61 protein-coding genes (2 of these 61 running past the window's edge) are annotated in these 53690 nt (G+C 67.4%); 24 read left to right on the plus strand and 37 right to left on the minus strand.

What is annotated here, in order from left to right; all coding sequences use genetic code 11:
- Nucleotides 1-180, minus strand: partial view of a DUF6101 family protein gene (locus tag AC3RCC_RS22065; protein ID WP_452116665.1) — the beginning only. 351 nt of this gene lie to the left of the window's left edge; 180 of the gene's 531 nt are visible here — the first part of the coding sequence; it begins with the start codon at nt 178-180; the stop codon falls past the left edge of the window.
- 245 nt (nt 181-425) lie between these two features.
- On the opposite strand from AC3RCC_RS22065, the gene AC3RCC_RS22070 reads away from it, so the two are divergent.
- From AC3RCC_RS22070 to lpxK, 5 genes are all read left to right on the plus strand, one after another.
- Nucleotides 426-1256 carry a 3'(2'),5'-bisphosphate nucleotidase CysQ gene (locus AC3RCC_RS22070; RefSeq protein WP_465247550.1) on the plus strand — a complete coding sequence of 277 codons (831 nt, stop codon included), beginning with the start codon at nt 426-428 and terminating at the stop codon, nt 1254-1256.
- Nucleotides 1257-1453: 197 nt separating this feature from the next.
- The gene (locus AC3RCC_RS22075; RefSeq protein ID WP_291644904.1) at nt 1454-1699 is read left to right on the plus strand and encodes a DUF4170 domain-containing protein; all 246 of its coding nucleotides are present in this window, start codon (nt 1454-1456) and stop codon (nt 1697-1699) included.
- 25 nt (nt 1700-1724) lie between these two features.
- A complete protein-coding gene (locus tag AC3RCC_RS22080; protein WP_291641632.1) occupies nt 1725-2486 on the plus strand; it encodes a lysophospholipid acyltransferase family protein in 762 nt (253 codons plus the stop codon).
- Nucleotides 2483-3784: a 3-deoxy-D-manno-octulosonic acid transferase gene (locus AC3RCC_RS22085; protein ID WP_291641635.1), complete on the plus strand. Its 1302-nt coding sequence runs from the start codon at nt 2483-2485 to the stop codon at nt 3782-3784. The genes AC3RCC_RS22080 and AC3RCC_RS22085 overlap by 4 nt, the downstream gene beginning before the upstream one ends.
- Nucleotides 3784-4827 (plus strand): tetraacyldisaccharide 4'-kinase, encoded by a 1044-nt coding sequence (lpxK, locus tag AC3RCC_RS22090; protein WP_492258816.1) that lies wholly within the window; start codon nt 3784-3786, stop codon nt 4825-4827. Before AC3RCC_RS22085 ends, lpxK begins: the two co-directional genes overlap by 1 nt.
- On the opposite strand, the gene AC3RCC_RS22095 is transcribed toward lpxK, so the two are convergent.
- The 4 genes from AC3RCC_RS22095 to AC3RCC_RS22110 all read right to left on the minus strand — a co-directional run bounded on the left by AC3RCC_RS22095 (nt 4780) and on the right by AC3RCC_RS22110 (nt 7656).
- Nucleotides 4780-5001, minus strand: coding sequence for a DUF2093 domain-containing protein (locus AC3RCC_RS22095; protein WP_291641637.1), 222 nt, complete (start codon nt 4999-5001; stop codon nt 4780-4782). The two genes, lpxK and AC3RCC_RS22095, sit on opposite strands and share 48 nt — an antisense overlap.
- Complete coding sequence (locus tag AC3RCC_RS22100; RefSeq protein ID WP_492256589.1) at nt 4998-6698, minus strand: recombinase family protein; 1701 nt, start codon at nt 6696-6698, stop codon at nt 4998-5000. The genes AC3RCC_RS22095 and AC3RCC_RS22100 overlap by 4 nt, the downstream gene beginning before the upstream one ends.
- Nucleotides 6699-6807: 109 nt before the next feature.
- Nucleotides 6808-7260 carry a hypothetical protein gene (locus AC3RCC_RS22105; protein WP_492256590.1) on the minus strand — a complete coding sequence of 151 codons (453 nt, stop codon included), beginning with the start codon at nt 7258-7260 and terminating at the stop codon, nt 6808-6810.
- Between the two features lie 66 nt (nt 7261-7326).
- Nucleotides 7327-7656: a DUF3102 domain-containing protein gene (locus AC3RCC_RS22110; protein ID WP_492258817.1), complete on the minus strand. Its 330-nt coding sequence runs from the start codon at nt 7654-7656 to the stop codon at nt 7327-7329.
- 198 nt (nt 7657-7854) lie between these two features.
- On the opposite strand from AC3RCC_RS22110, the gene AC3RCC_RS22115 reads away from it, so the two are divergent.
- A complete protein-coding gene (locus AC3RCC_RS22115) occupies nt 7855-8094 on the plus strand; it encodes a sunset domain-containing protein (RefSeq protein WP_492258818.1) in 240 nt (79 codons plus the stop codon).
- A gap of 4 nt (nt 8095-8098) precedes the next feature.
- On the opposite strand, the gene AC3RCC_RS22120 is transcribed toward AC3RCC_RS22115, so the two are convergent.
- The 3 genes from AC3RCC_RS22120 to AC3RCC_RS22130 are packed head-to-tail and all read right to left on the minus strand — an operon-like array spanning nt 8099 to nt 9252.
- On the minus strand, nt 8099-8539 hold the full coding sequence (locus AC3RCC_RS22120) for a hypothetical protein (protein WP_492256591.1): 441 nt from the start codon (nt 8537-8539) through the stop codon (nt 8099-8101).
- A 52-nt stretch (nt 8540-8591) separates the two neighbouring features.
- On the minus strand, nt 8592-8828 hold the full coding sequence (locus tag AC3RCC_RS22125) for a hypothetical protein (RefSeq protein ID WP_492256592.1): 237 nt from the start codon (nt 8826-8828) through the stop codon (nt 8592-8594).
- Nucleotides 8829-8850: 22 nt separating this feature from the next.
- Nucleotides 8851-9252 (minus strand): hypothetical protein, encoded by a 402-nt coding sequence (locus AC3RCC_RS22130; protein ID WP_492256593.1) that lies wholly within the window; start codon nt 9250-9252, stop codon nt 8851-8853.
- 135 nt (nt 9253-9387) lie between these two features.
- On the opposite strand from AC3RCC_RS22130, the gene AC3RCC_RS22135 reads away from it, so the two are divergent.
- On the plus strand, nt 9388-9768 hold the full coding sequence (locus tag AC3RCC_RS22135; RefSeq protein WP_492256594.1) for a hypothetical protein: 381 nt from the start codon (nt 9388-9390) through the stop codon (nt 9766-9768).
- A 67-nt stretch (nt 9769-9835) separates the two neighbouring features.
- Nucleotides 9836-10765: a hypothetical protein gene (locus AC3RCC_RS22140; RefSeq protein WP_492256595.1), complete on the plus strand. Its 930-nt coding sequence runs from the start codon at nt 9836-9838 to the stop codon at nt 10763-10765.
- Between the two features lie 11 nt (nt 10766-10776).
- On the opposite strand, the gene AC3RCC_RS22145 is transcribed toward AC3RCC_RS22140, so the two are convergent.
- The gene (locus tag AC3RCC_RS22145; protein WP_492256596.1) at nt 10777-11322 is read right to left on the minus strand and encodes a hypothetical protein; all 546 of its coding nucleotides are present in this window, start codon (nt 11320-11322) and stop codon (nt 10777-10779) included.
- Between the two features lie 261 nt (nt 11323-11583).
- Between AC3RCC_RS22145 and AC3RCC_RS22150 the strand changes: the two genes are divergently transcribed.
- Both AC3RCC_RS22150 and AC3RCC_RS22155 read left to right on the plus strand, forming a co-directional pair.
- Nucleotides 11584-12147, plus strand: coding sequence for a hypothetical protein (locus tag AC3RCC_RS22150; protein WP_492256597.1), 564 nt, complete (start codon nt 11584-11586; stop codon nt 12145-12147).
- Nucleotides 12148-12226: 79 nt separating this feature from the next.
- Nucleotides 12227-12469, plus strand: a complete 243-nt coding sequence (locus tag AC3RCC_RS22155; RefSeq protein ID WP_492256598.1) for a hypothetical protein — start codon at nt 12227-12229, stop codon at nt 12467-12469.
- 69 nt (nt 12470-12538) lie between these two features.
- Here the strand turns inward: AC3RCC_RS22155 and AC3RCC_RS22160 are convergent, their stop codons facing one another.
- The 11 genes from AC3RCC_RS22160 to AC3RCC_RS22210 form a co-directional block, all read right to left on the minus strand.
- Nucleotides 12539-12829, minus strand: a complete 291-nt coding sequence (locus AC3RCC_RS22160; protein ID WP_492256599.1) for a hypothetical protein — start codon at nt 12827-12829, stop codon at nt 12539-12541.
- A 136-nt stretch (nt 12830-12965) separates the two neighbouring features.
- Nucleotides 12966-15596: a phage tail tape measure protein gene (locus AC3RCC_RS22165; RefSeq protein ID WP_492256600.1), complete on the minus strand. Its 2631-nt coding sequence runs from the start codon at nt 15594-15596 to the stop codon at nt 12966-12968.
- Between the two features lie 36 nt (nt 15597-15632).
- Nucleotides 15633-16187, minus strand: a complete 555-nt coding sequence (locus AC3RCC_RS22170; RefSeq protein WP_492256601.1) for a hypothetical protein — start codon at nt 16185-16187, stop codon at nt 15633-15635.
- A gap of 62 nt (nt 16188-16249) precedes the next feature.
- Nucleotides 16250-16498, minus strand: a complete 249-nt coding sequence (locus AC3RCC_RS22175) for a hypothetical protein (protein ID WP_492256602.1) — start codon at nt 16496-16498, stop codon at nt 16250-16252.
- Between the two features lie 9 nt (nt 16499-16507).
- Nucleotides 16508-18418: a prohead protease/major capsid protein fusion protein gene (locus AC3RCC_RS22180; RefSeq protein ID WP_492256603.1), complete on the minus strand. Its 1911-nt coding sequence runs from the start codon at nt 18416-18418 to the stop codon at nt 16508-16510.
- Nucleotides 18411-18629 carry a helix-turn-helix domain-containing protein gene (locus tag AC3RCC_RS22185; protein WP_492256604.1) on the minus strand — a complete coding sequence of 73 codons (219 nt, stop codon included), beginning with the start codon at nt 18627-18629 and terminating at the stop codon, nt 18411-18413. The genes AC3RCC_RS22180 and AC3RCC_RS22185 overlap by 8 nt, the downstream gene beginning before the upstream one ends.
- Before the next feature lie 114 nt (nt 18630-18743).
- Nucleotides 18744-18956 carry a ParB N-terminal domain-containing protein gene (locus AC3RCC_RS22190; RefSeq protein WP_492256605.1) on the minus strand — a complete coding sequence of 71 codons (213 nt, stop codon included), beginning with the start codon at nt 18954-18956 and terminating at the stop codon, nt 18744-18746.
- Nucleotides 18957-19271: 315 nt separating this feature from the next.
- Entirely contained in the window at nt 19272-19961 is a 690-nt protein-coding gene (locus tag AC3RCC_RS22195; RefSeq protein ID WP_492256606.1) for a hypothetical protein, read from the minus strand.
- Entirely contained in the window at nt 19961-20380 is a 420-nt protein-coding gene (locus AC3RCC_RS22200) for a hypothetical protein (RefSeq protein ID WP_492256607.1), read from the minus strand. The genes AC3RCC_RS22195 and AC3RCC_RS22200 overlap by 1 nt, the downstream gene beginning before the upstream one ends.
- 166 nt (nt 20381-20546) lie before the next feature.
- A complete protein-coding gene (locus AC3RCC_RS22205; protein ID WP_492256608.1) occupies nt 20547-21326 on the minus strand; it encodes a ParB/RepB/Spo0J family partition protein in 780 nt (259 codons plus the stop codon).
- Nucleotides 21327-21954: 628 nt separating this feature from the next.
- Complete coding sequence (locus tag AC3RCC_RS22210; RefSeq protein ID WP_492256609.1) at nt 21955-22536, minus strand: hypothetical protein; 582 nt, start codon at nt 22534-22536, stop codon at nt 21955-21957.
- Between the two features lie 31 nt (nt 22537-22567).
- Between AC3RCC_RS22210 and AC3RCC_RS22215 the strand changes: the two genes are divergently transcribed.
- Both AC3RCC_RS22215 and AC3RCC_RS22220 read left to right on the plus strand, forming a co-directional pair.
- Nucleotides 22568-23365 carry a restriction endonuclease gene (locus tag AC3RCC_RS22215; RefSeq protein ID WP_492256610.1) on the plus strand — a complete coding sequence of 266 codons (798 nt, stop codon included), beginning with the start codon at nt 22568-22570 and terminating at the stop codon, nt 23363-23365.
- Nucleotides 23366-23535: 170 nt separating this feature from the next.
- Nucleotides 23536-24384 (plus strand): dienelactone hydrolase family protein, encoded by an 849-nt coding sequence (locus tag AC3RCC_RS22220; RefSeq protein WP_291641640.1) that lies wholly within the window; start codon nt 23536-23538, stop codon nt 24382-24384.
- 14 nt (nt 24385-24398) lie between these two features.
- On the opposite strand, the gene AC3RCC_RS22225 is transcribed toward AC3RCC_RS22220, so the two are convergent.
- Nucleotides 24399-25175, minus strand: coding sequence for an SGNH/GDSL hydrolase family protein (locus AC3RCC_RS22225; RefSeq protein WP_492256611.1), 777 nt, complete (start codon nt 25173-25175; stop codon nt 24399-24401).
- 83 nt (nt 25176-25258) lie between these two features.
- Complete coding sequence (gene xseA / locus AC3RCC_RS22230) at nt 25259-26770, minus strand: exodeoxyribonuclease VII large subunit (RefSeq protein WP_492256612.1); 1512 nt, start codon at nt 26768-26770, stop codon at nt 25259-25261.
- Nucleotides 26771-26863: 93 nt separating this feature from the next.
- On the opposite strand from xseA, the gene purD reads away from it, so the two are divergent.
- Genes purD through AC3RCC_RS22255 form a run of 5 tightly spaced genes read left to right on the plus strand, consistent with a single transcriptional unit; the run spans nt 26864 to nt 30646 of the window.
- Nucleotides 26864-28144 (plus strand): phosphoribosylamine--glycine ligase, encoded by a 1281-nt coding sequence (gene purD / locus AC3RCC_RS22235; protein WP_492256613.1) that lies wholly within the window; start codon nt 26864-26866, stop codon nt 28142-28144.
- Between the two features lie 60 nt (nt 28145-28204).
- A complete protein-coding gene (locus AC3RCC_RS22240) occupies nt 28205-28459 on the plus strand; it encodes a type II toxin-antitoxin system VapB family antitoxin (RefSeq protein WP_291641649.1) in 255 nt (84 codons plus the stop codon).
- Nucleotides 28460-28464: 5 nt separating this feature from the next.
- Nucleotides 28465-28878 carry a type II toxin-antitoxin system VapC family toxin gene (locus AC3RCC_RS22245; RefSeq protein ID WP_492258819.1) on the plus strand — a complete coding sequence of 138 codons (414 nt, stop codon included), beginning with the start codon at nt 28465-28467 and terminating at the stop codon, nt 28876-28878.
- Nucleotides 28875-29789, plus strand: a complete 915-nt coding sequence (locus tag AC3RCC_RS22250) for an alpha/beta fold hydrolase (protein WP_291641651.1) — start codon at nt 28875-28877, stop codon at nt 29787-29789. The genes AC3RCC_RS22245 and AC3RCC_RS22250 overlap by 4 nt, the downstream gene beginning before the upstream one ends.
- Complete coding sequence (locus AC3RCC_RS22255; protein WP_291641653.1) at nt 29786-30646, plus strand: patatin-like phospholipase family protein; 861 nt, start codon at nt 29786-29788, stop codon at nt 30644-30646. Before AC3RCC_RS22250 ends, AC3RCC_RS22255 begins: the two co-directional genes overlap by 4 nt.
- Here the strand turns inward: AC3RCC_RS22255 and AC3RCC_RS22260 are convergent.
- A complete protein-coding gene (locus AC3RCC_RS22260) occupies nt 30606-31352 on the minus strand; it encodes an ArsR/SmtB family transcription factor (RefSeq protein WP_492256614.1) in 747 nt (248 codons plus the stop codon). The genes AC3RCC_RS22255 and AC3RCC_RS22260 overlap by 41 nt on opposite strands.
- Nucleotides 31353-31507: 155 nt before the next feature.
- Between AC3RCC_RS22260 and AC3RCC_RS22265 the strand changes: the two genes are divergently transcribed.
- Complete coding sequence (locus AC3RCC_RS22265) at nt 31508-32245, plus strand: sulfite exporter TauE/SafE family protein (RefSeq protein ID WP_492256615.1); 738 nt, start codon at nt 31508-31510, stop codon at nt 32243-32245.
- A gap of 37 nt (nt 32246-32282) precedes the next feature.
- Here AC3RCC_RS22265 and AC3RCC_RS22270 read toward each other — a convergent pair whose 3' ends face one another.
- Entirely contained in the window at nt 32283-32801 is a 519-nt protein-coding gene (locus AC3RCC_RS22270; RefSeq protein ID WP_492256616.1) for a GNAT family N-acetyltransferase, read from the minus strand.
- Nucleotides 32801-33229: a nucleoside deaminase gene (locus tag AC3RCC_RS22275; protein ID WP_291641678.1), complete on the minus strand. Its 429-nt coding sequence runs from the start codon at nt 33227-33229 to the stop codon at nt 32801-32803. Before AC3RCC_RS22275 ends, AC3RCC_RS22270 begins: the two co-directional genes overlap by 1 nt.
- 211 nt (nt 33230-33440) lie before the next feature.
- Here AC3RCC_RS22275 and AC3RCC_RS22280 point away from each other — a divergent pair, with 211 nt between their 5' ends.
- The 4 genes from AC3RCC_RS22280 (at nt 33441) to AC3RCC_RS22295 (ending at nt 37567) form a co-directional block, all read left to right on the plus strand.
- Nucleotides 33441-35627, plus strand: coding sequence for a pseudouridine synthase (locus AC3RCC_RS22280; protein ID WP_492256617.1), 2187 nt, complete (start codon nt 33441-33443; stop codon nt 35625-35627).
- A gap of 72 nt (nt 35628-35699) precedes the next feature.
- The gene (rsmD, locus tag AC3RCC_RS22285) at nt 35700-36260 is read left to right on the plus strand and encodes a 16S rRNA (guanine(966)-N(2))-methyltransferase RsmD (protein WP_492256618.1); all 561 of its coding nucleotides are present in this window, start codon (nt 35700-35702) and stop codon (nt 36258-36260) included.
- Between the two features lie 204 nt (nt 36261-36464).
- On the plus strand, nt 36465-37199 hold the full coding sequence (locus AC3RCC_RS22290; protein WP_492256619.1) for a hypothetical protein: 735 nt from the start codon (nt 36465-36467) through the stop codon (nt 37197-37199).
- Complete coding sequence (locus tag AC3RCC_RS22295) at nt 37196-37567, plus strand: DUF2019 domain-containing protein (protein ID WP_492256620.1); 372 nt, start codon at nt 37196-37198, stop codon at nt 37565-37567. Before AC3RCC_RS22290 ends, AC3RCC_RS22295 begins: the two co-directional genes overlap by 4 nt.
- Nucleotides 37568-37580: 13 nt before the next feature.
- On the opposite strand, the gene mutL is transcribed toward AC3RCC_RS22295, so the two are convergent.
- From mutL to AC3RCC_RS22340, 9 genes are all read right to left on the minus strand, one after another.
- On the minus strand, nt 37581-39398 hold the full coding sequence (mutL, locus tag AC3RCC_RS22300) for a DNA mismatch repair endonuclease MutL (protein WP_492256621.1): 1818 nt from the start codon (nt 39396-39398) through the stop codon (nt 37581-37583).
- Between the two features lie 170 nt (nt 39399-39568).
- Nucleotides 39569-40885, minus strand: a complete 1317-nt coding sequence (locus tag AC3RCC_RS22305; RefSeq protein WP_492256622.1) for a phosphoglucose isomerase-related protein — start codon at nt 40883-40885, stop codon at nt 39569-39571.
- A gap of 38 nt (nt 40886-40923) precedes the next feature.
- A complete protein-coding gene (locus AC3RCC_RS22310; RefSeq protein WP_291644871.1) occupies nt 40924-42216 on the minus strand; it encodes a M16 family metallopeptidase in 1293 nt (430 codons plus the stop codon).
- Between the two features lie 106 nt (nt 42217-42322).
- Nucleotides 42323-43615: a M16 family metallopeptidase gene (locus AC3RCC_RS22315; protein ID WP_492256623.1), complete on the minus strand. Its 1293-nt coding sequence runs from the start codon at nt 43613-43615 to the stop codon at nt 42323-42325.
- A 157-nt stretch (nt 43616-43772) separates the two neighbouring features.
- Entirely contained in the window at nt 43773-44429 is a 657-nt protein-coding gene (locus tag AC3RCC_RS22320) for a hypothetical protein (RefSeq protein ID WP_291637191.1), read from the minus strand.
- A 71-nt stretch (nt 44430-44500) separates the two neighbouring features.
- Complete coding sequence (lspA, locus tag AC3RCC_RS22325) at nt 44501-44989, minus strand: signal peptidase II (RefSeq protein WP_291637308.1); 489 nt, start codon at nt 44987-44989, stop codon at nt 44501-44503.
- 38 nt (nt 44990-45027) lie between these two features.
- Entirely contained in the window at nt 45028-48051 is a 3024-nt protein-coding gene (ileS, locus tag AC3RCC_RS22330; RefSeq protein WP_492256624.1) for an isoleucine--tRNA ligase, read from the minus strand.
- Between the two features lie 206 nt (nt 48052-48257).
- A complete protein-coding gene (locus tag AC3RCC_RS22335) occupies nt 48258-49241 on the minus strand; it encodes a bifunctional riboflavin kinase/FAD synthetase (RefSeq protein ID WP_492256625.1) in 984 nt (327 codons plus the stop codon).
- A gap of 94 nt (nt 49242-49335) precedes the next feature.
- On the minus strand, nt 49336-49782 hold the full coding sequence (locus AC3RCC_RS22340) for a MaoC family dehydratase (protein WP_452116684.1): 447 nt from the start codon (nt 49780-49782) through the stop codon (nt 49336-49338).
- 270 nt (nt 49783-50052) lie between these two features.
- On the opposite strand from AC3RCC_RS22340, the gene AC3RCC_RS22345 reads away from it, so the two are divergent.
- Nucleotides 50053-50436, plus strand: a complete 384-nt coding sequence (locus AC3RCC_RS22345; RefSeq protein WP_066468028.1) for a response regulator — start codon at nt 50053-50055, stop codon at nt 50434-50436.
- A gap of 182 nt (nt 50437-50618) precedes the next feature.
- Here AC3RCC_RS22345 and AC3RCC_RS22350 read toward each other — a convergent pair whose 3' ends face one another.
- Both AC3RCC_RS22350 and AC3RCC_RS22355 read right to left on the minus strand, forming a co-directional pair.
- A complete protein-coding gene (locus tag AC3RCC_RS22350; protein WP_492256626.1) occupies nt 50619-51476 on the minus strand; it encodes a TIGR01459 family HAD-type hydrolase in 858 nt (285 codons plus the stop codon).
- Between the two features lie 117 nt (nt 51477-51593).
- Nucleotides 51594-52970, minus strand: coding sequence for an EAL domain-containing protein (locus AC3RCC_RS22355; RefSeq protein WP_492256627.1), 1377 nt, complete (start codon nt 52968-52970; stop codon nt 51594-51596).
- Here AC3RCC_RS22355 and AC3RCC_RS22360 point away from each other — a divergent pair.
- The gene (locus AC3RCC_RS22360) at nt 52969-53304 is read left to right on the plus strand and encodes a hypothetical protein (RefSeq protein WP_492256628.1); all 336 of its coding nucleotides are present in this window, start codon (nt 52969-52971) and stop codon (nt 53302-53304) included. The genes AC3RCC_RS22355 and AC3RCC_RS22360 overlap by 2 nt on opposite strands.
- Nucleotides 53305-53351: 47 nt before the next feature.
- On the opposite strand, the gene AC3RCC_RS22365 is transcribed toward AC3RCC_RS22360, so the two are convergent.
- On the minus strand, nt 53352-53690 hold the final stretch of the coding sequence (locus tag AC3RCC_RS22365; RefSeq protein ID WP_492256629.1) for a hypothetical protein. 1482 nt of this gene lie beyond the right edge of the window; only the last 339 of its 1821 coding nucleotides appear in the window; its start codon lies beyond the right edge, outside the window; it ends in the stop codon at nt 53352-53354.

Genomic DNA, 53690 nt, shown 5'->3' on the forward strand with positions numbered 1-53690 from the left:
GCGCCAGCCCGTCCCGCCGCGCAGGATGCGGACCGGGCCAAGGCGCTCGATCCGCGGCGCCTCCGCCTGATGCGAGGGCGCCCCTTGCGTCCTGAAGGGCTGCCCATTGAAGTTGGTGACGCCGCCAGGGCTGGCCGGCTGAAAGCCGATCTCCCCGGCGGCTGGCGTGACGCTTGCCATCGATTTAACGCCTCTCTCAATTCCCTGCTGCCCGGAACCCTCTGTCATTGCGGGGTTCTCGTGCTGTGCAGGCTGAGATTGGCGGCCGGAGCCTGTCCGAGCGCTTAAGAGCTTCGGTTAAACAAAGGTATCGGCGGGGTTTTCGGAGCGGATCGGGCCGCTTTTCCCCCTGATGCTTGACGAAATCTTTCGCGAGGAGGCCGCATTTTTCCTTGTCCCGCCACGCGCGAGGCCCATAACGAAGCATGATGCAGCCAAATTCGCTTCCCCTCGCCCGCGATCTCCTGCCCGCCATCCGCTCTGCCTGCCTCGAGGCGGGACAGCTCGCGCTCGACCTCTTCCGCCCCGGCGAGAAGACGGCGGCACGCACCTGGTCGAAGGCCGGCGGCTCGCCGGTGACCGAAGCCGATATCGGCGTCGACACCTTCCTGCACATCAGGCTGGCCGAGCTTCTGCCGGCAGCCGGCTGGCTCTCCGAAGAGACGGCCGATGACGCGCTGCGCCTGTCGCGACGCTTCGTCTGGGTCGTCGACCCGATCGACGGCACCCGCGCCTATATGGCGGGCTCGCCGGACTGGGCGGTCTGCGTCGCGCTGCTCGAGGACGGCATCCCGATTGCCGGCGTGGTTCACGCCCCCGCCAGCCGCGCCAGCTATGCGGCGCTGCGCGGCGGCGGCGCATCGCGCAATGACGCGCCGATCCGCACCAGCGGCGTCAGCGATCTCGCAGCAGCGCGGATCGCCGGGCCGAAGCCGATGCTCGACGCGCTCGCACGGCAGGGAAGCTTCGTCGCCGTCGACAAGATTCCCTCGCTCGCGCTCAGACTGACACGGATTGCCGATGCCAGCATCGATGCCGGGCTCGTCTCGCCGGATTCACGCGACTGGGACCTTGCCGCCGCCGATCTCGTGCTGAGCGAGGCCGGCGGAAAGCTGACCACCGCCGAAGGCGCACCGGTGCGCTATAATCAGGCGCATCCGGTCCATGGCATGCTGGTGGCATCCGGCGCAGCACTCCTGCCGCCGCTCGACCAGGCTCTGCGCCGCATGCGCGAGGCCATCTCGGAGCGCGGCTGAGCACCGCCAGCGGCGCAATGCGACCATTGGCGCGTCATTACAACGGAAAATGCCCGAAATCGGCGCTCGCGCGCGGCGCGCGAATGGCGTAACTGAACGCGCGGCCGCTGATGGCGCGAGGTCGCCCGGAGCGGTTTCGGGCCCCGCCTTCAGCTTTCTCTCGCTGGGGAGCCCGCCAGCCGGAAACGGAGGAGTCGATGAGCGCGAGCCGGGAAAACAAGCAGTTGCTGCATCTGGTGATCGGCGGCGAACTGAGCGCGCTCGACGGCGTCGAGTTCAAAGACCTCTCCAAGCTCGACATCGTCGGCGTGTACCCGAATTACGCTGCCGCGCATGCGGCCTGGAAGGCCAAGGCCCAGGCCACGGTCGACCAGGCGCAGACCCGCTATTTCGTCGTGCATCTGCACCGGCTGCTCGACCCGTCGACGGCGCCGCAAGGCTGAACAGAGGCGGTTTCGCGCATATTCGATGGGTTTCTCGCTGCTCAAGACGCGATTTGCACAGGAGGCGCTCGGGCGCAGCCTGGCCTGGTATCTGCGCCTGGTGCGCCGGACGAACCGTTTCGTCACCGAGCCCGCGGACATCTATGAGCGCGTCCGCCCGGAACTGCCGCTGATCATCGCGATGTGGCACGGCCAGCACATCATGATCCCGTTCGCGCGGCCGGACTGGATGCCGGCCTGTTCACTGGTGTCGCGCCATGGCGATGGCGGCTTCAATGCGGTGGCGCTGCGCGAACTCGGCATCGGTGCGATCCGCGGCTCCGGCGCCATGGGCAAGAAGGTCCGCGAAAAGGGCGGCGCACCGGCCTTCCTCGCCATGATGCGCCGGCTCGCGGCCGGCGAGACGATGGTGCTGACCGCCGACATCCCCAAGCGCGCCCGGGTCTGCGGCGCCGGCATCGTCGCGCTGGCGCGTGCCTCGGGCCGGCCGATCCATCCGATCGCCGTGGTCACCAGCCGGCGGATCGATTTCAACAGCTGGGACCGCGCGTCGATCGGGCTGCCCTTCGGCCGCGGCGCCATCGTCGTCGGCGAGGCGGTGAGCGTGGCGCGCGACGCCGACGAGGCGACCTGCGAGGCGGCAAGGCTCGCCGTGCAGGCCGGGCTCGATGCCGCGCATGAGCGGGCCTATGCGCTGATCGGGGCACGCGATCCCGGCGCCGGCCTGCGCGAGGCCGCAGCCGCCAGGGACGCCGCGACGGCTGCAGCGAAGGCGGCAAGACCATGATCGGCCGCAGCCTGATCATCAGCATCTATCGCACCCTGACCGCCCTGCTCGAGCCGGCTGCGGCCGGGCTCCTGCTCTGGCGCCAGCGGCGCGGCAAGGAGGATCCGGCGCGGATCGCCGAGCGTCGCGGCTATCCCGGTGTCGACCGCCCCGAAAAGACCCTGGTCTGGCTGCACGGCGCCAGCGTCGGCGAGACGGTGACTCTGCTGCCGCTGGTCGAGCGCCTGCAGCGCCGCGGCCTCGCCGTGCTCGTCACCTCCGGCACGGTGACATCGGCGCGGCTGCTCGAGCAGCGCCTGCCGGCCGGAGCGATCCACCAGTACCTGCCGCTCGACGTGCCGCGCTATATGCGCCGCTTCCTCGACTATTGGCGTCCCGATCTCGGTCTGCTCTGCGAATCCGAGATCTGGCCGAACCTGATGATCGAGGCCGGCAAGCGCGGCATCCCGCTGGTCCAGGTCAATGCCCGCATGTCCGAACGCTCCTTCCAGCGCTGGTACAGATTCCCCAAGACCTCGCGCTATCTGCTCTCGGGCTTCGAGCGCTGCCTCGCCCAGTCGCAGGAGGACGGACAGCGCCTCGCCCAGCTCGGCGCGCCGCGCGTCAGCATCGCCGGCAATCTGAAATTCGACGTGCCGGCGCCACCGGCCGACCCCAACACTCTTGCTTTGCTTGATGGCCTGATGGCGGGGCGCCCGGTCTGGGTCGCCGCCTCGACCCATCCGGGCGAGGAAGAGGACGTGCTCGCTGCCCATCTCGGCGTCAAGGCGCATCTGCCGAAGCTCTTGACCATCGTCGCACCACGCCATCCCGATCGCGGCGACGAGGTCGCGGCGCTCGCCCAGGCGAATGGCGCCGTCAGCGCACGCCGCTCGCTCGGCCAGTTGCCGGAGCGCGAGGTCGAGTTCTATGTCGCCGACACGCTCGGCGATCTCGGCCTGTTCTACCGGCTGGCCCCGGTCGCCTTCATCGGCGGCTCGCTCGCCCCGATCGGCGGTCACAACCCGATCGAGCCCGCCAAGCTCGGCTGCGCCCTGCTGCACGGGCCGCTGGTCCACAAATCCGCCGATCTCTTCGCCGCCTTCGACGCCGGCGGCGGCGCCCGCCAGGTCGCCGACCGGCAGGAACTGGCCGGCGCCGTGCATCGCTGGCTGAGCGACCCCGCAGCGGCGAGGCAAGCGGCGCGCGCCGCCGCGCAGACCAGTGCCCAGCTCGGCGGGGCGCTGGAACGAACCGTGCAGGCTCTCGAGCCCCTGCTGATGCGCGTCGCGCTCGGCCAGCGCGAGACGGCGCCATGATGCGCGCGCCGGGCTTCTGGTGGCGAACGCCACCTTCAGCCCTGGCCCGGCTCACCTACCCACTCGGCGCGATCTATGGCGCCGCGACGCTGGCGCGCATGCGCCGCCCCGGCATCCGGGCCGGCGTCCCGGTGATCTGCGTCGGCAATTTCATCGTCGGCGGTGCTGGCAAGACACCCACCGTCCTCGCTTTGGCAGCTTTGCTCGCCGCCCGCGGCGAAACGCCCTTCGTGCTGTCGCGCGGCTATGGCGGGCGCGAGGCCGGGCCCGTGCTGGCCGACCCTGCCCGTCATGGCGCTGCCGAGATCGGCGACGAGCCCCTGCTGATGGCCCATCATCTGCCGGTGGTGGTCGCCCGCGACCGGCCCGCCGGCGCGGCGCTCGCCGCCGCGCGCGGTGCCAGCGTGGTGCTGATGGATGACGGCCTGCAGAACCCCTCCCTGCGCAAGGATCTGCGGCTCGCCGTGGTCGAGGGCGCCGCCGGGATCGGCAATGGCTACTGCTTTCCGGCAGGGCCGCTGCGTGCGCCGATGGAAGGGCAGCTCGGAGAGACCGATGCGGTGGTGGTCAATGGCCCGGGCGCCGCCGGCGACGCGGTCGCGGCGCTGGCGCAAGCCGCCGGTCGGCCCGTGCTGCGCGTCGGGCTCGACGTCCTGCCGGAAGCCCTCGCCCGTCTCGACGGGCTCGCGGTGATCGCCGCATCGGGGATCGGACGGCCGGAAAAATTCGCGACGACCCTGCGCCAGTCCGGCGCCCGGCTCGCCGGCGAGCGCCGCTATGGCGACCACCATCCCTATACGGCGGGCGATGTCGCGACGTTGCTCGCGGAGTCCAAGGCGACCGGCTCCACCATCGCCGTGACCGAGAAGGACATGGTCAAGCTGGCGCCGCTCTGGCCGGCGGACGAGCGCGAGCGCCTGCTCGCCGTGCCGGTGCAGTTGCGCTTCGACGACGAGGCGGCGATCGGCGCGCTTCTGGAACAGGCCCTGACGGGTTCAGGGACGGCCGCCGCGGCGGACCCGCAATTGCACCGCCTCGGGTGAGACATAGGCTTCCTGCCAGTCGACCGACCAGTAACGCAGATCCTCGAGCCGGATCGGCGCGCCGGTGACGGCGCAGCGCACGAAGGCGCCGGGGCGAACGACCCGAAACTCGCCATGGCCGTAATCGAGCAATGCCTCGGAGCCGCCGGTCGGCAGGCGCTCATTGATGTTCATGACGGACCCGGGTTGTGAAGCAGCCTTCCGCACCGCGGGCATCGCGGCGGCGTGCTGAGACAAGTGTATGAATAAATTGCCTGATCATGGCGCTCTTGTGATACGGCAATTCCGGCAACTGAAGCAACACGATCGGGCGGCAGCTCGGTGCCGAGGATCGCGCCGAGCCGTCCCCGGACCTCGACGAGCGAGGGCCGATAGGCCGGCCCGACCGTAACAACGACGGACGCGACGAGGGCGCGAAACGCCGCGCGCGCCTTGGCATCGGTCGCCACGGCCTTGTCGAGCCGAAGCGCGAGCGATGCGAGGTCGCGCTGGTACGCGTCGATCGCTGCCGGGTGAAGCGCGACCACGTTGCGATCCGCTTGCGCCGCCGCGAGGCGATTGGCCTGATCCGCCTTGTCGGCGCGGAGCCGCTCCATTCGCGACCTTGCCTCATCGGAGGATAGGACGCCGGTCGCGATGGCATCGACGACCCGATCGATGTCGCGGCCGATCTCGGCGAGGCGCCGCTTTGCCTGCTCCTCGATCCGCGCCGCCGATGCGGCCTCGGCGTTGCGCTTCGCGTTGAAGGCCTCGACGTACCGCGCCATCGCGGCCGGATTGCTGATCTGCTCGCGCAGGCCAGAAACGACCGCATCCTCGATCGGATCGAGGAAGACCCGGCGCGATCCGGCCGGGCAGGTCCCGGAGAATTTCCCGGCGTTGCAACTGATCATCGGCCGGCGCCGAACCGTGCCGGCCATCGACATCGCGCGGCCGCAATGGCCGCAGCGGAGCAATCCAGAGAGGAGCCTCGTGTTGCGGGTCCGAGGGGGCGGCGTATCACTCGCCGCCGCGGCGCGGCGGGCGATGACCGCTGATGCGGTATCCGGATCGACGATGGCAAGCTCCGGCGCCGGAACCCTGATCCAATCCGCTTTCGGATTGTCGCGATGGACGCGCCGGCCAGTATCTGGGTCGCGGATCATCGTGGTCCGGTTCCAGACCATTTCGCCGCGATAGATCGGATTGAGCAGGATGCCTGTTTCGCGATCCCGGTCGCCGTTCAGCGTCGTCGCGTTCCACGTCCCGCCCCGAGCCGAGGCGATCCCGTCGCGGTTCAGGACGGAAGCGATCCGCCGGGCGGAATGCCCAGAGGCGTATTCCGCATAGATGCGGCGAATGATGGCCGCCTCGCCCTCCTCGATCACGAGAAGGCCGGGCGAGCCCGGAACGTGGCGATACCCGTAATGCGCGCCGCCGGGATTGCGGCCGGCGCGGATCACGCCGGATAGGCCGCGCCTGATCTTCTGCGCCCCGTCCTCGCGGTAAAGCTGGCCGATGAGCCCGCGCAACCCGACCAGAATGGTCGATGCGACGCCCTCATGGACCGCGATGAGATCGATGCCGGCGAAGCGGAACCGCTTATGGATGCCGGCGAGGTCCTCCATGTCACGCGAGATGCGATCCAGCGCCTCGACGATGACAGCACCGAACTCGCCGCGCTGCGCCGCGGCGATGAGATCGGCGAGGCCGGGGCGGCCCGCAACGGCGCCACCGGATCGGGCGGCATCGCTATGCCTTGCGACGATCGCGAAGCCGTTCCGGCGCGCGTAATCCTCGCAAAGCGCGAATTGGTCCTCGATGCTGCGGTCGTTCTGATGGTCAGTCGAATATCGGGCATAGATCGCCGCGCGACGCATCGCCATTGCCATCGAAATGGTCTCCAATCTTCGCGCTTCGAGGTTAGATCATGTAGCGCGGACAGAGCCAGCTTCAACGGTTGCAGATTTTCCAACTATTCGCGCGCGGCGTGGAAGCCGATTACGCGGGCACAGGGCGGCCAATTCGCTCGGAGCCACTGACCTGGCCGGCCGACAATGATCGGCCGCCGTGGGCCGCTCTATCGCGATCTGGCAGCGCTTGCCGGAGCGCAGCCTTGGTCGGCTCGTGCCCGGCATCGAGCAACTCGGTCACGGTCCGCTTGGTGATGCCCGGATCGTTGATCTCCGCGTCCCGCGCGATCCGCGCCTCGTGGATGTCCTTCCGCGTCAGGCCAATGTCGGCGGCGGTTGCTTCAACGTTCTCGGTCGGAACCTTGAAGTTGCGGCCGCCGCCGTGCCCCGCAACCTCGCCGCGCTGCTGCGCGGCGTCGTATTCGTCGGCGAGGCGGCGCTTGGCCGCCGCCTCGATCTCAAGCGCGTCGGCTTGAGCGGGCTGTGGAAAGACCGAGCGTTCCGATGGCGCGATCTGATCCGCGCGATAGGCTAGTCCCATAAAAAATATGGGGAGGCGCGATCATGTGGGTAAGGATGGCCTCGGGCGACGCCTCGGCGGTCTGGATCAGAGCCGGCATCGTCCTATTGATCGGCTTCGGGATCGCGTTCCCGATGCTCTGAGCGCATCGACCGTCGCCTTGGTCACGACCTCGCCCGCCGCGAGCATCTCCTCGATCCTGCTCTGAACGTCAGGCTCAGCAGATGCGAGCGCGTAGAGCGCGGTTGGAGGCAGACTTGCAATCGATGCAAGTTTGGCTCCGAACTGCTCCGCAACCTTCATGAAGTTCTGGGCTGTCCGCTCGCTCATCCCGAACTCGGCCTCGATCCATGGCAGGAAGGAGCCGTGCGGAAGCGAGGCTTTGACCGCGAGCAGGTCGCGGCCGATCTCGATGATGTCCTCGGCGGTCCGGACAAGATTAAAATCAGATGGATTTGGGCAAGACTACCATCACGGCCATTGCGGCATAGTCCAGCCATGGCAGTGGTTCCGTTTCCGCCTCGCAAGCGCCCCCAGCACGAGCGCCCCAAGTACGAACTCCCCCGGCATAAACGAAGCGTGGACTGGCGGCGGATCGGCAGCGTTGCCCGCGTAATGGGGCTCGCGATTATTTTGACAGTTGCGCTGTGGGTCTGGCGGGAGCCGCTTCATGCCGCGCTATCGCCGGCATGCACCATCCGAGCGAACATCGACAAGCGAACCGGGGAGCGCATCTATCACCTGCCGGGGCAGCGATACTACGCGGCGACGCGCATTTCACCCTGGCGAGGCGAGCGCTGGTTTTGCAGCACGATCGATGCAGAGCGAGCCGGCTGGCGCCCGTCGCGGGTCTAGCGCGCTACGGAAGCGCGCTGCCTGTCGCCACCTGCTCACATCCCGTATCCTTTAAGGCAGCGCCGAGCCGTAGCTGGAAGTTGTCACGGAACCGGCCGAAGGCTGCATCGACGCGCGCCAAAGGAATATAGTGCTGGACGCGGCCTATCCGGCTGTCGAGCCAGCCTTTCGCGACGGCATCGAACTCGACGCGCGGCACAAGGTAGATGCGGCGCTCATCGAGATCGGCGCTGGGAAGCAGTACGATAGCGAGCCAGTCGAAATCATCGCCTCGCTCATAGTAGTCGATGAAATGGCCGCTCCGGCGCTGAAATGTCCTCGCCTTCACAGAAATGCGCTGCGGCGGCATATCCTTCGGCTGCGCGATTACGTCATATCCCGGCCAATTGTCGGGCACCTTGAGCGCAGGGATGCCGGCCAACGTCAGCTCCGCAGCGACCAGCATCTCGCATGCGTCGCCGAGTTGCTTGGTCGTATAGGCGCGCGAAGTCGTAATCTTATCGCTCCGGCAGCCAGAGGTCCTTCGGATCAGCCTTCCGCCTGCGCCGATCTCCGGCCTCGCGATCGAACTGGATGTGCGCCTCGGTCAGCGCCATTTCGAGGAAATAGGCAAGGCTGTCGTAGCCCTGAGCCCGCGCATCGGCTGTCAGCACCTCGATCCGGCCAACAAAATCGTCGGCCCGGCGCAAGCGGACCAGCGGCACGCTGGAGCCTGTTGCCCCCTTACCAGCCATTGGCGCACCCTCCCCTATCTATTCAGCGTATTCGCGCGCGAGGCGGTCGTACAAGCCCCGGCGGCTTCGGCGCGGACGCCGGCTCGCGCTCTCCGGCAAGAGCGCGCTTGATCGTTGACTTGCCGACGCCAAACTTCTCCGCTGCATGGGAGACGGCGCTTTTATTCCGTCCAGCACCCTTCGGGTTCCGTTCTGATTTTAATTTCGGCGCAGGCTGCGCCGAAATTACCTTGAGCAGCTTATCGTGCTCGCGAAGGAGCTTGACGTACTGGCGGATCAGATCGCGGCGCCGCGCCGGCGTGAGATGGCCGCGATCGACGTTCTCCGAAATCTCCGCGAACCGGCCGCCGATCCGAGAAGTATCCATCTGCGCGACCTGCTGCTCGTAGACCTTGCCGCCGCGCTGGATGAGGCGCGGGGTCATCTGGCGGTTTCCGCCAGATGTGAGAGGGCGCAAGCGCCGTGCCATCTGCTCATCCACGGCGCAGCGCCACGTAAAGATGGGCTACTCCCATTCGGCTCGGCTTGTGGCAGGCTGCGCTGAACTCTGGAGAACGCTATGCTTACCGCCGAACAGATCGCCGCCGCGAAGTCCAGGACCGCCTACTCTCTCTCCGAGGGGGCTCACCACGAGCACGACGACTGCATACGCATTGCGCACGAGTGGTTGAGCGCGCAAGAGCGAACCAAGGGCACGATGCGACGCACTTACGCGATGAAGCATCTAATCGAGCGCTGGGGAGGCCGGTATGTCTCCCAGACCGACGTTGAGGTCGCCGCCGTCTTGCTCGGCCTGCGGGGGACCTATCCGAAGTACAATATCTCCTCTCGCCTCACAGAGCCCGACGCGTCGCGGTTGAAGGGTATTGGCGAAGCTAACTCTCAAAACCAGCGCAGGCGGCACAATCCGACAGTCTACGGCCGGCAAGAGAGCCTTTAGCGGAAAGGCTCGGCTCCGCCGCAGCCAAGGCGCGCGATAAAAGCACGCTTGCTGAGAGACCACTCGGATGCGAGCGGAAGAGCTAGGGTTGCCTTGGAGCGAGGAGGTCGCTGCGCAAAATACTGCGGCGACGCCAGTTTCGCTGCCCCCTGCTATTCAGAGGCCCTCCAAGGAGACGATAGTGAAATCATGGAATTGGCCGCTGACCTGCTTTTTCGGCCTGATCACCCTCGCCACGATTGTCGGCATCATTCTCCCACCTGAGGATCGCATCTGCTCCTATGTCCTCCTCGCAAAAGCTGCCGAGCAAGCAAATACGCCGGTGTTTGGTTGCTTGGAGTTTTGGCTCAACCGATATCAGACCGGCATTGCTGCCATCCTTGCTCTCATCGCGGCTGGTGTCAGTGTCTTCTTCCTACACCGTCAAACAGCTCAAGCGGACAAGCACGAGCAGGAGCGCTACAAACGTCAGCATGCCGCGGCCAGAGCGGTCTTACAGCTTACGCTCACCGAAATATGCGACTATGGCAAGAAGTCGGCATTGGCATTCCACGGTGTACTTGAAGCGATGGGCGAAGATGGACGTGTGTTGCGGCCTATCCATTTCGATCCGCCGCCTGTTCCTGAACAGCCGATCGAGCAACTCCGCGACTTCATCGCCAGTACCGACGCGGCCCAGTCAGCAATCGTAACTGATCTCATACATAAAATTCAGGTTCACAGCGCACGGAGCAGGACTGACACGCTCAACATTAGGGCTCCTGAGCAAGGCGATGCTCTCGTGCCAAGGGTACAGATCGTAGAATATCTAATCGACGCCGCTGAGATATACGCACGAGGATCGATGCTCTTTGATTATGCGCGGCGGAGAAGCGAGGAATTTCCTTGTGCTCCTAAGCAAGCGAACATGTCGAATGCTCTGTTTCACATTCAGTACGAACTAATGGATCAGCGTGAATTCCGAGAGATACTCCAAAGACTCTACCCCGCCGAGTGACCGTTGCTATCTCACGAGCGCGCCACAAGCGCGACGACCACCAGATCGCGATAGCGGGCCATCGCCTTCGGCGAGGTCGAAACAGGATTGATCGCGACGGCGCGGAGCCCGGCGATGTCGCCGGCCTCGGCCAGTGCCACGATCTCGGCAAGGCGCTTGCGAAACCGCGCATGCGTCGGGGCGCTGAAATCCGGCGCCGGCGGCAACTCGCCGCGCTCCGCAGCGGCAAGGGCCGAGGCGCGCTTGCCAAGGGGCTTCCCCGCCCAACCTTTCCGCGCGGCCGCTGACGGCCGCCTATCGGCTTCCTGGCGGGCCTCGTCCTGCATCGCGAAGGGGACCGGAACCGAGGCGCCGGTCGGCGTGATCGCATAGATCAGGACGTTGCGGCCGGGATGCGCTGCCTTGATCGCATCGGCCTTGCGGACCGCCTCGATCAGGGTCGCGGCCGGCTCGTTGATCTTCTTGGTCGGCGAGAGGCGCAGATGTGCGTTGAAGCTGGTCGCGGTTGCAACAGCGGCGCGATCGGCGGCGTCGGCGGGATGCGGCTTCCTCGGCATGGCGGTCTCCGATCCGGCGCGGAATGCGCTGGTCACGACTGCATGACCCGACAAGTCGAGCAACTGGCGCTGAGATCGCTCCCCCCGAGCGCCTCCGCCAAACGGAAGGGAAATCCGAATTTCGATCCGCCTGATATTCGCGATGATCGGGGCTCGGCGCCGCACTGCGGCTCTATAGCGTGAAAGGCCCCGATGCCGCCCCCCTCGCCTATTGCGTGCAGCTAGGGCTCACTGCAATCTCACCAAAACAAGGGGGATGACATGAAGGTGTGGGCTGCAACATTTGCGGCAATGGCAGCGATCGGAGGGTCGGCCTACGCGAACGACATCGATACAGTCCGACGCTGTGCGGGCATCCGGGAATTCAGCGCGCGCCTGGAATGCTTCGACGCCTACGCGCAGGCTTTGCTAGCGAGCGACGCGAAGACAGGCGCGACGACGAAGGAGGTGATCGCGAGTAAGCCGGCAGAGTTCAAGAGGACTGATCCGGCTGATATCCAAATCACGCCGAACAAATTCATCGGCCGAGGCGTCGAGGTCGCAGGGTTCCAGTGCTTCCATGCGGACAAGGACGAATTCCGATGCATCCATCCGAAGGCAACGCTGTTGCTGCTCACCATCAAGGTCAAGCCTGATATCGAGCAGGCGACGCTGGAAGACACCTGCGGATCGATCAACACGGCTGTGACTTCGCCGAAATGCAGACGCACGCTTCGCTTCGTGCCGCTCAAAGCCGAGAATGACAAAATCGACGGATATCGATCTCGAACCATGATCTTCGCGGGCGAGATCGAGGTCGTGCCGTCGCAACGCCCGCGCAGATAGGTCTCCGATCCAGATGATGCGGAAGTGGCCAGCATTCGTGACAATCGACCTCGGAACGAGCGAGGCGGACGACGCGGAAATGCACCGCCGTTGGGAGAACTATAACCGCGAGATGCAGGGCATCATCGCCTCCGGGGTCGCACATCAGGACGCCGATAGCTGGTGGGTCGAAACTGCGACCGGCGAGCTGATCGGCCCCGACCCGGATATTGAGCGTCCCCGGACTGCCGAGGAGATGGCGCAAGCCCGCCCATTCGTCGAGGCGCTGCCGGAACTCGCCGCAGCAATCCGCCGGACGCGCGAGGCGAAGCGCACGGACTGACAGGAAACGACAAAAGCGCCCCGCGCGGCAGAGCCGGCGGGGCGCATTCGGAAGGGAAATTGTTGACGGCTATGACGCTGCCGGCCCGGCGCGCAGATCGTCAGCGATCCGCCGCGCGAGCGCGCGCCAAACCTCGTAATCGAAGCGATCGTCCTCCATCGAGACGGCGAGGATTTCGGCTCGATCCGCGATCTCGGCGAGGCTCGATGTTTCGGTCCGGCAGATCATGTCGAGCGCTTCGTACTCGGCGTCGCAGATCGCCGACCAGCAGCGGTTTCGCTCGTCAGTGATCGGACCTGCCAGCTCATGGAAGGCGTCATCGTTCGCTTTCTGGAAAGCAATGAAGATTTGCGCACGCATGATATGATCTCCAATTGAATTGACCAGATCAGTTTGCGTAAAAATAAATCAAAGTCCAGAAGCAGATAATCCAACTATACAGTTGGATTATTTGCAACTTTCTAAGCAAATTATCTGCAACACTACGTCGCGGCAGCTATCGAGGCCCCATCGGGTTGCCGGCACCGACATTCGGCGCGGCCTCTGGCATTGATCGCCCGGTCGAGCCGGGGCCGTTGCCGGACAACGGGGCATTCGCGACGGCCTGCGCCGCCTGGATGAACTGCGCGAGCGCGCCGGTCGGAGAGAGGTCGATGGTGACGCGGGTCTCACCCTGCACCGCGACCTCGGCGTTCGCTGTGATCTGATCCGGCTTGACGACGGCCTCGACCGTGCCCGTTCCCGCCGCGCCGATTGCCTGGACGACTGGCGCCCCCGGCATCGTCATGACGCGGCCGGTCGGCGCGGCGCCGAGCGGCATAATGCCGGCATCCTCGATCGTGGCGTGGCCGGCCCGGACCGCCTGCGTTTCGGCGCGCAGCGCCTCGTGATAGGCGCGGCGGCGCTTCTGGCTCCAATTGTGAGCCTCGCCCGGCGCGACCTGACCCCGATCGCCCTTGACCGGCTCGTAGCCGCGCGAAAGCAGATCGTAATAGCCGTAGGCGAGCATCGCGGGCGGGACGAAACGCGTCGCGGCAGCGGCCGCCGTGGCAAGGGCGCCGCCTGTACCGCCAGCCGCGCCAGCGGCCCCAGCCGCTCCCGCTGCCCCGGCCGCCCCAGCCGCGCCTGCGGCCCCGGTGAGGCCGAGCACAGCGCCGGCCGCGGCGATCTTGGTAATAGCGAGGGACAGGCCCGTGATGGTTGCAACGGCCATTGCCCCGTAAGTCCCCCACTCGATAAGGCGGGGGGACGTATCGGCCAATGAGCGAAGGCCGGAGGAGACCGCATCGAGGCCGGTCGCCACGGTGGCCAGGACGCCGCTCTCGGCAAGCGTGAGGATCATGTTGTCCCACGACGAGGTCAGGCGGTTATGCGCGCCGACCGCGCCTTGGTTCATGACCTCCGCGCCGCGCGCCGAGGCGCCGGTGCTCTGCTCGGTCAGGATTTTGAGAAAGCTCTCATATTGCGGCCCGAGGACGTTCGCGAGGCGCGCGCCCTGCTTCACGTCGAAGAGGCGCGCGATCTGGCCGGTCGTCACGCCCTTGTTGAGCAGGTCCGCGATGAGCCGGTCGATATCGAGGCCCTCGCCGAGCGAGGTCGCGTAGCGCGCCGTCATCTTGGCGATCTTGGCGCGATCCTTGACGCCGGTGACGTTCATCTCCTTGATGACCGCCTCGGCGATGGCGACAGCAGGATCGCCGCCATCCGCCGTCGCCGCTGCGACCGCGGCCTCGATCTCCTTGCGCTTGCCGGAGATGTTGAAGCCCTGATTTCGGAGGCCCGAGGCGTAGTCGTCGAAATTGACCGGCTTCGTCGCGGTTGCGTAGTCCTCCCAGCGCATCCCCATTTCGGCCATCTGCTGCCGGGCATCGGCGGTCGGCTTGACCGCCCGGACCAGCATGGAACGGATCGCAACGCCGCTCTCATCGCCGCGAAGGCCGGCCTGGCCCATCGTCGCGATCATCGCGGCAAGCTGCTCCTGGCTGACGCCGAGGCGCGCCGCGAGCGGCGCGGCGAATTTGAAGCCCTGGGCGAAATCGTCGACGCCGAGGCGGGTGATATTCGCGCCCTTCGCGACGATGTCCTGATACCGCTGCGCCGCGCCGACGATCCGCGGGTCGCCGGCCTGCATGCCGTAGGCCGAGAGCGCCGAGACGGTGTAGTCGGCCGCCTTGTACGGATCGACCTCGCCGAAAAGGCTGAACTGCATCGTCGGCAGCGCGAGCCCGCCGGCCTGCTTTTCAAAGCCGGCCTGCACATAGGCGCGCTGCAATTCCATCACGTCCTTGGCTTTGAAGCCGAGGCCCCGCGCGCCGAGGTTCCGAGCGTTCCGGCGAAGCCCATCGGCCTCCTCCTTGGAAAGCTCGCCGCGGGCCTGCGCTGCGTTGACGCTGCGCTCGAAATCGATCGCGCGGTCATAGGCCAATTTCCCGACCATGATGACACCGATCGTCGTCAGGCCGCCGGCCCCGATCCCAAGGCCGAGGCCGGGGCGCGGGGTCATGGCGGCGGGGATGGTCGGCACGCCATGCGGGACCTGCTGGATCAGCGGGACGCCGGAGCGCGAGGCCCGCTGGCCGGGCGGCACGCCCCACGGATGGGCGTTGAGCGCCTTGCCTGCCGCGGCCTGCCGATGCATCGCCGCGGTCGCCACGTTGAGCGTCCGCGTCAATTCGGCCTGCTGCTTCGCGATCGTGTTGATCGGGATGCCGGCGCCGACGAGGGAGGCACGCGCCTCGCGAACCGCCAGGCCCTGCTCGCGGAACGCCGCGGTCGCGCGCGAGACCGCCAGCGAGGCCCGGCTGTACTCGCCGAGCATCGCCTTGGTCGGCGTGGCCGTCGCATCGAGTTCCCGCTTGAGGCGAGCGGCCTCCTGTTGCGTCCGCCTCATCGCGAGGCTGGCGTCGTCGAGCCCGCGCGAGACGGATCGGAAATTGTCGATCTTGGCCAGGCGCGATCCGATCGCCTCGACCTGCTTCGCGAGATCGGCGCTCGCCGCGCCGAGCGAGTTCTTGACCATCGCGCCGGTCTTGCTCGCCGCCGCGATTTTAGCCGCGAGCTTGTCGATCCCCGACATGTCGCCGGCGCGCGCCGAGATGACGGCAGCTGCTTCGACGATCTTCACCATGGCTTGTCCGATCGGGGGGTTGCGGAGGTGGCGGCTTTACGGCTTCAAGCCGAATTCGCGCGCGACGCGCCGGCCTTGGCCCCATCCGGCCGACATCCCGATCGGCCGGAGCGAGGTCAACGTCGCGATCGAGGCGAAGTCATCGAGCAGGTTGTCGCAACCTGGGATCGCGCGGGTCTCGACGCGATCGACGCAATCGCCAGCCCGACCAGCCTCGATAAGCTTCGCATTGACGGCATCGACGGCGGCCTCGTGGCTGCGGAGCCGATCGAGAAGTTCGACGATCGCGACGCTATGGCGCTCATAATCAGCGCGAAGCCGGGCGGCGAACTTCTTGGCATCGCTCTCGACACGCACGCGCTCGGCATCGAGAGCAGCGTTGCGCTCGGCGGCCTCGGCCTCGGCAACGCGGCGCTTCAGTTCGACCTCGGCCGCTCCAAGCCGATCGAGATCGAGGCGGGCCGCGGTCATCGCAGCCTCGGCGGCCAAAATATCCTCATTGGAGCCGGTCAGGAGGAGGTTATTGCGCGACGCGGTCACGGTAGCGAGCACGTCGCGGGCGTGCGGCTGCGCCGCCGCGACCTCGGCCAAAGCGGCCCGGATCGCGGCGGAGGTCTCAGCGCCCGCGCGGAGCCGGCGGATCATATCGCTAATCATTGAGGCCATCCCTCATCTGCTGCCGGGAACTGACCGAAGGCGAAACGCTCGCCCCGGTCCGCTGCATCGATCAGGGAGGCGGCCAGGGTGCGGGCAGCCTCGGGATCGAGGATCGAGATCGCGGTCTGAACGCCCTCGCGCGCGACCTGCATCGCGACGATGGGAACGCCGGTCGGCGCCAGCATGGGCTCGACGCCGATCGTCACCGGAGGCAGATCGTCGGCACCGGGACGGGTGACAGTCATGGCTCGGTCCTACAAAGCCGCGGCGGGGTTTTTATAGAGGCCGCGCCAGTCGATCGTGCCGGCGCCGACATCGAGACGAACCTTGATCTCGACGCCGTCGATGTCGAAGCCCATCCGGCTCTCGGTGTAGACGCCGCGCTTGCCTTCGAGATAGGCGAGTTCGACCGTATCGATCTGTCCCGGATCGGCAGCGAGGAACCAGTGGAACCGGCTGCCGGCGACGGCGGCGCCGGTCGCCGGATTGGTGAACCCGCCATCGAGCCGGGGCTCGCTGATCGGGGTCAGGCGGGTCAGATAGTTCGGGACCACCTTTCCGGTCTCGACCGGGCGGATCGAACCGAGAAGCTGCTCGGCCTTCATGACCGCGGCGACCGAAGTGATCAGGTAGCCCGGCGTCAGGTTGAGAAGCGTCTTGCCGTCCAGACCCTTCTGAAGGCGCATCGCCTCGAAGCCGAGCGCGACGCTGTCGGCGGTGATGCCGGCGGCAGTTCCGAGGTTCCCGTGGTTGGCATGGAACAGCGCGGTTCCGTCGCCCATCACCGGGTTGCCGATGATCTGCGCCCAAACAAGGTCGCTCTCAAGGTTCGCGGCCTGGACGCCGAAAGCGCGCGGGATGCGCGTGAAGGCGCCGAGATCATCGTTCATGATCCCCTGCCGGGTGATGCCGACGATTTTGCCGTAGGTCAGGATGCCGTAGCTCTCCTTGCCCTCGGCGATCGTACCGCGCTTGAATTCGCCGTGCTCGTTGACCTTTTCGAGCTGCGGAGCCTCGCCGAGCTGCAAGCGGCTGATCTGCTTGAAGTCGGGAGCCGAAACCTCGCGGACGAGCGGGCGGAAGGTCTGCGGAGCGGCCTCATAGCCGGCGCGCAGCGTCTTGTTCGCCACGTTCGACAGAATGATCGGGAAATCGGATGTCGAGTGCAGCCCGCCGGAGCGCGTCGCGCCCGCGAGGGCGCGATCGGCGATATCGATCCGGGACATGCCGCGGGTGCTAATCCCCGCGGCCTCAAGGCTGTCGCGGGCGATTTCAAGGAGCGACATGCCTCGGAAGTCCTGACCCGCCTCAGTCAACGCGAAGGTCGCCGGATCGGCGCGGTGCAACATTGCATTGGCGATCGCTTCGGCGCGACGCTCGCCGCCGTTCGGGCCGGTGATGTGGACCCGGTCGTCGACAGACAGAGCATTGAAGGTGGGCACGGCGTCTTCCTTTTCTTGAATGGCGCGGAACAGCTCGACGCGGAACTCGGGAACGGTGAGACCAGCGCGGATCGAGCGATCCGCGAGGTCGGTCATGTCGACCTTGCGTCCGAGATCGCGGATCGCAGCGGCATCGGCGCTGATGTCCGGCTCGGCGGAGATCATGGTGAAGCTGTGCTTGGGAGCGCCGACATCGGTTTCGGCGCTTCGCATCTGCGCGCCGGGGTCGGCGGGGATCGGGACCGCGCTGATTTCGAGCGGCTCCCAATCGACGACGCGCCACAGGGCGGGATCGCCGTCCTGGCCGTCCGTCTTCTCGACCTTGTGGTAGCGGTAGCCGACCGAGACGTTGCGGATCACGCCGTCCCGAATGTCCTGCACGAGGCCACGGACCTCCTCGCGCTTCGAGAGGACGACCTTGGCATAGCCCTTGCCGCCATCGATCCGAGCCGAGCCGGGGACGACGGAGCCGATGACGTGCTCAAGGCGATAATCGGCGTGGGTGTTGAGGAACGGTGCGCCGGCGTTGAGCCGGCCCAGGCGGACCGATCCGCCATCGACGACGAGTTCCTCGTCATAGGCGCCCTCGCTCCACGAGTAGCGCCGGACCTTCGCGCCGGTCGTAAAGACCAGCTCGATCGTGTTCTCGGCCTCGTCGAAAGAGGACGCGCGGACCTCGGCGGCCCGAGCCAGTTTCGGAGCGGTATGCTGCACGTCAGCCATGAGCGCGCACCTCGCGCCGGACGCGCCGGGGCAGCGGGTCGCGACTCTGCTCGCTGAGCCAGACGAGCAGGTCGGCCAGTGGATATCTGGCCCGGCCACCGATGCGGACCCAGGCCGGGCCATGGCCGCTGGCCCGGATGCGTCTCAAAGTATCGATTGAAATTCTAAGCCGCTCTGCGGCCTCGGCTTCGTAGAGAAGATCGTGGTCCATGAAAGTTCTCGCACTTGCGCAACTTCATGCGATCGATAGCACAATTAAGCATTTATGTCCAAAATCTAAGTAAAGTTGGAAATTTTGCTGCATACAAGTTGGAAAATATCCAACTCAATACATTCCGAATGCGATCCGCCGGCCGTGGCCGGCGACGATCTCGCCGTCGACATCACCGAGCAGGATCGGATTGGTGAACCCGAACTCCTCGATGCTCGCCCTGATCTGCGCGATCTGCTCCGCGCTATGCAGTCGCGCGTTCCGCGGGTTGGGAACCAGATCGTCGAGCTGCCAGAACTCGACGGAAAGCGGCTGTTTCTTCGTCATAGGGCGGGTGGCCGTGCTCTGCGAAAAGTAAAGTCAAACCGGAATGCGAAAAACCCGGACATGCACGAGAACCGGGGGCTTGGCCCGCGCCGTGATCGGATCGGCAGCAAGGCCCCAAGGCCGGGGGGCATGCTGGCGGGCCAGCGGCGGGCCGTCGCGGGCTTCCGCGGATCGGGGGCGGGCTGGGCCGCCGCAGGGAGCGGCTGCCAGCCGCGTGAGGCCGAGGGGGGCCGTCCCGATCGTCATGGCGGCGGACGGCGCTCATCGCGCCGCCGCCTGGCCCATCGGGCTCAACTTGGGCGATGAGGGCTGCCCTCATGACGGCCCTCGCCTGCTCATCCGGCGGTTGGAACGGGCGGGATTTCCAGCGCCCATCCCGCCGACACCGGCCTTGAGGCCGTACGGCGCGGCGGCGCCTATGGCGCCCGCAGCCGCCTCGCTGCCAGGAGGGTCAGTATCCGCCATCCATTGCGGTGGAGTTCCTGGCTGCCATTGCTCAGCCTTCGCCCTATCGGCGATCTGCTTCGAGAGCTGGAATTCTGATAGCCGCGCGCTTGGGGGGGTAGGGGGGCTTCTCCCTACTATGGGTGAATAACTTGTTCGCGCTTTTCGCTTGGATTGTTCATGCTCCCGCGCCTGCGTAGCATGCACAAATTGTTCACCCTCGACCGCGCTGCTATCATGCACAATTTGTGCATGCTTTTCGTTTGCATACTCGGGAGGGATGACGGCCGCGATGGTTCGCCTCGGCCCGCGCACCTCGACCTTGATCAAGCCCGCCTCCTTAAGGGCATCGAGGCCATATTGAACGCTGCGCAGATCAAGCCCCGTCTCTTCCATCAGCCAGTCATTGCTGGCGTGGGTCTTGAGTTCCTCGTCCAACGCCACCGGCAGCACAGCAACGAGAGCAATCGGGCGCGCCTTTCCGCGCATCGCGTAAAGGGCAGCTCGACGCCAGAGCGCTTTGGGCAATTGCGAGGTCAGTCCACCTCTCTTCGCGCCCATCACGCGCCCTCCCCGGTCTGGTTCGCCTCGGTATCGGCGAGCGCCATCGCGAGCGCATCAGCAGCGCCCTCTGCCTCGGGGGTGGTCAAGCTGTAGCGGAGATACCGGTTGCCGCCGATCCCGACCGCAAGCGCCACAAGGCTTTCGCCGTAGGCTCGATCCGCCGCCGCATTTGCGCGGCCATTGGCGGCATGTCTGCGCGGGAAGCGGCCGTCCTCGCGTGTTCGAGCCAGGTCGCCCAACGAGGCGCGCAGCGCGTCGACCATGCCTTCGGCCTGGGCGATGGTCAGCCCGATCGCGAGAGGCCGCGACCGGCCGAGATTGAGAGAGAGATTGATCGATGTGCGGCCTTCGCCGCCGACGATCATAACGGCCGCGGCTCGGCCGTTACGCGAAATGCGCTGCGTATGCTGCTGCATAGGTTCTTCTCGATCCCATAAGGGCGAAATCACTTGTCGGGGGACAAAAAAGACCGATGGGCGCCGAGACCGGCAGCGGTCGGTGAGCCGGGCGCGGAATGCCAGCGCCCCCATAGCGGAACGTTAGCAAAAATCGCGCGAATGCGCCATACCGCATTGAAACAGTTCAGAAAATTGGAAATTTTCCAACTGGTCGGCGGAAGATTTCCAATTCCGATCTCGCGATCGAGTGGGTTTCTCGCGCCCTGCCCCGGCGTCCGGTAGCCCAGCGGGGCTTTGTCGTACCGGATCGATCGCGGGCAGCCGCCTCGGCGGCTTCCGCTTCCTTCTCCACCGCACGCTCGGAGGCGACCGGCGCGAGCCGATCGCCGAGATGGAGGACGTTGCTGCTCGGCGCAGGGCGCGAGGTGATGTCGCCGGCAGGCGGCCGCGGATCGGCTCGACCGCCGATCCGGGCGACCTGCATAGTCGAGATCGTGCCCGTCTTCGGGTGGATATACTGTCGTTGAACGACAGTATCCGCCGGCCGAAGACGGCCCACCATGTCAGCGCCAACGCAGCAGCGCCGCGCAATCTCGCGGTCGCTCCACTTGGACCACTCCTCATCATTGAGGAGCACGAGGACGGCGTTGCGCTTGTCCTCGCGCGTGCGCTGCAAGCCGTGCGCGCCGTTGGCGCCGACCGAAAAGAGGACGGCGTCACGGAGGCCGCCTTCGCGGACCTCGGCGTCGATCTCCTCAACGCCCGCCTCAACGGCAGCGTCGAGGCGGTGGAAGCCATCCGCCAGCCAGTAAGCGGCGCCGTCGAAGAAGACGATGATAGCCGGGAAGACCGTCCCGGCCTTCATTGCCTCCGCATAGTCGGCGACGACATCGCGATTGACCGCTGCGCGGGACTGCGCGCGGCGGTCCGCAGTGATGTCCGAAACGCGGATGCGCTGGATCATCACGTCCCCGCTCAATTCAGGACGGCGGCGACGGTCCCGTCGCTGTCGCGCTCGCGGTTCGGGATGCGGCCCTTGAGCCGCTCGGCGAGCGCGATGGTTTGCTCCGTTAAAGGAACAATTTAGGAGCAACCGCTACAATTTCTCCAGCCGCACACATGTTCGAGGATCGGGCATGCCTACAACGATCGACAGTAGCTTCATTGGCAGCTTTAAGCTGGGGGATAACATCAACTACAACTTATCGATATTGAAAATACTGTACGACGCACGAGCGATCGCCCTACCTCACTATCGTGGTCACTATCGAAAGCCAATTATTTTATTAAATATATCTATATTAGAAGCAGCTTTATACGATTTTCACTTGAGAGCAAAGACCTTTACGCAAGAGGGCATACAAAACGTTGCAGAAAACATAATAGCTTATATTCGATCAAAAAAGATCGATGAACTTGAAAAATACATTGCAAGCGCGCGAAAGCATGACCTTTTCGACTTATCCTGCACTGATTTTTACGATTGTCTCGATCAGCTAAGGAGACTCCGCAACCGTGTCCACATCCAAAACACAAAGAACGACTTTGAAGCGGACGACGCTGCTGCTTTCAACGATGCGCGACTGGTTCTATCAGAGCAAGCGCTGGAGCAGGTGATGCGTACCATGGCGGAGAAGTATCGGCGCAATCTCGGCAAGAAGTTCGTCCGCGACTTTGTTCTGCCCTGGGATACTCATTTTCCAGCGCCAGTAAGCTAAGCGGATTGAAACCTCCACTCGCTCATCCGGCGGCAGCGCGACGATCGCCGCCTGCTCCTCGGCCGGAGCCTTCGCGATCTCGGCCGCCGCGCTGACCGCGATCTCGCCCGACCGGACCGCCTCGGCAAGCTCGGGGACGCCGTCCCGGATGACCTTCTTCGCCGCTTCAACAGTGCCGCGGCCGACATTGAGCATGTCGGCCGCCTGCTGGATGCTGACCGCCGGCTGGGCGCCACCAAGCCCCAAATTTGGGGCTTGGTCCTGATCTCTGCGACCACCATGGGTCATCTTCGCCAGTTCCGCGGCGACCATGGCGCGCTGGCTTTCGGAGAGATGCCGGCGCGCGAGGTTGCGCGAGATGACGAAGCCGAGCGGATCGGTGCCGAGGTAGTCGACGCGCGGATATGCGATGCCAAGCTCGCGAGCGGCGTGCCCATTGATCCCCGGATTACGCAAGGATATCTCCCGTTCGATTGGGAGAGACGCCTTGCTAATAGCCTATTTCATCAACTTCTTGTTCGCACTCGCTATTGGGACTGGCGTCGGCGGGGGCGCCGGGACCCTTTGGTTTATCGCCCTGTTCATAGCCGGCTCCATCGCGATCGCTATGGTTGGCTCGATGCGAGCCAGGGAAGTGGCAGCGCAAGATTTTTCCGAAGCCAAAGCACGAGCCGATGCGCAATTGACCGCCTGGTTCGATCTATGCCGAGACAGGCACCGTGACGCGCTGGTCACTCGCTACCGCCAACTCGTCAGACGCGATGCTTACGGAAACCTAGAGTTAAAGCCGTGGAAACAGGAGCTGGACCGCGTGGTCACCGCAGTTGGTATGCGGCCCGACGACCCACTGCGCCCGTGGTTCGAAACAGGACTTACCGCGTTGGTGGAAACGTGGATCAAGCAGGAAGAAGCGGAAAGTACAGGAGCGGGCTTCGCGTCAAGCGACCCGATCGAGTATGAGCATTGGTGCGCGGCCGAACTGCGTCGAGGCGGCTGGAACGCTACGACTACCACGACCTCCGGCGATCAAGGCCTTGACATTCTCGCGGTGAAGAATGGGAGGAAGGTGGCCATCCAGTGTAAACTCTACACGAAGCCCGTGGGTAACAGGGCTGTTCAGGAAGTACATGCCGCAGCGTCCTTCGTAGAGGCGGGCACTGCCATTGTCGTTGCGCCTGTTGATTTTACCCCGAGCGCCCGCGAGCTTGCCAGCAAGCTCGGCGTCCTGCTTCTCCATCACGCGCAACTGGCAAAATTGGATACGGTGCTACAGCAGCGCGCTTGAACGGGCGAATGGGCAGCATCTCTCTCGCCCCGCCGGCGCGAGCCGAGCGGGGCCTTTTTCCATTTCGGATCAGGCGGCGCGGTAAACGGGGACGGTCCAGACGCCGAGGGACACGATTTGTTCGTTGTTGCTTGCATGACCCAGGCGCTCTTGTGATAGCGTCCCGGCCGATGATGTCCAGTCTCGTCCGTCTCCTGCTCCTCGCGGCAGGGCTGCTGCCTTGCCTTGCCGCCGCCGCGGGGGCGGGAGGCTATGAGCGCGTGCGCATCACGCTCGACGACGTCCAACTCAATGCCGTGCTTTATCGCCCGCCCGGGCCAGGGCCGTTCCCGGCCGTGGTCGCGCTGCACGGCTGCGGCGGGCTCTGGCGCGACAAGGAAAAGCTCTCCACCCGGCATAGCGACTGGGGCGAACGGCTCGCCGCGGCCGGCTTCATGGTGTTGATGCCCGACAGCTACGGCTCGCGCGGCCTCGGCTCGCAATGCGGCGTCAAGGACCTCACCGTACGCGCCAGTCGCGAGCGGGTGATCGACGCCGTCGCGGCGCGGATCTGGCTGCAGAGCCGCTCCGATGTCCGCCCGGACGCGATCTCGCTGCTCGGCTGGTCCGGTGGCGGCTCCGCCATCCTCGCCGCCGTGCGCAGGGACCGGCGCCCGGCCGACCGCCAGCCCGATTTCGCCCGCGCGGTCGCCTTCTATCCCGGTTGCCGCACGCAGTCGGAATCGCGCGGCTTCGAAGTGCGCCTGCCCGTGCTGATCCTGATGGGGGCTGCCGACGACTGGACGCCTCCGGCCCCTTGCGACTTCTTGACCAAAGCCGCGCGCGCCCGCGGCGAGCCGGTCACCCTCGTGCTTTACGAGGGCGCAGTGCATGACTTCGATCATCCGCGGCTCGAGTTGAAGCAGCGCGACGACATCGCCTATTCGGCGACGGGGAACGGCAAGGCGACGGTCGGCACCGACCCCGCGGCACGCGAGGACGCGATCCGCCGGGTCAAGGAGTTCCTCGCGGGTAAATGAGGCGGCCGGCGCGCTCAGCGCGCGGTCGAGGCCAGAGCCACACCGGGCGACCGTTCGAGCAGGGAACGAGCGATGTCCTGCGCCAGGCAGGCATAGCCGGCGTCGCTCATGTGGAAACGGTCGTTGGCGAGCGCTGCCATGAAGCCCTCGGCATCGCGCTGATACCAGCCCGACATCGCCGCGAAGCGCGACAGCACCGGCACGCCATTGGCGCGGGCGATCTCGGCGATGGCGTCGACATAGGCGCGGTAGCGCGGCGTCTCCTTGATGCCGGGATAGAATTGCGGATCGAGGATGGCGAGTCCGGTCTGGGCCTTGCGGGCGGCGGCGATGCCGTCGGCGACGAGGGCGCGGAAAGCCTGGAGATCGCCGCCGGTGACGGCGTCATTGGTGCCGACCTGCCAGATCACCAGATCATAGCGCGTCTCGGCCAGCGCCTTCTTCAGGCGCTGCAGGGTCTGCGGCGCGATCTCGCCGCCAATGCCGGCATTGACGATCTCGACCGCCCGGCCGGAAAGCCCCTGGCGCAGCAGGGCGGCGAGCCGCGCCGGATAGCTGCGTTCCTTGCTGGTGGCGCCGATGCCCTCGGTCGAGGAGGAGCCGATCGCGAGCAGGCGCAGCGCCCCCTCGCCATGGCGCGAGAGCGGGGCGAAATCCGGGGCGGAAGCGGCAGTGATGATCGAGCTGGGCTTGCAGACGAATTCCGAGGCCTGCGCCGGCACGAGCGCAAGACCCGGCAGCGACAACATCGCCAAGGCGCAGGCATAGGCCGTCCGGATCCGAATCCGCATCAGGCACCCCCAACCGTCGATGCCTTGCGGTTAGCCGGCGCTTGCTGAACGCTGGCTGAACAGTGGCCGCAGCGGCGGCAGCCTCAGAAGAGATCCCCCTGCCCGCCGGAGGTCGCGCTCTTGCGCGGCGCCGGACGCGGCGGCGCGCCGCCCGGCACGACAGCACCGAAGCTGCCATCCGCGAGCGTGACCTGCAGGGTCATGCCCGGCCGCGCCGCAGCAGCCTGCCGCAGCAGCACGCCATTCTCGTCGCGCACCAGCGCATAGCCGCGTGCCAGCACGGCCTGCGGGCCGAGCGAGGCGGCGAGCGACCAGAGGCCGCCCAGCCGGTCGCGGCGGCGCTGGACGAGCCGCGCGAAGGCGGCTTCCGCCCTCGCCGCGACGGCCTCCAGCCGGTCGCGAGCACGGGCGATGCGCTCGCGCTGCCGAAGCACGACATTGCCGCGGGCAAGGACGAGCCGTCCGCCCAGGCTGTCGAGCTTCACCGCCAGCGTCGCCAGTCGCGCCGCCGGTGATTGCACGTGCAGGCGGCGATCGAGCTGGGCGAGCCGCTGCTCATAGGCCCGGGCATTGCGCGCCAAAGCCGGACCGAGCTTCGCCGCGGCGAGGTCGAGCCGCTGGCGCGGCCCGGCGAGCAGGTTCTCCGGCGTCGGCAGGGCGCGGCCGGCGGCGCGCAATTCGCTGCGACGCCTGTCGAACAGGCGCAAGGTCGCGCCCACATGCCGGCGCGACAGATCGGTGACCTGCGCCATCAGTTCGGCCCGCACCGGCACGACCTTCTCGGCCGCGCCGGTCGGCGTCGGGGCGCGCAGATCGGCGGCGTGGTCGATCAGCGTCCAGTCGGTCTCGTGGCCGACGGCGGAGACCAGAGGGATCAGCGAGGCGGCGGCGGCACGCACCACAGCCTCCTCGTTGAAGCCCATCAGATCCTCGAGCGAGCCGCCGCCGCGCGCGACGATGATCACGTCCGGGCGCGGGATGCGGCCGCCCTGCGGCAGGGCGTTGAAACCGTCGATGGCGTTCGCGACCTCGGCCGCGCTGGTCTCGCCCTGGACCCGCACCGGCCAGACCAGCACGCGGCGCGGAAAACGCTCCTCCAGCCGGTGCAGAATGTCGCGAATGACGGCGCCGGTCGGCGAGGTGACGACGCCGATCGTCGCCGGCAGATAGGGGATGAGCTGCTTGCGGCCCTCGTCGAACAGGCCTTCGGCGGCGAGCTTCTTGCGGCGCTCCTCGAGCAGGGCCATCAGCGCGCCGACGCCGGCCGGCTCCAGCGAATCGATGACGATCTGGTAGCTCGACTTGCCGGCGAAGGTGGTGATCTTGCCGGTGGCGATCACCTCCAGCCCTTCCTGCGGCCTGGTCTTCAGCCGGCCGAAGACGCCCTTCCAGATCACTGCATCGATCTTGGCGTTGACGTCCTTCAGCGAAAAATAGACATGGCCGGAGGCGACGGGACCACGATAGCCCGAGATCTCGCCGCGCACGCGCACGAAGCCGAAAGCGTCCTCCAGCGTGCGCTTGAGCGCGCCGGAAAGGTCGGAAACCGTCCATTCGGGGGCATTGCCGGCAGGCTGAGGCGATTCGTTGTCCATGGCGCGGACCTTACCGGCGCGAGCGCGATAGCTGAAGCGTTGCCCCGTCGGTCCGCGAGGGTTATTGCGCCCTGAGCAAGCGGAGACGGCGCAATGAACATCCTTCTGATCGGCTCGGGCGGACGCGAGCATGCCCTGGCCTGGGCGATCTCGGCCTCGCCGCTCTGCGACAAGCTCTTCATCGCGCCAGGCAATCCCGGCACGGCGCAATGCGGCGAGAACGTCGTGATCGACATCGCCGACCATGAAGCGGTCGCCAATTTCTGCAAGCTGCAGCGGGTCGGCCTCGTCGTGGTCGGGCCGGAGGGCCCGCTGGTCGAGGGCATCGTCGACGATCTCGCAGCTGCCGGCATCAAGGCTTTCGGCCCGTCGAAGGCAGCGGCCCAGCTCGAGGGCTCCAAGGCCTTCACCAAGGAACTCTGCGCCGAGTTCGGCATCCCCACCGCGAGTTTCGCCCGCTTCGACGACCCCGACGCCGCCAGAGCCTATGTGGCGAAGCATGGTGCGCCCCTGGTGATCAAGGCGGACGGGCTCGCCGCCGGCAAGGGCGTGGTGATGGCCGAGACGGCCGCGCAGGCCAATGACGCGATCGCGATGATGTTTTCCGGCGGGCTCGGCGCCGCGGGAGAGGAGATCGTCATCGAGGAATGGATGATCGGCGAGGAGGCGAGCTTCTTTGCGCTCTGCGACGGGCTGCATGCCCTGCCGCTCGCCTCGGCGCAGGATCATAAGCGCGTAGGCGACGGCGACACCGGGCCCAACACCGGCGGCATGGGCGCCTATTCGCCGGCCCCGGTGATGACGAAGGCGATGGAAGCGCGCGTCATGGCCGAGATCATCCAGCCGACGCTCGCCGGCATGGCGCGGCGCGGCTCGCCCTTCAAGGGCGTGCTCTTCGCCGGGCTGATGATCACGGCCGAAGGGCCGAAGCTGATCGAATACAATGTCCGCTTCGGCGATCCCGAATGCGAGGTGCTGATGCCGCGCCTGAAGAGCGACCTCGTCCCGGCGCTGCTCGCTGCCTGCGACGGCGTGCTCGGCTCCTTCGACCTGCGCTGGTCTGACGAGGCGGCGCTGACCGTCGTGCTGGCGGCGAAAGGCTATCCCGGCACGCCCGAGAAGGGCAGCGTCATCGCCGATGTCGCGAAGGCTGCGGCGCAGGACGGCGTGCTGATCTTCCATGCCGGCACACAGGAGAAGGAAGGCAAGCTTGTCGCCAATGGCGGCCGCGTGCTCAATGTCGTCGCCCTCGGCAAGAACGTCAGCGAGGCGCAGGCACGCGCCTATGCGGCGGTCGACCTGATCGACTGGCCGGGCGGCTTCTGCCGCCGCGACATCGGCTGGCAGGCCGTGAAGCGCGAGCGCGAAGGCTGACAAAGCGACTGTGGCATCGTATATATCGAGGCACGATCAATATATACGCACGAGGATGCCATGGCCATCCTGATCAAGGACCCCGAGACGGACCGCATCGTGCGCGAGCTCGCGGCGCGCACGGGCAAGACGATCACGGACGCGGTCAAGACAGCCGCGGAGCGCGAGCTTGCCGGGCTGCCGCCACGCAAGGGCCGGATCGACAGGGAAAAGCTGGCGCGGACGCTTGCTGAAATCCGTTCCTATCCAAGGATAAACGAGCACCTGACCGATGACGAGATCATTGGCTACGATGAAAACGGCCTTCCATCGTGACCACTATGCCAGTTGTCGTCGACAGCTCGGCGATTATCGCCATCATTCGCGGCGAGCCTGAACGAGATAGGTTGCTGGCCGTGCTCGATGCCGGCGTCTCCAATCTCTGCTCGATGGTGACATTCGTCGAGAGCTTCATGGTCTCGACGAACCGCAATGCCGATGCACCTGTCGCCCTGCATCTCAGATTGCTCGACGATCTCGGCATCGAGACCGCACCGCTGGACCAGAAACAGGCTGTCCTCGCCGCCCAGGCCTTCCTGCGCTTCGGCAAGGGCCGCCACCCCGCCAAGCTCAATCTCGGCGACTGCTTCTCCTATGCGCTCGCCAAATCGCTCGACGCCCCCCTGCTCTACAAGGGGGAGGATTTCAGCCGTACCGACATCGTCTCGGCCCTGGCTGCTGGAGCACGCCCATGACCAATATCGACCAGCTCTTCCCCGGCTTTACCGCGCACTGGATCAACGGCCCGGTCGGCAAGATCTTCGCCCGCGTCGGCGGCGAGGGCCCGCCGCTGATGCTGATCCACGGCTTCCCGCAGACCCATGCCGAATGGCATGAGATCGCGCCCGAGCTGGCGAAGAGCCATACCGTGATCTGCCCGGATTTGCGCGGCTATGGCTGGTCGGCCGCCCCGCATGGCGATGGCGGCAAGCAGACCTACAGCAAGCGCGGCATGGGCGAGGACATCGTCGCGGTGATGGACGCGCTCGGCCATGTCCGCTGCGCCGTGATCGGCCATGACCGCGGCGCCCGCGTCGCCTACCGCCTCGCGCTCGACCATCCCGGCCGGGTCGAGCGGCTCGCCTTGCTCGACATCCTGCCGACATTTGCAATGTGGGAAGGCATGAACGCCGCGCGCGCCATGCAGGTCTATCACTGGACCTTCCTGGCGCAGCCCGAGCCGGTGCCCGAGAACCTGATCAAGGGCGATCCCGCCGGCTGGCTCGACCATACGATCGCGAGCTGGACACGGGCCAAGGAGCTGAAGGCGTTCCACCCGTTGGCACTCGCCTCCTATACGGAATCCTTCAACGATCCCTCGCGCATTCACGCTGCCTGCGAGGATTACCGCGCCGGCGCCACCACCGATCTCGCCCAGGACAAGGCCGACCTCGCGGCCGGCAAAAAGATCCTCTGCCCGGTGCTGGCGCTGTGGGGCGATGGCGGTATTCCGGCCAAGGGCGCAAGCCCGCTCGAGATCTGGCGGCAGAGCTTCGCTCCCCAGGCCGAAGGCCAGGCAATCAACAGCGGCCATTTCCTGCCTGAGGAAAATCCGCAGGCAACATTGGCGGCTCTGAAGCCGTTCCTGGCCCGGGCCGCAGCATGACGACCTTGCCTTCTCCCGCCCCGACCGGCGCGCCGGAACTCGTCCTCGCGCTCGGCTCCGGTGGAGCGCGCGGGCTGAGCCATATCCTGGTGCTCGAAGCGCTCGACGAACTCGGAATCAGGCCCGTGCTGATCGCCGGCTCGTCGATGGGTGCGATCATCGGCGCCGCCTATGCCGCCGGGCTTTCCGGCCGCGACTTGCGCGAGCATGTCGAGACGACCTTCCGCGATCGCGCGAGGGTGATCGCCCGGCTGCTCGAAGCGCGCGTCGGCAAGTTTGCCGATCTCTGGCGCGGCTTCGGCAATCCGGTGCTGCTCGACGGCGAGCGCCTGCTCGACCTGTTCTGGCCCGAAAAGGTGCCGGATCGCTTCGAGGAGCTCGGCACCCCCTTCCTCGCAGTCGCGACCGACTACCATCTGCATGAGGAGGTGGTGATCGGCAGCGGGCCGCTGACACCGGCGGTCGCCGCCTCGCTGGCGATCCCCGGCCTGATCCGGCCGGTGACGATCGGCGGGCGGGTGCTGATCGACGGCGGTGCGGTCAATCCCCTGCCCTATGACCGGCTTATCGCCACGAACCGCATCGTGCTCGCCATCGACACCAGCGCCCCGGCCATGGTCAGCGACAGCCGGGTGCCGGAGCCTCTGGAGGCTCTCGTCGGCGTCACGCAGATCCTGACGCGCGCCCTCGTCCAGCGCATGGTCGAACGCCAGCCGCCCGACATCCTGATTAGGGCCGGCGGCGACGGCTTCGGCCCGCTCGATTTCTTCAGGACACAGGCGATTCTCGATGCCGCCGCGCCGGTGAAGGACGAGGTCAAACGCAAGCTGTCGCAGGCGCTCGAACAGCGGGCGTAGGCTGCTCCGGCGCATCGCAGCGGAACCCCGGCAGGCCTCCCTCGAGCGCCTCGCGCCCGGCATCGGTGAGCTGCACGGCGCGGCTGTCCTTGATCCGCCGGACCCAGCCGGCTTCGAAGCAGCGACAGGCGAGCGCGGCGGCGAGCGAGCCGGCGAGATGCGGTCGGCGCTCGCTCCAGTCGAGGCAGGGCCGCAAGGGCGCGCGGCGCCCCTTCTGCGCGGCGGCAAGGTCGATGCCGAGGCCGGCGAAGACCGCGACGCCGGAACGGGTCAGGCCATAGCCGCCCTCCGAAACCGAGAGATGCCCGCCAGCGACGAGCGCGTCATGGATGGCGATGCCGAGCCTACCGGCGAAATGGTCGTAGCAGGTCCGCGCCTCGGCGAGATCGGCCCCGACGCGCGAAGGCAGGCGCCGGCTGGTGGGCTGGCCGCCGGACAGCACCATCAGCCCCTCCAGGGTCGCGGCGACATCCGGCCCGGCGAGACGGTAATAGCGATGGCGCCCCTGCACGGCGACGCCGAGCAGCCCGCCCTGCAACAGCTTGGCGAGATGGCCGCTCGCCGTCTGCGGCGCGACGCCGGCAAGGAAGGCGAGTTCCTTGGCGGTGAGCGCCCGGCCATCCATCAGCGCATGCAGCATGTTGGCGCGGGCGGGATCGCCGATCAGATGGGCGATCTCGGCGAGATAGGGTCCGTTCATGGCCATGGCTGAGCCCTCCCCTTGCCGGCCCATCATCACCCGCACCGCGCGACAGGCAAGCGGCGACACTACGGCCACGACCGTAGTGTCGAGGCGCGACAGCAGGCGGCAGGACTGCCACAAGCAGTCTACGACCACCGACTGACAGGGCCGGCCGACACATGGACCAGACGACACTCCTCCTCTTCATCGCCGCGACCTTCGTGGTCGCCGGCTTCGTCAAGGGCGTGATCGGGCTCGGCCTGCCGACCATCGCGGTCGGCATCCTCGGCGTGGTGATGGCGCCGGCACAGGCGGCGGCGCTGCTGGTGATCCCCAATCTGGTGACCAATGGCTGGCAGCTCTCCGGCCCGAAACTCAAGGCGATCGCGCTCCGGCTCTGGCCGATGCTGGCGGGGACCTGCCTCGGCACCTGGGCCGGCGCCGGCCTGCTGGAAAAGGCCAAGGACGGCTCGGCGACGCTCTGGCTCGGCATCGCCCTCGTCCTCTATGCGCTGGTCGGGCTGAAGGCGGCGAAGCTGCGCGTGCCTGCCGCTCACGAAGGCTGGCTCGGGCCGGTCGTCGGCGTGCTCACCGGCATCTCGACCGCCGCGACCGGGGTCTTCGTGCTCCCCGCCGTGCCTTATCTGCAGGCGCTCGGCTTCGAGAAGGAGGAGCTGGTGCAGGCACTCGGCCTCTCCTTCATCGTCTCGACGGTAGCGCTCGCCTTCGGGCTCGTCGGCGCCGGCGCGCTCGACTGGACCGTCGCCGGCGGCTCGCTGCTGGCGCTGCTGCCGGCATTGGCCGGAATGGGCGCTGGCCAGGCGATCCGGCAGCGCATCTCGGCCGCGACCTTCAAGCTCTGCTTCTTCGCCGGGCTGCTGGCTCTCGGGGGATATCTGGTGCTGCGGACGCTCTGAAACGGACAGGCTTTCCGCGGTCAGCGCCTAGCCTGCTTCACAGTCCGAACGCCGGCGGATAGGTCACCGCCCCCGCCTGCCCCGCCAGCGCACCCGGAACCAGTTCGAGCGCCATGAAGGCATCGCCTGGGAAAGGCGAGGCCAACTTGCTCGCCAGCGCCGCCGAGAAGCCGAAGCGTGGATAATAGCCGGGATGGCCGAGGACGATCACCGCCTCTGCTCCCGCGCCCCTCGCCCCGTCGAGCGCCGCCACCATCAGCCTGCCGCCGATGCCCCGCTTCTGCGCCCCCGGCCGAACGGCCATCGGCGCCAGCGCCAAGGCCTTCACAGCCCGACCATCCACCACAGTCGGCAACCAGCTCAACAGGATATGGCCGATGATCGTCTCGGCCTGAACCGCGACCAGTTCGACGGCGACGAGATCCTCCCGGCGCAGCCGCTCAATGATGCCGACCTCGTCCTCGCCGCCGAAGGCCGTACGGTTGAGCGCGGCGACGGCATCGTGGTCCGCAGCCGCGGCTGCGCGGATATCGACCGCCTCGCCAGTCCGCGACATCAGCGCCTCTCCTTGAAGAAATCGCGCAGCAAGGCGGCCGCCTCGCTCTCGCTCAGCCCGCCATAAACCTCCGGCTGATGGTGGCAGGTCGGGCTGGCATAGAGCCTGACACCGCTCTCGACCGCGCCGCCCTTGGGATCATAGGCACCGAAATAGAGCCGACGCAGCCTGGCGAAGGAGATCGCCGCCGCACACATCGGGCAGGGTTCGAGGGTGACGTAGAGATCGCAATCGATCAGCCGCTCGGAGCCGATCTCCTGGCAGGCGCTCCGGATCGCCAGCATTTCGGCATGGGCGCTCGGGTCCTTGAGCTCCAGCGTGCGGTTGCCGGCGCTGGCGAGCACCTTGCCGCCCCGCACCACCACCGCACCGACCGGCACCTCGCCGCGCAAGGCCGCGGCGCGCGCCTGTGCCATGGCCAGCGCCATCGGCGAGGCAGGAGCCTGGGAGTCGGGCGTCTCGGACATGGCCTCGATGCGCCCTGCGTCGACAGATGTCATCGAACCCTCATCATTGCCGCTCGCGGCGCGCCGCGGGCCCTGCTACAAGCGCCGGCTACGACCCAATTTGGAGACGGCTTGCCTCGCGGCCCCTGCGACCCTCATCGCGGCCGACGACGAGACTGCTCTTGGAGCCATTATGAGCGACGACAACAACCAGAAAAACCGCGGCCCGCGCAAGGGCGGAAGCGGTGGACACGGCGGTGGACGCGATGGCGGCCCGCGCGGCGGCAGGCCGCAAGGCCGCGGCGCCGGCAAGCCGCCCTTCCGTTCGCGCGAAGGCGACGAACGCCCGCGACGCGCCCCGGCCGAAGGCGCGGAGCGGCGTTTCGAAGGCGAGCGCCCCGCCAAGCGCTTCGAGAAGAAGCCGTTCGAGAAGAAGCCCTTCCGCGAGCGCCCGAGCGGCGAGCGGCCGGCCCGCGAAGGCGGCGAACGTCCCTTCCGTGAGCGCGGCAGCGAGGAGCGCTTCTCCAGCCGGCCACCACGTGAGGGCGACAGGCCGCGCGGCGAGAGGCCGGCGCGTTTCGAGCGGCCCGGCCGCGATGCCGGCTCGCGCCCGCCCCGCGAGGGCGGCGAGCGGCCGTTCCGCGCGCGTGACAGCGAGGATCGCTTCGCCGGCCGGCCGCCGCGCGAAGGCGGCGAGCGACCGCGCGGCGAGAGACCTGCCGGCAAGGGCTTCGGCGCCAAGCGCTTCGAGGCCCCTCGCAGCGACAAGCCGTTCCGCGGCCGGCCCGACCGCGCTCATCGCAGCGCCGCCGAGATCGCCGAGGCGGTCACCCCGACCATTCTCCCGTCGCTGCTGGAGCCCGAGCGCATCGCCAAGGTGATGGCGCGCGCCGGCGTCGCCTCGCGCCGCGATTGCGAGGCGATCATCGCCGAGGGCCGCGTCACGGTGAACGGCGAGGTGATCGACAGCCCGGCGCTCGATATCGGTCCCGCCGATGTCGTGCTGATCGATGGCGAGCCCCTGCCGGCGCGCGAGCGCACCCGGGTCTGGCTCTATCACAAGCCGCGCGGCCTCGTGACGACCAACCACGACCCGGAAGGGCGGCCGACCGTATTCGACGCGCTGCCGGAGGATCTGCCGCGCGTGCTCTCGATCGGCCGGCTCGACATCAACACCGAAGGCCTGCTGCTGCTGACCAATGATGGCGGCCTCGCGCGCATGCTGGAACTGCCGGAAACCGGCTGGCTGCGGCGCTACCGGGTGCGCGCCTTCGGCCATGTCACGCAGGAGCGGCTCGACACGCTGAAGGACGGCGTCACCATCGACGGCGTCAATTACGGCCCGGTCAACGCCCGCTTCGAGCGCGAACAGGGCGCCAATACCTGGCTGATCGTCGATCTGCGCGAAGGCAAGAACCGCGAGGTCAAGAACCTGCTCGAGCATATCGGCCTGCAGGTGAACCGGCTGATCCGGATCTCCTTCGGCCCGTTCCAGCTCGGCGACCTGCCCGAGGGCGAGGCCGACGAAATCCGCTCCAAGGTGCTGAAGGACCAGCTCGGCACCGAGCTGATGGCGAAGGCCGGCGTCGATTTCGAGGCCCCGCGCCGCGACGAGCTTCCGCAGGAAGAGCGACTGGCACGCGGCCGGGCGCCCGCTGGCGACGACCGGCCGCGCCGACGCCCGCGCGAGGATCGCGACGGGCTGCCTTTCGTCCAGCGCACGCCTTCGCAGGACGACCGCAGCGACAAGCCGTGGAAGCGCACGGTCTGGCGCGACGAGGAGGCGCAGCCGCAGCGCGAGCGCCGCGCCGCGCCGCGCCGGGGCGCCGATCCGAGGGAGGAGCGCCAGGCCCGCGAAGCCAGCGGCGCCGTGATACGCGTGCGCGACAAGGCGATCGAGGATCCGAGCGGCCGCCGCGTCAAGGTCGAGCGCGTCAGGACTTCGGCGGCGGCCGAGCCGCCGCGCGAAACCGGCCTGAAGCCGCGCGTGCCACGCGGAGAGCGACCCTCCCGCGCGCCGCAGGAGGCGTACGGTCCGGATCGCAGCGGCGATTCCCCCTGGAAGGGCAGCGGCGACTGGGCCGATGCACCGCCGCGCGGCAAGCGCCCGCCGCGGGCCGGCGGTGACGAGGCGGCTTCCGAGCGCCCGTTCCGCGGCAAGCCCTCGGGCGACAGGCCGGGCGGCGGTAGATCCTTCGGTGGCAAACCCTCCGGCGGAAAGCCGTTCGGCGAGAGGTCGGGCGGCGGCAAGTCGTTCGGCGGCAAGCCCTTCGGCGGAAAGCCGTCCGGTGACAGGCCCGGCGGCCGGGGCCCGCGTCCCGGCGGCGGCAAGGGTGGCCCGCCCCGTTCAGGCGGCGGCGGGCGCGACCGGCGTGGCTGAGGCGGGCATGATGCCGAAAAGTGGAAACCGGCTTTCGGATGACATCATGCCCATCCGACACGTGGCGATCTGATGCGGATCGTCGGCGGCCGTTTCGGCGGGCGGCCCCTTGCCAGTCCGAAGCCGGGGATCGGCGCGATCCGCCCGACTTCGGACCGGCTGCGGGAATCGCTCTTCAACGTGCTGGCGCATGGCTATGACGACGCTGTCGCCGGGGCGCGGGTGCTCGACCTGTTCGCCGGCACCGGCGCCATGGCCTTCGAGGCCTTGTCGCGCGGCGCCGCCTTCGCCCTCCTGGTCGATGACGGCGCCGAGGCGCGCGGGCTGATCCGTGAGAACCAGATGAATTTCGGCCTCGCCGGCGTCAGCCGGATCTTCCGCCGCGACGCGACGAAGCTCGGGCCGATCAGCGCGATGGCGCCCTTCGACCTCGTCTTCTGCGACCCGCCCTATCGCAAGGGGCTCGGCGAAAGAGCGCTCGCCTCGGCCCGCGAGGGCGGCTGGCTCGCCAAGGATGCGCTGGTCGTGTTCGAGGAAGCGGCCGGCGCGGAGATCGCCCTGCCCGAGGGCTTCGAGGAACTGGATCGCCGGGATTATGGCGAGACGCAGGTGCGGTTTTTGAAGGCGGTGTGAAGACACTGGAACGCGTGTCATCCCGGACGCAGCGAAGCGGAGATCCGGGATCCATGCTTGAGCCTTTCCGAATAAGGTTCCGGAATGGGTCCTGGGTCTCCCTACGGTCGCCCGGGACGACCTGTTGAGCGGGATAGGACACGATCTTATCCCCGGCCTGATTTTCGCGCTTAATCTCCGTATCCGTCGCGGAGATCCGCACGGATGCTTCCCGAACACTCGCTATCCCAATCAGGACGCCCAAGGCGGCTGAGCACTCGCGCCCTCGCCTGCCGCATCGCCGGCGCGCGCATGATTGCCGCCTTCGCCCACTTCCAGGCACTTGCCGAGAAGGCCGGCTTCAACCCCGATCAGCCGCGCGTGCCTGCGGGAAATCCAGATGGCGGCCAATGGACGGGCAGCGACGGAGCGACCGGCGGCCGCCAGCCCGGTATTGGCGACAATGGCGGGCCTTCACTCGACCCATCCGAGCCTCGCAAGGAACCATCGAAGGACAAGGCCTCGCACACGCAAGCCGCCAAGGCATTGGCACGCCAGGCACTACGTCGCGCCGGACCTGTCGGCGCCGCGATCATGGCAATCGAAGCCGGGCACCAGCTCTACTCCGAACTTCCCTCGATCCGCTCCTATCTGGACGAACCGAAAACGCTCGACGAACTCCAGCAGAATGTCGGCAGGAAGCGGCCGGGCTATGAGGACCACCACATCGTCGAGAGAGGCGCTGGCGGAAGCGAGAGCTTCTCGCGCGCGCAGATCGAAGGCGTGGGTAATGTGGTCAGCGTACCGAAGTACAGGCACCATGAGATTACGGGCTGGTACTCGAAGAAAAATCCACAGTTCGGTGGTCTTTCGCCGCGCCAGTATCTGCAAGGTCGAAGTTGGGCCGAGCAGGTCCAAATGGGTCATTATGCACTGAGACGTTTTGGAGTGCTGAAATGAGGTCTTCCCTGCTGGCCAAGCTCTCCGCAGCTGAACTCAAGGCTCTCTTCGAGAAGCTGTGCATCGAGCAATATGACGCTTTGGAGCGTGACGAAATCGCTGCCTTCAACCGCCGCTACGACAAAATCCAGGCCATCCTGGATGAATTGAGATCACGCCCCGGGGACCAACGTCGAGTTCTCATGCAGTTATACGGCCACTCCAACATGCAAGTGCGCCTTACAGCCGCTCATGCCACACTTACAATCGACTATCTGGCCGCCCGTCGCGAGCTTCAAACTATTGCCGACTCGAAGTGGTATCCACAGGCAGCAGACGCCGGAATGGCGCTCGATAGTCTCGACAGTGGCTTCTACAGGCCAACATGACTATCCGCTCTCCTCACCTTCTCCCGAACAGCTTCTCGATATCGGCGAGTTTGAGCTCGACATAGGTCGGCCGGCCGTGATTGCACTGGCCGGAATTCGGCGTCGCCTCCATTTCGCGCAGCAGCGCGTCCATCTCCTCGGGACGCAGGCGGCGTCCGGCCCTGACCGAGTTGTGGCAGGCCATGGTCGCCAGCACATGGTCGAGCCGGCGCTCCAGCGAGCCGGTATCGCCATGCTCGGCCAGCGTGTCGGCGACATCGCGGACGATGCCCTGGAGGTTGCCGCCGGCGATGGCCGCCGGCGCCTCGCGCACCAGCACGGCGCCCGGGCCGAAACTCTCGATGACCAGGCCGAGCGAGGCGAGATCGGGGGCCGCCGCGTTGAGCCGGTCGGCATCGACCGGGTCAAGCTCGACCACCTCGGGCAGCAGCAAGGGCTGGCGGGCGATGCCGCTTCTCTCCCGCTCGGCCTTGAGGCGCTCATAGACCAGCCGCTCATGGGCGGCGTGCTGGTCGACGATCACCATGCCGTCGCGGGTCTGGGCGATCAGATAGGTGCCGTGCACCTGGGCGCGGGCGGCGCCGAGCGGCCGGTCGAGCGCGTCCTGCGCCGGCTCGGCGAGATGGGCGCGGGCATCGGCCGAGGGCATGGCGAAATCGGAAAAGCCGCCCTGTAGCGGCTCTGCGCGGGCAGCCGGCTCGGGCAGGCGCCAGTCGGCGACGCTGCCGAAGTTCGGCCGCTGTACCCCGCCTGCGCCGCCGCCTGCTCCGCCGCCCGAGAAGACGGCGCGGAAGGCTTCGAGCGTGCGGGCGCCGCCGGTCGAGGTGGCGCGATGGCCGGCGCTCGCCAGCGCCGCCTTGAGACTGGAAACCACGAGGCCGCGCACCAAGGCCGGATCGCGGAAGCGCACCTCGCTCTTGGCCGGGTGGACGTTGACGTCGACCAGAGCGGGATCACAGAGCACGTCGAGATAGAGCACCGGGTGCCGGTCCGAGGGCACGACATCGGCATAGGCTCCGCGCACCGCCGAGAGCAGCAGCTTGTCGCGCACCGGGCGCCCGTTCACCGCCATGTGGACGCCGGCCGAGGTGCCCCGATGAAAGGTCGGCAGGCCGGCGAAGCCCGAGAGCCTGACGCCCTCGCGCTCGGCCTCGACGGGGAGCGCATTCTCGGGAAAGTCGCGCCCGAGCGCCCGGCCGAGACGGCGCAGGCGCCCCTCCTCGCCGATCGGCTCGGCCGGCCAGTCGAAAGCGCTGACATGCTCGCCCTCGAGCGCGAACCGCACCTCGGGATGGGCAATGGCCAGGCGGCGCAGCATGTCGGAGACGGCCTGCGCCTCGGCTCGGTCGCTCTTCAGGAATTTCAGCCGCGCCGGGGTGAAGATGAAGAGGTCGCTGACCTCGATGCGGGTGCCATAAGCCGCCGCCGCCGGCCGCACTGGCCCCTTGACGCCGGCCTCGACCACCAGTGCGGAGCCCTGCGCCGCGTCGCGCCGGCGCGTCGTGATCGAGAGCCGCGCCACCGAGCCGATCGAGGGCAAGGCCTCGCCGCGGAAGCCGAGCGAGCGGATGGCGAAGAGGTCGCCATCGGGAAGCTTGGAGGTGGCGTGGCGCTCGACCGAGAGCGCGAGATCCTCCGGCGTCATGCCGGCGCCGTCGTCGACGACGCGGATCAATTCGCGCCCGCCGGCGGCGATGGTCACCGCGATCGAGCGGGCGCCGGCATCGAGGGCGTTCTCGACCAGTTCCTTGGCGGCGGCTGCCGGCCGCTCGATCACCTCGCCGGCGGCGATGCGGTCGACGAGGACTGGGTCGAGGCGGCGGACGGTCATGAGCACGTTCTGGAATAGCGTTGAAGCTCGGCGCGAGCTTCAAATCGCGTCATCCCGGCCTTGCACCGGGATCCATCGCAGAGCTCCGCGCTCGATAATGGATCCCGGGTCTGCGCTTCGCTTCGCCCGGGATGACGTCGTGGGTGAAAGCAGCGGTCCGGCCGAATCGTTCAGCCGCGCCCTTCGGCAAGATAGCGCTTGGCGAGGATCTTCGCCTCCTCGACCGCCGGCTGGTCGAAGGGATCGACGCCCATGGCGTAGCCGGTGAGGATGGTCTCGAGCATGAAATGCATCAGGATCTCGCCATGGCTGGCCTCGTCGACCACATCGACATGAAGCTTGCGCACGGCACGGCCGTTCTTGGCGAAGGTGTCGATCATGGCGAGACCCTGGGCCGCGACGAGGTCACCGATCGTCTTGCCGGCGAAATCGCCCTCGCCGATCTGCTTTGCCAGCGCCGCGTCGATCGCCGGGCCCTTGCCCTTGTTGGCGACGGTCAGCACCGTGAAGAGCTTGTCCTTCGGACCGGCGAGATAGAGCTGCTGCTGCGAATGCTGGTCGACCGGCCCGAGCGCGCCGACCGGCTGGGTGCCCTGCCCGTCCTTGCCGAGGCTCTCGGCCCAGAGCTGCATCCACCAGCGGGTCAACAGGGCGAGCTTGTCGGCATAGGGCATCAGCACGGCGATGTTCTTGCCGTTGCGCATCGCCGCGAGGTTGAGCGCGGCGCCGAGCGCCGCCGGGGTCTCCTCGACACCCTTGCCGGCAAGGACCGGGGCGAGCGCCTTGGCGGCGCCCTGGCGCAGCGCGACGATGTCGAGGCCGAGCACCGCCGCCGGCAGCAGGCCGCAATTGGTCAGCACCGAATAGCGCCCGCCGACGCCGGTATGATGCTCGAGGAAGGGCACGCCGAACGGCTCGAGCAGGGCCCGCAGCGCATGCAGCTTGCCGGGCTTGGCCGGCTCGGACAGGCCCTGGAAATGCCAGCCGATCCGGTCCTCGGCGATGCCGGCGCCACGCAATGCGGTGATCGCGGCGATGCTCTGCAGCAGGGTCTCGCCGGTGCCGCCGGATTTCGAGATCGAGACGAACTTGGTCGTCTTCAGCGGCAATGTCTTCAGCAGCACCGCAAAGGTCAGCGGGTCGAGATTGTCGATGAAATGGACGCGCGGTTCCGGCAGGAAGGCCGAGAGGCCGGCGGTGCCGTAGCCTGTGAGCTGCGCCAGCGTCTGGCCGCCGAGGCTGGAGCCGCCGGTGCCGAGCACGAGCACGTCGCTGGCCCCCTGGCGCAGACGCTCGGCAGCGGCCCGCACCGGACCGAGGTCGGCGGTCTCGGCCGGCAGGCTAAGCAGCGGCAGGGTCTTGGCCTCGCCATTCAGCCGCGCCAGAGCGGGAGCAAGATCGGCCACCGCCTTCTCGAAGGCGGCATCGGGAATGCCGCCTTCGCCGACACCGGAGACGAGCGCGAGATCGAGGCTTTGCTGGAGCATGGAGCGGATCCGGACGGCTGGAGGAAGGATGGTAACGCTCAGGCGAGCCCGACCGGGCGGCCGACGGCCTGCACCAGGAGGCGCCCATCGCCGAAGAGGCGCGATGCGACACGCCGGACATCGGCGAGCGTGACCTCGGCGAAGCGCCGATTGCGTTCGGCCAGGAATTCCGGGCCGTAGCCGGAGACCGCGAGGCCGAGCAATTCGGCGGCGATCTTGGGCGAGGTGTCGAAGCGCAGCGGGTAGGAGCCGATGATGTAGCGCTTGGCCTCCTCGACCTCATGCTCGCTCGGCCCTTCTGCGGCGAGCTTGGCGATCTCCTCGCGGATCACCGTCATGGATTCGGCGACGCGGTCGTTACGGGTCGAGGTCCCGCCGATTAGGAACCCGCTCTGGCGCAGCGGCATCAGGCTGGAGGAGACGCCATAGGCGAGGCCGCGCTTCTCGCGGACCTCCATGAACAGGCGCGAGGTGAAGGCCGAGCCGCCGAGGATGTGGTTCAGCACGGTGCCGGCGAAGAAATCGGGATCATGCCGCATCAGGCCGGGGCCGATGAAGCGCAGCACGGTCTGCGGCACGTCGAGATCGACGACATGGGTCTTGCCGAGATCGGCGATCGGCAGGCCGGCCTCCGGCATGGTCCGCGGCTGCCCGGCCGGGAGCCTGGCGAAAAGATCGTCCAGGCGCTGCGCCAGTTCGGTGGCGGTGATGTCGCCGACTGCGACGAATCTGAGCCCGCCACGCGTCAGCAGATCACGCGTCAGGCTCTTCAGCGCCTCCGGCTGCAAGGCGCCGACGCTGGCGATCTCGCCGCGCTCCGGGCGGCCATAGGCATGGCCGGGAAAGGCTGCGGCGAAGAGCGCGTTGCGGCAGAGCGCATCGGGGTTCTGGGCCTGGCGCTGCAGGCCGGCGATGACCTGCGCCTTGACCCGCGAGACGGCATCGGCGTCGAAGCGCGGCGCGTTGAGCGCGAGCCCGAGCAGTTCGAAGGCGGTGTCCCGATGGCGCGACAGGGTCTGCACCTGACCGTGGAAATCGTCGCGCCGCGCATCGAAGGACAGGCTGATCGCATGGTCGGCCATGCGCCCCTGGAAGGCCTCGGCGTCGAGATCGCCGGCGCCCTCGTCGAGCAGGCCGGAGACCAAGTTGACGCTGCCGGCAGCATCGGCGGGGTCGCGGTTGGCACCGCCGTCGAAGGCGAAATCGAGCGCCAGCAGCGGCAGGCTGTGCTCCTCGACCAGCCAGGCCTCGACGCCGCAGGAAGCGGTGACGCGCTGCACGTCGAGCGCGGGGCCGGGGGCGGCAAGGGCGGGGATGGTCGGCGCGTTCATGGCGTTTCCTGACGGCGTGACGGCTGAGGCCCGGTTACTGTCCAGAGTTCGGAACAGGCCCGACACGAAAGACCCGGCTTCCGTTCTCGTAGTCTGCTCCGGCGGATCAAGCGGCGGGCAGGAGCAGCCCGGTCACCGAACGATCGGGCCTGAGATAGAGGCGCACCGCCTCGACGACCTGCTCGCGGGTGACGGCCTCGATGCGCTGGGGCCAGAGCAGCACATCCTCGACGGTCTCGCCGACGGCGAGCGAAGCGCCGAAGATGCGCGCCAGCGAGGATTGGCTGTCACGGGCGAAGATCGTCTCGGCGACGAGGCGGGTGCGCGCGCGAGCGAGTTCGAGCTCGGTCGGCCCATCCGCGATGAACGCTGCGAGTGCCGCGTCGAGGCCCGCCTCCAGTGCCGTCATCGCGACGCCGGGCCGCGGGCTCACCGAGACCTGGAAGGCGGAGCGGTCGACCATCGATCCCATGAAATAGGCGCCGGCGCCGGCCGCCAATTCCTGCTCGACGCAGAGCCGGCGATAGAGCCGAGAGGTCGTGCCGCCGCCGAGTATCTCCGATGCCAGCTCGAGGGCGAAGGCATGATCGCGCTTGTCAGAGAGATAGGTCGGGGTCAGCCAGGCGCGGCGCAGCGAAGGCTGCTGCACGCGCGGATCGGCCAGCGAGACCCGGCGCGCGGCGCGCGGATCGGGCTCTGCCGGCCGATTGCGGCGCGGCGGCTCGCCGCGCGCCGGGATCGTGCCATAGGTCTCTTGCGCCAGGCGCAGCACCTCGGCCGGCTCGACATCGCCGGCAACGACGAGGATCGCGTTCTCCGGCGTGTAGAAGCGCTGGTAATAGGCGAAGGCATCGTCGCGCGAGAGCCCCTCGATCTCGTGCTCCCAGCCGATGATCGGCGTGCCATAGGGATGATGGACATAGAGCGCGCTGGAGAACTCCTCGCCAAGCTGGGCGGCGGGGTCGGCGTCGACGCGCATGCGCCGTTCCTCGAGCACCACGTCGCGCTCCGGACCGACGACGCTCTCGTCGAAGGCGAGGCCGGTCATCCGGTCGGCCTCGTAATCCATCATCGCGCGTAAGTGCTCCTTCGGCACGCGCTGGAAATAGGCGGTGTAATCGAAAGAGGTGAAAGCGTTCTCCTGGCCGCCATAACCGGCGACGATCTTGGAGAATTCGCCGGCCGGCCATTTCGCCGTGCCCTTGAACATCAGGTGCTCGAGGAAATGGGCGATGCCGGACTTGCCGGCCGGATCGTCGCCCGAACCATTGCGATACCAGACCATATGGGTCACGACCGGAGCCCGATGGTCGGGGGCGACGACGATCTCGAGGCCATTGGCGAGCCGGAAGGATTCGACCGTGCTGGCGACGCTGCTGGGCGGCGTGTGGACCGTCATGGGCTGGGCGGACTCCTCGGGCAACGGACGGATACCGGCCCGGGCGCAAGAAGCCCCGAGCCGAAAATTGGCTCAACCGGAAGATAGGCCCGCGCCGCGCCGGACACCAGCCCGCATCGCCTCATGGGGCGTGCGTACCGGCCGGCAGGCCCGGCCGCTACTGCATCGGCTTGGTGCCGGCGATGAATTCGCGCTGGCCGACCGCCTGCTTGTCTTCCTGCGGGCCGCGCGCGCCGGGTCCGAGCGGCGCCGTGCTGGCCGGCATGCGGTAGCCGGTCGGCGGCTCGTAGAGATATTTGCGCTCCGGCTCGACGCCATAGGCGAGATTGGACGTGTCGGTCTGGGCCTGGCGCGCCGCCATTTCGCGGCCGATACGGATCGGCGCGATCTGGTTGTTGTAGTTGTTGTGGTCCGGAACGATCCCTTCCGGGCCATTGGCTCGCCCGGCGACACGGCCGCGGCGCAGCTCCTGCTGCGACATCTCCGGCCTGTTGTTGCCGCGAAACGCCTCGGTGCTGGAGAAGGGCGCGCGGGCGCCTTCGCGGTCAGCCTTGCGGCGGGCGACGTCCGGGTCATCCGGCCAGGCGGCGGTGCGCGTCGCGCCGGGCTCCTGCGGCCGGGGCAGTGCCGAGGACGGCGGCACGACGAGCGGAGCGCGCTGCTTGTATTCGATGTCGTCCTTGTCGCTGCCGAAAAGCCCCATGCCTTTCACCAGGTTCTGGAAGAGCACGCCTTCCTGGGCAAAGGCAGGGGTCGCAGCCAGCAACAAGCCGCCGGCGAGCAGCATGCGCGAGGCGCGGATCCGATAAGCCATGTCCATTCTCCGTCCCAGGGTACGAGACCCCGTCATGATCGATCGGCGCGGCAAAACCATGGCGAGCAAACTCACTCCGCAGCCGGCTTGCCGCCGCCGGGCCGGAAGGACTCATACAGAAGCCCGGCCACGCCGACAACGATGGCCGCATCGGCGATGTTGAAGATGTACCAGCTGAAGCTGCCGAAATGGACGTGGACGAAGTCGACCACGGCGCCGAACACGGCCCTGTCGATGCCGTTGCCGATCGCACCGCCGATGATCAGGGCAAGGCTCGCGACCGTCAGCCTGTCCGGCGAGCGCCACATCCAACGCCCCAGCCAGATCGGCGCCAGGAAGGAGACGGCCACCAGCGCCCAGCGGCCGATATCAGTCGATTGCTGGAACAAGCCGTAGGAGATGCCACGGTTCCAGGCGAGCACGAATTCGAGGAAGGAGGTGATCTGGAACGGCCCCTCCTCGGCCAGGCGCGCACCGAACAGCAGCCAGAGCTTGCTCGCCTGGTCGAGCAGCAGCACGACCAGGGCGAGGACCACGCCGAAGCGGCGCAGCGGCGTCATGCCGGAACCGGCCGCCAGCATGTTCGGCTCCTGCGGGCTCATGCGGCGCGGCGAAGCTCGCGCAGCGCCCTGGCGTCACGTGGCGTGACGTCGGGATAGTCGGCCTCGGCCGTCGCCGGGTCGAAATACTTCCACGAACGGGCGCATTTCACCCCGGATGCCCGCACCGGCACGACCGAGACGCCGGGCACGTCGGCGAGGCGGAAGGCCTCTTCCGGCCCCTCGACATCGGAGATCCTGGCACCCGAGGTGATGCAGATCTCGGCGAGATCGAGCCCGCTCACGGCGGCGCGCAGATCGGCATCGGTGATATGGACGACCGGCGCCGCCTCGAGCGAAGAGCCGATGCGCTTGGCCGCACGCTCCAGCTCGAGCGCGCCGGTGACGACGCGGCGCACGCGCCGGACCTTGGCCCAGCGCTCGGCGAGCTCGGGATCGAACCAGCTCTCCTGCACGGGCGCGAAGAGCTCGAGATGGACCGAGCCCTCCCCCGCCTTCTGATCGGGATAGCGCTCGAGCCAGGCCTCCTCGGCGGTGAAGACCAGGATCGGCGCGAGCCAGGTCGTCAGGCAGCGGAACAGCTGATCGACGACGGTGAGCGCGCTCTTGCGGACATGGCTGGAACGCGGGTCGCAATAGAGCGCGTCCTTGCGGACGTCGAAATAGAAGGCAGAGAGCTCGGTGTTCATGAACTGCGAGAGCAGGTTCACGACCTTCTTGTAGTCATAGGTCCGATAGGCCTCCTCGACCTGCGGGCCGAGCTCGGCGAGGCGATGCAGCATCAGCCGCTCCAGCTCCGGCATCGAGGCCGGCTCGGTGACGCGGATCTCCTCGCTGAAATGGGCGAGCGTACCGAGCATCCAGCGCATGGTGTTGCGCAGCTTGCGATAGGTCTCGACGAAGGTCTTGAGGATCTCCTTGCCGATGCGCAGATCGTCGGAATAGTCGGCGGCCGCGACCCAGAGGCGCAGGATGTCGGCGCCACTGTCCTTGATCACATCCTGCGGCGCGGTGACGTTGCCCTTCGACTTCGACATCTTCTCGCCCTTCTCGTCGAGGCAGAAGCCGTGGGTCAGGACGACGTCATAAGGCGCCCGGCCGCGCGTGCCGCAGCTTTCGAGCAGGCTCGAATGGAACCAGCCGCGATGCTGGTCCGAGCCTTCGAGATACATCACCTTGTCCCTGCCGCCGTCGACGACGCGATGCGTCTTGAGATCGGCGCGCTTCTCCAAGGTGAAGGCATGGGTCGAGCCGGAATCGAACCAGACGTCGAGCACGTCGGTGACGCGCTCATACTGGGCCGGGTCGTAGCCGAAGGGCTTCAGGAAGCGGGCGCCGTCGGTGTCGCTGAACCAGGCATCGGCGCCTTCCGCCTCGAAGGCCTCGGCGATGGCGGCGTTGACCTTCGCGTCGACCAGGACCTCCTTGGTCTCCTTCGCGACGAAGACCGTGATCGGCACGCCCCAGGCGCGCTGGCGCGAGACCACCCAGTCGGGCCGGTTGGCGATCATGCCGTTGATGCGGTTCTCGCCGGCGGCGGGAACCCATTGCGTATCCTTGATCGCCTTCAGCGCCCGGTTGCGCAGCGTGTCGGCATTGCCGCCCGCCACCGGCGCGGGAGCCGCCGGATCGGGCGCCCCCGCATCGCCATAGGGCTTGTCCATGGCGATGAACCATTGCGGCGTGTTCCGGAAGATCACCGGCTTCTTCGAACGCCATGAATGCGGGTACTGGTGCTTGAGCCGGCCGCGGGCGACCAGGTTGCCGGAGGCGGCGAGCGCCTTGATCACGACGTCGTTGGCGTTGCCCTTCTCGCCCTTGTCGGTGATGACCTGCGCGCCCTCGAAGCCCGGCGCATCCTTGGTGAAGCGGCCATCGGCATCGACGGTGTAGGGAATCCTGGTCTCGATGCCGCGCTCGGCGAGCATGCGCCCGCTCGCCATCCAGATGTCGAAGTCCTCGCGGCCATGACCCGGCGCGGTGTGGACGAAGCCGGTACCGGCATCGTCGGTGACATGGTCGCCATCAAGCAGGGGAACGTCGAACTCGTAGCCCTGGCCGCGCAGCGGATGGGCCGCCGTCAGGCCGGCGAGCTGCTCGGCGGACACATCCGCCACGAGCTCGAAGGCCTCGACCTTGGCCGCTTTGAAGACGCCTTCGGCCAGGTTCTTCGCCAGCACATAGGTCGCGCCGAGCTTGGCCCAGTTGTTCTCCGGCGCCGCGGTGACGCGGTAGAGTCCGTAGGCGAGCTTGTGATGGAAGGAGATCGCGCGGTTGCCAGGGATCGTCCAGGGCGTCGTCGTCCAGATCACCACCGAGGCCCCGGCAAGCGGCCCCGAACCGAGCACCGGGAACGCCACGAACACCGTGTCGCTGACATGCTCCTCGTATTCGACCTCGGCCTCGGCGAGCGCGGTCTTCTCGACCACCGACCACATCACCGGCTTGGAGCCGCGATAGAGCATGCCGTTCTGCGCGAACTTCATGATCTCGCGGGCGATCTGCGCCTCGGCCGGATAGGCCATGGTGAGATAGGGATCGTCCCAATCGCCCTCGACACCGAGGCGCTTGAATTCGGTGCGCTGCACATCGACCCAGTGCTCGGCGAAGGCGCGGCATTCCCGGCGGAACTCCACGACCGGGACATCATCCTTGTTCAGGCCCTTGGCGCGGTACTGTTCCTCGATCTTCCACTCGATCGGCAGGCCATGGCAATCCCAGCCCGGCACGTAGTTGGAATCATGGCCGAGCATCTGCTGCGAGCGCGTGACGAGGTCTTTCAGCACCTTGTTCAGCGCATGGCCGATATGGATGTTGCCGTTCGCATAGGGCGGACCGTCATGCAGGACGAAGCGATCGCGGCCCTTCGCGGTCTCGCGGAGCTTGCGGTAGAGATCCATCTTGGCCCAGCGGGCGAGCAGCTCCGGCTCGCGCTGCGGCAGGCCGGCCCGCATCGGAAACTCGGTCTGCGGCAGGAACAGGGTCTGCGAATAGTCCTGCCCCTTGGCCTCCTGGGCTTTGGCGTCCTGGGCGGCGGGCATTTCTGCGGTCTTGTCGTTCATGATCCGGCTCTGGCGGTTCGGACAGGCGGGCCAGATCGGTCTGGCGCTGCGCTCTTGTCCGCGAAAACTGGGAAAGCGATCAAAATCCCGGACTGCGCAGGCGCCCGCGCGTCAGCGCAGGGCGGCAGCCGGGCTCGTAATTCGCCGGGACAGTGCGATGATCGTGGCGCGGAAAGCGGACATGAGCGGCTTCTAGCAGGCGTTGCCTAGGGAAGGAAGGGCGGCGTCCGGCCGAGAATGTCGCGCGCCTGCCGGCTGTCGGCGTCCATCTGCGCGATCAGTGGCGGCAGCGCCTCGAACTTAGCCTCGCCACGCAGCCAGGCGACGAGGGCTACGTCGACGGTCTTGCCGTAGAGGTCGCCTGCGAAATCGAAGAGATGGCTTTCCAGCCGCGGCGCGCCGTCGTCGAAGGTCGGACGGCTGCCGAAGCTGGCGACGCCGTCGCGCCAGATGCCGTCGACGCGCATGCGCACCGCGTAGATGCCGTAGCGCAGACGGCAGTCGCGCGGCAGATGCATGTTGGCGGTGGGGTAGCCGAGCTCGCGCCCGCGCTTGTCGCCATGGGCGACCACGCCGCGCACGAACCAGGGCCGGCCGAGGAAGGCGGCGGCACGGGCGACATCGCCCTGCTCCAGAGCGGCCCGGATCAGGGTCGAGGAAACCGGCTCGCCCTGCCAGGAATAGGGCGCGACCACCGCCACCGGCACGCCCGCCGCGCCTGCACGCGCCTGCAGCATCTCCGGGGAACCGGTGCGGCCGGCGCCAAAATGGAAATCATAGCCGCAGACCAGACCGGCGGCGCCGAGCCGGCCGAGCAGCAATTCGTCGATGAAGGCCTCGGCCGCGACCGCGGCGATCTCGCGGTCGAAAGGCAGGACGAAGCTCGGAGCGAGCCCCTCGCCGGCCAGCAATTCGACCTTGAGCGCCGCCGGCGTCAGCCGGAACACCGGCTGGTCCGGCCGGAAGACCGAGCGCGGATGCGGCTCGAAGGTCAGCGCCGCCGCCTTGCCGCCCTGCCCTGCCGCCATCTCGTTCGCCACCCGCGCGAGCTCGGCATGGCCGCGATGGACGCCGTCGAAATTGCCGAGCGCCAGCACCCGCCCGCGCAGGGCGTCCGGCACGGGCTTTCCCGGCTCGAGGATGAAGGCGGCCGGCGTGTCGGTTCGCGGCGCTTCGGCTGATGAGGTCATGGAGCGCAAGCGTCCGGGCGCCGGGACCATCCGGCGGCCGTGTTTGGCCTCAAGCCGGCGGAAGCGTCAAGACTTGACCCTTGGGCCTTGGCCTTCAGGCTTTCGCTGCCGCCTTCGGCAGCGCCACCCAGGCCTCGCCTTCGAGAACCGCCTTGCCGTCGACCAGGCATTCGCAGAACAGCCGGGCGCGGCGGCGCTCGACGACCAGCTCCACCACCTCGACGCGCGCGGTGACGACATCGCCGATCTTGACCGGGGCGAGGAAGTTCAGGGTCTGCGAGAGATAGACCGCGCCCGGCCCCGGCAGGCGGGTGCCGAGCAGGGCCGAAACGAGGCTGGCCGTCAGCATGCCATGGGCGATGCGCTGGCCGAACTTCGTGCCAGCGGCGTAGCGGTCGCAAAGATGGATCGGATTGGCGTCACCGGAGAGGTCGGCGAAGAGCGAGATGTCGCGCTCCATCACGGTGCGCATCAGGCTCTCGCGCTGGCCGATGGCCAGGTCCTCGAAGGCATGGACCTGATAGAGCGCGCTGGTCATCATCGGTCGTCTCGCATGCGCAGCAACGGTGAAAAGCCCGCTGCCGCACGGGACAGGGTATGGCAGCGTTTCACAATTCGCTGCATTGCACCATAGAACTTTCGTGTTCTGAGGAGGTCGCCTTTTGGATGATGACGTAAGGTCAGTCGACGAACGGGTTAACGGCTTTGAAACACCGCTCGGCTATCAGGGTTGACCCATGGTCGCCGCTCTGGGAGAGCGGCCAGCGCATCGGTATTGCCCGGTGCGCGCTTGCATGTTCGGAGTTCCACCATGGCCCTTGACCCGTCGATGCCGATCCTGGTGGTGGACGATTACCAGACCATGGTGCGCATCATCCGCAACCTGCTGAAGCAACTCGGCTTCGAGAATGTCGACGATGCCTCGGACGGCAGCAGCGCGATCGCCAAGATGCGCGACAAGAAATACGGGCTGGTGATCTCCGACTGGAACATGGAGCCGATGACCGGGTTCGAGCTGCTGCGCCAGGTCCGCAACGAGGAAGAGATCGCCGCGACGCCCTTCATCATGGTGACCGCGGAATCGAAGACCGAGAACGTCATCGCCGCCAAGAAGGCCGGCGTGAACAACTACATCGTCAAGCCGTTCAACGCACAGACGCTGAAATCCAAGATCGAATCGGTCTGCGCCGCCTGAGAGCGGGCCGGCCGCTCGGGCTCCGCTCGCAAAAACTCCATCATTCCGGACAAGCCGCGCCAGCGGCGCCGCTCCGAAATCCTTCGTAAGGCGCTACGCTCTATAACGGATTCCGGCGCTTCATTGCGCTGCGGCAGGAATGGCGACCGCCTGTCGGTACGGCTGTCGCTCTTCCCCTTTCATCACCAGGCCAGCTGCGGCATCGCGTAGTCGGGACGGTAGCTCTGACGAGCGAACCAGCCCTGCAAGTCTGCCGGCAAGAGCTCACCGGTCTCCTCGGCATGGATACCGGCGAGGCACATCAGCGATCCCAGACCGTAATGCACCGCGCCGGCGATATCGGTGCGGATCGCGTCGCCGATGGCAAGGATGCGCGACCTCTCGACATTCTCGCCGCGCAGCTCCTGACCCTGCCGGATCGCCAGCTCGTAGATCGGGGCGTGCGGCTTGCCGGCATAGATCGCCCGGCCGCCGAGCTTCTCATAGGCGAGTGCGATCGAGCCGGCGCAGGGCACCATGCGACCGCCGCGATCGACCACCAGATCGGGATTGGCGCAGATCAGGGTGAGGTCGCGACGGGCGAAATCGGCAAGCGCCTCGGCATAGGTTTCCGCCGTCTCGGTCTCGTCGTCGAACAGGCCGGTGCAGACGACATAGCGTCCCTCGGCGGCCGGGACGCGCGGCGCGTCGAGCCCCGCGAGCAGCGGAAGATCGCGATCCGGACCGAGATGATAGAGCGGCTCGCCGGCGCGATGGGCGATCAGGTCGCGGGCGACGTCGCCGGAGGTGACGATCGCGTCGAAGGCATCGCCCGGGACGCCGAGACGACCGAGCTGGATCGCGATCTCGGAGCGCGGGCGCGGCGCGTTCGAGACGAGCACGACGGTGACGCCGCCGGCCCGCATCTTCGCCAGCGCCGCACAGGCCTCGGCATAGGGCGCCACGCCGTTATGAACGACGCCCCAGATGTCGCAGAGGCAAAGCTCATACTGACCGATGATCGGCGAAACGCCGGAAAGCAGGCGGGTTGAAGACGGCACGGGCAAGCTCCGGCTTGGAATGGGCGGCGGCTGGCGCCACGGCATCGGGCTCAATACGCCGCCAGTGACAGGCCGGCCAGTCTGATCAGGGCATAACGCGCCGGCGTCCAGGCTGTTTCAGCCGGTCGCGCGTCGCAGGACATCGCGGAAAGGCACCCGCGTCGGGGTAGGCGGCGCGGCGGGAGCCGGCGGCGGATAGTTGACGACTTCGGCGGCCGCCGGCGGAGTCGGTGCAGGGGCTGCCGGTGCAGGCGCCACGGCCTCCGGCTCGGCGAAGACCTCCGGCCGCACCGGGCGCGGCGGGGAGAAGACCGCGCCCTGGCCATAGCCGACGCCGAGATCGAGCATGTCGGCGACCATCGGATCGTCTTCGACCTCGTCTGCGACGAGCTGGATCGTCGCACGCGCGAGATGCGCGGCAAGGTCGCCGGTGGCGATGTCGGTCGCCGGCCCGCCCTTTGCCTCGGCCAGGAGCAGCGAGGCCGGGACCTTGACGAAGCGCACGCCGCGATCATGCAGCGAGGCCGGATCGAGACGCAGATCGGTGACGTGATCGAGCGCGAAGCGCACCCCGTTCGCCGACATCGCCCCCAGAAGACCGAGGGCAGTCGGCTCGAGCGTGCGGAAGACGCGCTGCGGCATCTCGATGACGAGATTGCCGATATGGGCATGATATTTTTCGAGGATACGCGCCAGCGTGGCCAGTGCGCGCGACGAGCCCCAGGTCGCGCCGCTGAAATTGCAGGAGACGAAGAGCCCGCCCTCCTTGCTGCCGAGATAGCGGGCTATCGCGAGCGCCCGGGTCAGGACGAGCGCATCGAGCGTCGGCCCGAAACCGCGCTGCTCGACCGTCTCCATGAACTCGGCCGGCAGGAGCAGCGTCTTCTCGTCCAGCCGCAGGCGCACCAGTGCCTCGTAGCCGCGGGTCCGGCGCTGCGGCAGCTGCACGATCGGCTGGAGATGGACCTCGACCTGGCCATTGGCGAGGGCGTCGCTGATCACCGCGGCGCGCTGCTCGGCAGCCCGAATCTGCGCCAGTTCGGCCGGCGATTGCCGGACCGCGACGAGCGGCTCGGCCTCGCGCGGTGCACCGCGCTCCGTCAGTGCCGTCGGCCCCTGCCGCGCAGGTGGCTGCACCGCCGCTGCAAGTTTATCCTGAACCAGTCGCAGCTGGTCGTCGTGATCGCCAAGCGTGGTCGCGACCTGCTGCAGCAGGTCGCCGAGCAGGCCGACCTCGGCGGTCAGCTCGTTGAGCATCGCCCGGGCCGGCGCGGCCTCGACCTCGCTCATCGGCAGCTGGTCGATGCGCTTCGCCATGCCATCCAGGCGGATGGCATTGGTCGCCAACCGAACCTTGACCTCGCCGACCGCAGCCAGGAGCTGCTCGCGCTCGCCAGCCCAGTTGCGGCGCATCAGCGCGAACGAGCCGGACAGGCCGAGCCCGGCGGCCAACAGACCGACGGCATTGGCGAGCCCGCCCGGAAGCAGCAGCATGGCGGCGGCACCCAGCGAAAAACCGGCGACGCCGCTGGCGGCCGGTGGGAGTGCGCTGAGGCGGATGCGAGCCAAGGGCAGGATCACGCAAAAAGAGGTGGAAGGAATGCCGGAGCGGCGAATCACCCGCGACAGCCGCAGAATAGCCGTCCGGACGGGTGGCTGCGAGAGCGGGCACGACCCCGACCGGCTCGCGCCGGTGAAAAACAGGCGAAAACCAGCCAAGCGGGCCGGGACAGCGCCGATCCTCATGCCTCGGAAGGGACTGCTGCGTCCCTTGCCGAGCATCCGACGAGAAAATACCATCCGCTTTCCGGACAAAGCCGATGCCTGAACGATGGGCTGGATCGCCGGCTTGCGTCCGATAGGAGGTTCGGCGATCTAGCGCGGCGGCACGCCCCGGGCATGGATCGCGGCGATGATCCGGTCGCTAACCTCGGGCGAAAATCCTCTCCGGCGTAGATAGAGCCCCGCATCGAGATCGAAGAGCGGCACCTTCTGGCGCAAAGTCCGCAGAGAGCGCTCAAGCGCGAATCCGTCGCCGCTCGCAGCGGCAGCCATGGCGCGCCCGATCAGGCCGAACGGGGTCTCCTCAGCATTGATCAGAGCGGCATGCGCTTCCGCCAACCTGGTTGCGCCCGTGAGATAGGCCGCGAGATACAGATAGAAATCGTACCAGGGCGGCCGACCGATCGACAGCGCGACGGCCTGCTCGAGCAG

Source organism: Allobosea sp. GW823-FHT01F03 (assembly GCF_058798075.1).

Bases quoted from the DNA above. Each gene is read 5' to 3' on its own strand.
- AC3RCC_RS22125 (WP_492256592.1), bottom strand. From the start codon at position 8,828: ATGGCTGGTAAGGGGGCAACAGGCTCCAGCGTGCCGCTGGTCCGCTTG.
- AC3RCC_RS22265 (WP_492256615.1), top strand. From the start codon at position 31,508: ATGGACCAGACGACACTCCTCCTCTTCATCGCCGCGACCTTCGTGGTC.
- AC3RCC_RS22100 (WP_492256589.1), bottom strand. From the start codon at position 6,698: ATGGCAATGGCGATGCGTCGCGCGGCGATCTATGCCCGATATTCGACT.
- AC3RCC_RS22305 (WP_492256622.1), bottom strand. From the start codon at position 40,885: ATGCTCCAGCAAAGCCTCGATCTCGCGCTCGTCTCCGGTGTCGGCGAA.
- AC3RCC_RS22105 (WP_492256590.1), bottom strand. From the start codon at position 7,260: ATGGGACTAGCCTATCGCGCGGATCAGATCGCGCCATCGGAACGCTCG.
- AC3RCC_RS22240 (WP_291641649.1), top strand. From the start codon at position 28,205: ATGGCCATCCTGATCAAGGACCCCGAGACGGACCGCATCGTGCGCGAG.
- lspA (WP_291637308.1), bottom strand. From the start codon at position 44,989: ATGACGCCGCTGCGCCGCTTCGGCGTGGTCCTCGCCCTGGTCGTGCTG.
- AC3RCC_RS22175 (WP_492256602.1), bottom strand. From the start codon at position 16,498: ATGACTGTCACCCGTCCCGGTGCCGACGATCTGCCTCCGGTGACGATC.
- AC3RCC_RS22140 (WP_492256595.1), top strand. From the start codon at position 9,836: ATGCGAGCGGAAGAGCTAGGGTTGCCTTGGAGCGAGGAGGTCGCTGCG.
- AC3RCC_RS22255 (WP_291641653.1), top strand. From the start codon at position 29,786: ATGACGACCTTGCCTTCTCCCGCCCCGACCGGCGCGCCGGAACTCGTC.
- AC3RCC_RS22075 (WP_291644904.1), top strand. From the start codon at position 1,454: ATGAGCGCGAGCCGGGAAAACAAGCAGTTGCTGCATCTGGTGATCGGC.
- AC3RCC_RS22160 (WP_492256599.1), bottom strand. From the start codon at position 12,829: ATGCGTGCGCAAATCTTCATTGCTTTCCAGAAAGCGAACGATGACGCC.
- xseA (WP_492256612.1), bottom strand. From the start codon at position 26,770: ATGGACAACGAATCGCCTCAGCCTGCCGGCAATGCCCCCGAATGGACG.
- AC3RCC_RS22225 (WP_492256611.1), bottom strand. From the start codon at position 25,175: ATGCGGATTCGGATCCGGACGGCCTATGCCTGCGCCTTGGCGATGTTG.
- AC3RCC_RS22150 (WP_492256597.1), top strand. From the start codon at position 11,584: ATGAAGGTGTGGGCTGCAACATTTGCGGCAATGGCAGCGATCGGAGGG.
- AC3RCC_RS22260 (WP_492256614.1), bottom strand. From the start codon at position 31,352: ATGGCCATGAACGGACCCTATCTCGCCGAGATCGCCCATCTGATCGGC.
- AC3RCC_RS22220 (WP_291641640.1), top strand. From the start codon at position 23,536: ATGATGTCCAGTCTCGTCCGTCTCCTGCTCCTCGCGGCAGGGCTGCTG.
- AC3RCC_RS22275 (WP_291641678.1), bottom strand. From the start codon at position 33,229: ATGGCGCTGGCCATGGCACAGGCGCGCGCCGCGGCCTTGCGCGGCGAG.
- AC3RCC_RS22270 (WP_492256616.1), bottom strand. From the start codon at position 32,801: ATGTCGCGGACTGGCGAGGCGGTCGATATCCGCGCAGCCGCGGCTGCG.
- purD (WP_492256613.1), top strand. From the start codon at position 26,864: ATGAACATCCTTCTGATCGGCTCGGGCGGACGCGAGCATGCCCTGGCC.
- AC3RCC_RS22135 (WP_492256594.1), top strand. From the start codon at position 9,388: ATGCTTACCGCCGAACAGATCGCCGCCGCGAAGTCCAGGACCGCCTAC.
- AC3RCC_RS22155 (WP_492256598.1), top strand. From the start codon at position 12,227: ATGCACCGCCGTTGGGAGAACTATAACCGCGAGATGCAGGGCATCATC.
- AC3RCC_RS22355 (WP_492256627.1), bottom strand. From the start codon at position 52,970: ATGCTGCTGCTTCCGGGCGGGCTCGCCAATGCCGTCGGTCTGTTGGCC.
- AC3RCC_RS22320 (WP_291637191.1), bottom strand. From the start codon at position 44,429: ATGGCTTATCGGATCCGCGCCTCGCGCATGCTGCTCGCCGGCGGCTTG.
- AC3RCC_RS22095 (WP_291641637.1), bottom strand. From the start codon at position 5,001: ATGAACATCAATGAGCGCCTGCCGACCGGCGGCTCCGAGGCATTGCTC.
- rsmD (WP_492256618.1), top strand. From the start codon at position 35,700: ATGCGGATCGTCGGCGGCCGTTTCGGCGGGCGGCCCCTTGCCAGTCCG.
- AC3RCC_RS22245 (WP_492258819.1), top strand. From the start codon at position 28,465: ATGCCAGTTGTCGTCGACAGCTCGGCGATTATCGCCATCATTCGCGGC.
- ileS (WP_492256624.1), bottom strand. From the start codon at position 48,051: ATGAACGACAAGACCGCAGAAATGCCCGCCGCCCAGGACGCCAAAGCC.
- AC3RCC_RS22115 (WP_492258818.1), top strand. From the start codon at position 7,855: ATGGGGCTCGCGATTATTTTGACAGTTGCGCTGTGGGTCTGGCGGGAG.
- AC3RCC_RS22205 (WP_492256608.1), bottom strand. From the start codon at position 21,326: ATGATCCAGCGCATCCGCGTTTCGGACATCACTGCGGACCGCCGCGCG.
- AC3RCC_RS22130 (WP_492256593.1), bottom strand. From the start codon at position 9,252: ATGACCCCGCGCCTCATCCAGCGCGGCGGCAAGGTCTACGAGCAGCAG.
- AC3RCC_RS22180 (WP_492256603.1), bottom strand. From the start codon at position 18,418: ATGGCTGACGTGCAGCATACCGCTCCGAAACTGGCTCGGGCCGCCGAG.
- mutL (WP_492256621.1), bottom strand. From the start codon at position 39,398: ATGACCGTCCGCCGCCTCGACCCAGTCCTCGTCGACCGCATCGCCGCC.
- AC3RCC_RS22290 (WP_492256619.1), top strand. From the start codon at position 36,465: ATGCTTCCCGAACACTCGCTATCCCAATCAGGACGCCCAAGGCGGCTG.
- AC3RCC_RS22145 (WP_492256596.1), bottom strand. From the start codon at position 11,322: ATGCCGAGGAAGCCGCATCCCGCCGACGCCGCCGATCGCGCCGCTGTT.
- AC3RCC_RS22335 (WP_492256625.1), bottom strand. From the start codon at position 49,241: ATGACCTCATCAGCCGAAGCGCCGCGAACCGACACGCCGGCCGCCTTC.
- AC3RCC_RS22120 (WP_492256591.1), bottom strand. From the start codon at position 8,539: ATGCTGGTCGCTGCGGAGCTGACGTTGGCCGGCATCCCTGCGCTCAAG.
- AC3RCC_RS22315 (WP_492256623.1), bottom strand. From the start codon at position 43,615: ATGACGGTCCACACGCCGCCCAGCAGCGTCGCCAGCACGGTCGAATCC.
- AC3RCC_RS22195 (WP_492256606.1), bottom strand. From the start codon at position 19,961: ATGGGCGCGAAGAGAGGTGGACTGACCTCGCAATTGCCCAAAGCGCTC.
- AC3RCC_RS22085 (WP_291641635.1), top strand. From the start codon at position 2,483: ATGATCGGCCGCAGCCTGATCATCAGCATCTATCGCACCCTGACCGCC.
- AC3RCC_RS22310 (WP_291644871.1), bottom strand. From the start codon at position 42,216: ATGAACGCGCCGACCATCCCCGCCCTTGCCGCCCCCGGCCCCGCGCTC.
- AC3RCC_RS22360 (WP_492256628.1), top strand. From the start codon at position 52,969: ATGGCGGCGGCACCCAGCGAAAAACCGGCGACGCCGCTGGCGGCCGGT.
- AC3RCC_RS22185 (WP_492256604.1), bottom strand. From the start codon at position 18,629: ATGGACCACGATCTTCTCTACGAAGCCGAGGCCGCAGAGCGGCTTAGA.
- AC3RCC_RS22250 (WP_291641651.1), top strand. From the start codon at position 28,875: ATGACCAATATCGACCAGCTCTTCCCCGGCTTTACCGCGCACTGGATC.
- AC3RCC_RS22165 (WP_492256600.1), bottom strand. From the start codon at position 15,596: ATGGTGAAGATCGTCGAAGCAGCTGCCGTCATCTCGGCGCGCGCCGGC.
- AC3RCC_RS22345 (WP_066468028.1), top strand. From the start codon at position 50,053: ATGGCCCTTGACCCGTCGATGCCGATCCTGGTGGTGGACGATTACCAG.
- AC3RCC_RS22295 (WP_492256620.1), top strand. From the start codon at position 37,196: ATGAGGTCTTCCCTGCTGGCCAAGCTCTCCGCAGCTGAACTCAAGGCT.
- AC3RCC_RS22200 (WP_492256607.1), bottom strand. From the start codon at position 20,380: ATGCAGCAGCATACGCAGCGCATTTCGCGTAACGGCCGAGCCGCGGCC.
- AC3RCC_RS22280 (WP_492256617.1), top strand. From the start codon at position 33,441: ATGAGCGACGACAACAACCAGAAAAACCGCGGCCCGCGCAAGGGCGGA.
- AC3RCC_RS22080 (WP_291641632.1), top strand. From the start codon at position 1,725: ATGGGTTTCTCGCTGCTCAAGACGCGATTTGCACAGGAGGCGCTCGGG.
- AC3RCC_RS22340 (WP_452116684.1), bottom strand. From the start codon at position 49,782: ATGATGACCAGCGCGCTCTATCAGGTCCATGCCTTCGAGGACCTGGCC.
- AC3RCC_RS22190 (WP_492256605.1), bottom strand. From the start codon at position 18,956: ATGACGAAGAAACAGCCGCTTTCCGTCGAGTTCTGGCAGCTCGACGAT.
- AC3RCC_RS22070 (WP_465247550.1), top strand. From the start codon at position 426: ATGATGCAGCCAAATTCGCTTCCCCTCGCCCGCGATCTCCTGCCCGCC.
- lpxK (WP_492258816.1), top strand. From the start codon at position 3,784: ATGCGCGCGCCGGGCTTCTGGTGGCGAACGCCACCTTCAGCCCTGGCC.